We start from the raw sequence: 56,401 nt of genomic DNA, 5'->3' as shown, positions 1-56,401 counted from the left end.
CTACTGCGGTCCGGGCCAGCCCAACGACTCCGGCGCCCGCAACGCCTGGGGCGTCGACCTGAACCGCAACTTCACCGTCGGGTCGCGGCTCGACGGCTACGACGGCGCCTCGGCCTCGTGCACCAGCGACGTCTACTCGGGCCCCTCGGAGCTGTCCGAACCCGAGGCCCGCAACGAGGTGTGGCTGACCGAGAACAACCCCAACATCAAGTTCGCCATGAACATCCACTCTCACGGCGGGTACTTCATGTGGGCGCCCGGCGCCTACATCCGTGACGGCCGCCAGACCCTTCCCCGGCCGAGCCAGGCCGAGGAGGACTACTTCTGGGCCTCGTCCTCGACGATCCTGTCGCGGATCCAGGAAGAGCGCGGTACGGCCATCTGGCCGGGCCGCACCGGTCCGGTCGCCGACGTCCTGTACTCCGCGGCGGGCAACTCCGCCGACGAGCACTGGTACAACAGCGACATCTTCGCCTGGAACTTCGAGGTGGGCTCCCCGCTGTGGAACGACGAGCTACGTCGCTGGGAGGCCGTCGGCTTCCAGCCGCCGTTCGCCGAGGGCTTCGAGGAGTCGCAGGAGTTCGCGGCCGGCATCATCGGTCTGCTCGAGGTCGCCCAGGCCTACGGCACCGACCGGGTGCCCCCGCGCTCGACCCTGGTCGAGACCGAGGACGGCTGGATGTTCGAGTCCACCGAGCCGGCGACGATCCACTACACGACCGACGGCTCCCGGCCGACCTACGACTCCCCGCGCATCCAGCCGGCCGAGGTCCGTGGCGACGCCGAGGCCCTCGACCTGGGACCGGGCCGGACCACGGTCCGCTGGTTCTCGGTCGACATCGCGGGCAACGTCGAGAAGCGGTACGACCCGCTGCGCAGCACCCGCGGCTTCAACCAGAAGACGATCACCGTCCCCTGACGACCGTCTGAGGCACCACTGAGCACGGCTCCGACGAGGGGCGTCACCTGCGGGTGGCGCCCCTCGTCCGTGCCACGACCGACGGGCGGGTCCCTCGACGACACGTCGAGGACGGGGCACCCTGGACGGGTGGGGCGACGGCCGGGACGTTGGCGCGACCGGGCGCACGCGGGCGCGTTGCTGGCGGAGCGGCTCGTGCATACCGTCGGACCGGAGGACGACGTCGTGGTGGTGGGGCTGCCCCGCGGCGGTGTGGTCGTCGCCGCTCCCGTGGCCCGGGCCCTGCGGGCTCCCCTGGACGTGGTGGTCGTCCGCAAGCTCGGCGTGCCGTGGCAGCCCGAGGTCGCGTTCGGCGCCGTCGGGGAGGGCGGTGTGGAGGTGCTCAACCCGGACGTGGTCGCCGCGGTGCCCGCCGATCAGGTCGACGCCGTCAGGGCGCGGGAGCAGGCCGAGGTCGACCGGCGGGCCCGTGCGTGGCGGGGGGCGGGGACCGGCCCCGACCTCGGGGGTCGCACCGTCGTCGTGGTCGACGACGGGGTCGCGACCGGCGCCACGGCCCGGGCGGCGGTCCAGGTGCTCCGGGCCCGGGGCGTCGCTCGGCTCGTCCTCGCGACGCCCGTCGTGGCCCGTGGCACGGCCGCGTGGCTGCGTCGGGAGCTGGACGACCTGGTCGCGCTGCGGGAGCCCGGCGACCTCGGCTCCGTCGGTGCCTGGTTCGACGACTTCACGCAGGTGCCCGAGGCCGAGGTCCGTTCCCTGCTGGAGCGGGACCGGGGGGAAGCACCCGGGACCTAGGACCCTGGTGCCGGGACGGTTCCGACGGTTGGGTCGAGGCAGACCACGGGTCGAGGTGGACCCGGCACCCGGGACGGAGAGCCGCGATGACCACGAGGACCCACCAGGTGGACCGCCACTGCTGGAGCATCGACGCCCGGACGGGGCTGCCCGACGGCCTGCAGCTGTGGGGTCCCGACGGCTCGCAGCGGCTGCGGGTCCACGTCGTGCCCGACGACGTCGAACCACCGGCACCGCTGGTCGGCCCCGACCTGGGCTGGGCGGTCACCCACGTGAGGGCCCGCGGCCTGGCCGCCCTGCTCGACATGCTCCGCCACGACCACACGATCCGCGTCACCATGGCCGACGACCCGCCGGGGGCGGTGTTCGTGCACACCGGCGACGAGCCGATGGGCCTGCTCCACCCCAACCCGCTGCCTCCGGCCCCCGTGCTGGTCTCCGCGGGAACGGCGACGCTGCGCGGCACGGCGACGTTCGACCTGGAGACCGGGACGGCGGGCACGGAGGCGGGCCGGGACCTGTGGTGGGAGGTGGTGGACACGACCACACGACGGCTGCGGCCCCAGAACGGTGCCCTGCTGTGCCCGCTCGGGGTGAGGCCCTTCGAGGCGGTGACGACGACCACGCTGGCCGCGGCGGACTACTCCCCCGCCCCGGTCGACGGCAACCGGACCGGGACCAACCGGCTGCGACCCGGCAGCGTCGTGGCGGTCCGCACCGCCGCCGGCAACCTGGCCAAGCTGGAGGTGCTGTCCTACGGGTACGACCTGCAGGTCAGGTGGGCGACCTACCGACCTGTCCCCGGCCGCGTCGGGCGCCAGGTCCCCTCGATGGTCTGACCTGCGAGGGGACGCGCGAGCCGGGCGCGACACGCCCGGCGGCTCAGGTCCGGCGGGCGGTCGGCCGATGGGTACGCATGTCTTCTCCGGGGTGTACCCCTGAACGCAACCACCGCCTGCCCGCCGCCACCGCGGTCGTGCTGGCCGCGCTGATGGTCACCTCGCTGGCCGGGCCGGCCCACGCCGCGCCCACCACCGTCGAGCTCGGGACGGCCGAGCCCTTCGCCGTCCTGTCCGCCTCCGGCATCAGTGACGTCCCCACGTCCGTCATCGCCGGTGACGTCGGGACGTCGCCGATCGAGGGCTCGGCCATCACGGGTCTCACCTGCGACGGGGTGGACGGCGACATCTACACCGTCGACGACACCGGCCCCGAGTGCCGGGTCGTGGACCCCGGGCTGCTGACCACCGCCCGCAACGCCCAGACCGCCGCCTACGTGGACGCCGCCGGCCGGACACCTGACACCACGTACCCCGACGTCGACAACCAGCTCGGCGGCAAGACCCTGGTCGCCGGCGTCTACCGCTTCGGCCACGCCGAGACGGCCAACCTGACCGGCACCCTCACGCTCGACGGCGACGAGAGCTCCGTCTGGATCTTCCAGGCCACGTCCGACCTGGTGTTCGCCAGCACCGCCACCGTCGCCCTCACCGGCGGCGCGCAGGCCTGCAACGTCTTCTGGCAGGTGGGCAGCGACGCCCAGCTCGGCACCGACTCCGACCTGGTCGGCACCTTCCTGGTGGAGGCCGAGATCGCGGCCCAGACCGGGGCCACGATCGAGGGCCGTCTGATGTCGTCGAGCGCCGTCACCCTCGACCAGAACGTCATCACCCGGCCCGGGTGCGACGCGCTGCCCGACACCCCGACCGGTGAGCCCAGCGACACCCCCGCTCCCGAGGACACCACCACCCCCGACGACACCGAGGACGAGGGCGACACCGACGTGCCGTCCAGTTCGAGCACGACCACGGCCTCCGGCCCCTCGGCATCCGGCGGGTCCGGGTCCGGGTCCGGCTCGGGTGACGCTCCCCAGGTGCGTCTCGTCCCGGTCGGCGCCGTCGCCGCCGGCGACGGCAGCGCCGCGGCCGGGGGCACGTCACCGACCGCGCAGGTCCTCACCCTCACGGGTCTGCTCGCGTTGCTGGTGGCGGGCGCCGTCGGCACGGTCCGCGCGCAGCGACGGGCCTGACCGTGGCTGGGCGTCGTGCGGTCCGCCACCGCGCGGCGCCCCGCCGGCCCGGGCGACGACGCCTGGCGCTCCTCGGCGGGGGGACCGCCCTGCTGCTCGGTGGGCTGGCCGTCCTCGCCCCCTCGTGGCTGCCGCCCGACCGCACCCAGGGGCCCGCGGCCGCCGCGGTCCCGGTCGTGGTGGCGCCCCCCGCCCCGCCGGCGCCGGTTCCGACCCCGGCCCCCACGGCCACCGCGGACACCGGGCTGGTGCGCTCGGCCCCGGTCCGGCTCCAGGTGGACTCGATCGGGGTGGACTCCGAGCTGGTCGACCTCGGCCTGGCCGCCGACGGCACCGTCGAGGTGCCCGAGGAGGGCTTCCCCGCCGGCTGGTTCACCGGCGCCCCGACGCCGGGCCAGACGGGGCCCGCCGTGCTGGTCGGCCACGTGGACTGGGACGGCGCCCCCGGGGTGTTCTACCGGCTGCGGGACCTGGAGCCGGGCGCCGAGGTCGCGGTCACCCGGGCCGACGGCGACGTCGCGGTGTTCGCCGTGACCCAGGTCGACCAGTTCGCCAAGGACGACTTCCCCACCGAGGACGTGTACGGCGACCTCGACCACGCCGGGCTCAGGCTCATCACCTGCGGCGGCTCCTTCGACGACGACTCCGGGCACTACGTCGACAACCTCGTCGCCTACGCCGAGCTGGTCCGGGTCGTCAGCCCCTGATCAGGGTCCTGTGAGCGACGTGCTGGGCGGTGCGGTGTCCGCCGTCTCACCGGCGCCGCCGGGACGGCGTGCTCGTGCCGCACCAGCCGCAGGTAGGTCGTGACCTCGTCCTGCCACCGCTGCTCGTCCCAGCCGAGCTCGTCGCGGCACACCTCGCCGAGAAGGTCGAGCAGCTCGCAGCCGCCGTCGGGCAGCAGCAGCCCGAGCCTGGTGCGGCGCAGCAGCAGGTCGTCGAGGTGGACCACAGCCTCGGCGCGGGCCGCCCACCGCAGGTCACCGACGCAGAACGGCGTGCCCAGCAGCGGCTCGAGCTCGCCGGGGCGGGCGACGTCCGCGACCTCGACCACCCTCCGACCGAGGTCCAGGGGCGGCGGCTCGGCGTGCGAGCGCAGCGGCACCCGGCGGGCGACGGCCCGGACCGCGTCGCGGGCCATGGCCTGGAACGTCGTGAGCTTGCCGCCGGCGACCGAGAGGAGCCCGGACTCCTCCCACACCACGTGCGAGCGCAGCTCCCTCGTCGTGTCGACCGCCGTCGTCCGCACCGTCGGTCGGACCCCGCTCCAGGTCGACACGACGTCCTCGCGTCCCAGCCCGAGCGACCGGTAGGGCTGCGCCAGGGCCTGCAGCAGGTAGTCGACCTCCGCCTCGGTGACGCCGACGCCGTCCAGGGCTCCCGGGTGCTCCAGGTCGGTGGTCCCGACGACCGTGGCCCCGTGCCAGGGCATCACGCTGACCGGGCGGCCGTCGTCGGGGTGCGACAGGACGACACCGGTGGGGCTCGGCAACCGGTGACCGGGCACGACGAGGTGGCTGCCGCGCAGGGGGCGCATCCGGGGGGCGCCACCCACCTCGGCGCGCAGCACGTCCGTCCACGGGCCGGTGGCGTTCACGACCACGGCCGCCTCGACCTCCACCTGCCGACCGGTCGGGCCGTCCTGGGCCCGGACGCCCACCACCTGCCCCCCGGACCTCAGGAGACCGGTGACACCGACGTGGTTGAGCACGGTCGCCCCGGCACGGGCACCGGCCCGCAGGACCTCCAGGACGAGCCGGGCGTCGTCCGTCCACGCCTCGGAGTAGCGGAGACCGCCGATCGACCCCTCCCGCTCCAGGTCCGGGACGAGGTAGGCCAGCTGCCGGGCGTCGACCCGGTGCCGCCGGGCCCGCCCGGCCAGCGCGTCGTAGGCGGTGAGCGCCGCCTCGTACCGCAGCCGCCTCACGCGGTCGCCGGTGCGCAGCGGGAACACGACGTCCACCGGCTTCACCAGCCCCGGCGCGGCGCGCAGCAGCTGCTCCCGCTCGTGCACCGCCGACCGGGCCAGCCCCACCTCGCCCTGGGCCAGGTAGCGCAGGCCGCCGTGGACCTGCTGCGACGACCGGCTCGACGTGCCCGAGGCGAAGTCGTGCCGCTCCAGCAGGAGCACCCGCGCCCCGCCGGACGCGGCCAGCCCCGCGGTCCCCGCGCCGACGACGCCCCCGCCGACCACCACGACGTCCCACGGACCCGGGAGCGACGCCCAGGCCCGGCCGCGCCGCTCGGCGTCCCAGCAGGACGCGCCGGCGGAGGTCACAGCAACGCGCCGGGGTTGAGCAGGCCGTCGGGGTCGGCCGTGGCCACCGCGGCGCGCAGCAGGTCCATCCCCAGCCGACCCTTCTCCGCCGGCAGGTGCTCCCGGTGGTCGACCCCGACGCCGTGCTGGTGGCTGATGGTCCCGCCCGCGGCCATCACGGCCCCGCTCGCGGCGTCCTTGCACAGCCGCCAGCGGTGCAGCGTCTGCTCGGCGTCGTCCCCGAGGCGGAACACGAACGTCGTGTAGATGCTGGAGCCCGTGGGGTAGACGTGGGACAGGTGCGTGACCGCCTGCACCTGCTCGCCGACGGCGCCGAGGGCTCCCCGCAGGGCCGACTCCACCGCGTCCACCAGCGCGGGCACCCTCGCCCAGCCGGTGGCGGACTCCACGGTGTCCACGCCGTACCCCTGCGCCCAGAGCCCGTCCCGCAGGTACGGCTGCCGGAACCGCCCGCGCTGCCACCGGGTGCCGAGCCCGCGACCGACGTGCACCCCGCCGTGGTGGCGGACCGTCCGGTGCGCGGTGCGCCAGCGCTGCCGCACCTGACGCGTCGAGCCCGTCACGCCCACGAGCAGCAGGCAGCCGTCCCCACCGACCCCGCGGGCGCTCAGCAGCGCCTGCAGCAGGCCGACCGTGGGCCCGTGCGCCATGGCCAGGTTGGTCGCGGTCTCGGCCGCGGTGCTGAGCCTCAGCATCGACAGCGGTGTCCCGCTCTGGGCCAGGGCACGGGTCGCCGTCAGGGCCGCGTCCCAGCCCGGCAGGAACACCGCGTGCACCTCGTCGACCTCGGGGAGGGGCCGGACGCGGAGGGTGGCGTCGGTGATGACGCCGAGGCGTCCCTCGGAGCCCAGCACCAGCTGGCGCAGGTCCGGTCCCGCGGCCGACCGCGGCACGGCGGGCACCGTCAGCGGCCCCACCGGGGACTCCAGGTGGACGCCCACCAGCAGCTCGTCCATCGCGCCGAACCCGACGGACTGCTGCCCGACGGAACGGGTCGCCACCCAGCCGCCGACCGTCGACAGCTCGAACGACTGGGGGAAGTGCCCGAGCGTGCCCCCGCAGGCCCGCAGGGACGCCTCGACCCGCGGTCCCCGGGTCCCGGCACCCAGCGTCGCCAGCTGGGCGCGGCGGTCGAGGGCGACCAGCGCCCCGAGCCGGGAGGTGTCGACGGTGAGGACCGGTCGCTCGCCCCGGGGGGCCGTCACCCCGCCGACGACGCTGGTGCCCCCGCCGTAGGGGACGACGACGGCGTCGAGCGTCCCGGCCCGGTGCAGCAGCTCGCGCACCTCGGCCGGGGAACGGGGGCGGGCCACCGCGTCCGGGGCGGCACCCAGGCGGCCCGACCGCAGGGCCACCAGGTCGGGGAAGCTCTGCCCCCGGGCGTGCCGGACCCGGTCCTCGGGGTCCACCGCCCCGCACCCGGCCCCGGCCAGACGTGACGGCGGGACGTGCGCCACGACGTCGGCGAGCGAGACGTCGGCGGGGGCGCGGCCCGCTCCCAGCGTCGAGGCGAGCAGGTTCGACAGCGGCCGGGGCACCGGCTCGCCCCGGGTGTCGTCTCCCCAGCCGTTCCACCGACGCATCCGCCACCACCCCTGTGCTGCCGTGTCGATGGTGACACCGCCCGGGGGTCCTGCACAGGGGTGGGGGGCCCCGGGTCCGGGTACGACGGCGCCCCGGCCCCGCCGGAGGATCGGCGGGACCGGGGCGAGGCGTACCGGTGGGGTCCGGGACTACTTGACGTCGAAGCGGTCGAGCATCATCACCTTGTCCCAGGCGGCGGCGAAGTCGCGGACGAAGGTCTCCTTGGCGTCGTCAGCGGAGTACACCTCGACGATGCCGCGCAGGATCGCGTTGGAGTTGAACACCAGGTCGGCCGCGGTGGCGGTGCGCACGACGTTGCCGTCGGCGTCCAGCCCCTCGTAGACGCCCTCGGTGTCGACCGAGGTGCGCCAGCTGACGCCCAGGTCGAGGAGGTTGCGGAAGAAGTCCTGCGAGAGGACGCCGACGGAGTCGGTGAAGACGCCGTGCGTGCCGCCGCCGGTGTTGGCGCCGAGCACACGCAGCCCGCCGACCAGCACCGTCATCTCCTTGGCGGTCAGCTCGAGCATGTAGGCGCGGTCGACCAGGAGCGTCTCCGGCTCCAGCTTGAGACCGGGTGCGATCCAGTTGCGGAACCCGTCGGCCCGCGGCTTGAGCCACTTCATGCCGTCGGTGTCGGTCTGCTCCTGCGAGGCGTCGGTGCGGCCCGGGGTGAAGGGCACCGTGACCTGCACACCGGCGTCCGCGGCCGCCTTCTCGACCGCGGCGCACCCGGCCAGCACGATGGTGTCGGCCAGCGAGACGGGTGTGCCGAACGCCTGCCGGACCTCGTCGAGCCTCGCGATGACCTCCTGGGTGCCGGCGTTGACCTCCCAGGACCGCTGCGGCTCCAGGCGCAGACGTGCCCCGTTGGCCCCGCCGCGCTTGTCGGTGCCGCGGTAGGACGCCGCCGCCGACCAGGCGGTGTGGACCAGCTGGGGGACGGTGAGACCGGACGCGAGGACCTGCCGCTTGAGCTCCGCGGCGTCGGTCTCGCTGATGAGCGCGTGGTCGACCGCGGGGACCGGGTCCTGCCAGAGCAGCTCCTCGGCGGGGACGTCCGGGCCGACGTAGCGGCTGCGGGGGCCCATGTCGCGGTGCAGCAGCTTGAACCAGGCGCGCGCGTAGGCGTCGGCGAAGTACTCCGGGTCGTTGTAGAAGCGCTCGGAGATCTCGCGCATCTCCGGGTCGGCCATGAGCGCGATGTCGGTCGTGGCCATCATCGGCGCGTTCATCTTGCCCTCGATGTGGGCGTCGGGGACCAGCGCCTGCGCCTCGGGGTTGACGGGCTTCCACTGCTTGGCGCCGGCGGGGCTCTCGGTCAACTCCCACTCGTAGGAGAAGAGCATCTCGAAGTAGGTGTTGTCCCACTGCGTCGGCGTCGGCGTCCAGGCCCCCTCGAGGCCGCTGGTGATGGTGTCGGCGCCCTTGCCGGTGCCGTGCTGACTGACCCAGCCGATGCCGTTGCCGTGCACGGGGCAGCCCTCGGGCTCCGGGCCGACCAGCTCGGGGTTCCCGGCGCCGTGGGTCTTGCCGAAGGTGTGCCCACCGGCGACGAGCGCGACGGTCTCCTCGACGTTCATGCCCATCCGGGCGAACGTCACCTTGATGTCGTGGGCGGACGCGAGCGGGTCGGGCTTGCCCTGCGGGCCCTCGGGGTTGACGTAGATCAGGCCCATCGTCACCGCGGCCAGGTCCCCGTCCTCCAGGTCCAGGGGCGTGTCGGCGGCGTAGCGCTCGTCACCGAGCCAGGTGTCCTCGGAGCCCCAGAAGATCTCCTGCGGCTGCCAGGTGTCCTCGCGGCCGAAGCCGAAGCCGAACGTCTTCAGGCCCATGTCGTCGTGCGCGACGTTGCCGGCGAGCACGAGCAGGTCCGCCCACGAGATCTGTCGGCCGTACTTCTGCTTGACCGGCAGCAGCAGGCGGCGGGCCTTGTCGAGGTTGGCGTTGTCGGGCCAGCTGTTGAGCGGGGCGAAGCGCTGCGCGCCCTCGCCGCCGCCGCCGCGACCGTCGGCGCTGCGGTAGGTGCCGGCCGCGTGCCAGCTCATCCGGATGAACAGCGGGCCGTAGTGGCCCCAGTCGGCCGGCCACCACTCCTGGGAGGTGCGCATGACCTCACGCAGGTCGGCCTTGAGGGCGTCGACGTCGAGCGTGGCCAGGGCGGCCTTGTAGTCGAGGTCACCGAGCGGGTCGGAGTCGCGCGACGGCTTGTTGAGGACCGACAGGTCGACCTGGTTGGGCCACCAGTCCTGGTTGGAGCGCGGCCGGTTGGTGACCTGGACCGTCGGCGACTTGATCGCCGGGTTCTCGCTCTCGGTCGTGCTGTCGGTGGTCGGCGCGGCCTGCGCGTCGGTCGAGGTGTCGTACGGCTTCGGGCTGTCGACAGGGCTTTCGGAAGGAGGCGTGGTCACGTCGATCCTCTCTGAGGGGGTGGGACGGGTCACTGGTGCGATGGCTGGTTCGCAGCGGCGGTGCAGGCGGGGCAGCGGCCCCAGTAGACGACCTCGGCCTCGTCGATGACGAAGCCGCTGCCGTCCGAGGCGGTCAGGCACGGCGACGCACCGACCGCGCAGTCGACGTCCACGATCACGCCGCAGTCACGGCAGACCGCGTGGTGGTGGTTGTCACCGGTACGGGCCTCGTACCGGGCGACCGAACCGGCCGGCTCGATCCGCCGGACCAGACCCGCGTCGGTCAGGGCGCGCAGGACGTCGTAGACCGCCTGGTGCGACACCGCTCCCAGGGCGGTACGAGCCGCGCGCAGGACGGTGTCGGTGTCCGCGTGCGGGTGGTCGTGCACCGCCCCGAGGACGGCCAGCCGCGGTCCGGTCACGCGCAACGCCGAACCACGCAGGGCGCGGGTCAGGTCGTCGGCGGTGGGCACGTCCCCACTGTCGCGGAAAGACTTGAACGAGTCAAGACCAGGTCGGTCGTCGCCCTGCCCGCCCGTGACCGATGAGTCCTGGCCGCCGCCCCGGTCTGTCGGACGTGAGGGCGATGTCCGCCCGGCCGGAGGAGGCACCATGTTGTGGCAGTCGAACCTGGACGGGAGCGTGCCCGCATGACCCGCTCGCTGGTGTGGACGGGCTTCGTGTCGCTCGACGGCGTGGCCGACTCACCGGGGGGCACGGTCGAAGGGCACCGCAGCGGCGGCTGGGTCTTCGCCACCGAGCTCGTCCCGGAGGCGTTCTCGCTGAAGGGCGAGGAGCTCGAGGACACCACCGCCCTGATGTTAGGTCGGCGCAGCTACGAGGCCTTCGCGCCGGTCTGGTCCGGCTCGGAGGACCACGCGGGCTACCAGGACCTGCCCAAGTACGTGGTGTCGTCCACCCTCGACGAGCGTGCCCTCGTCGAGGGCTGGGGACCGACGCACGTGCTGCGTTCGACCGACGACGTCGCGGCGCTGAAGCAGGAGGACGGCGGCAGCATCTACGTCCACGGCAGCGTCGAGCTGGCCCGCAGCCTGTCCGAGGCGGGGCTCCTCGACCGCTACCACCTGCTGGTGTTCCCCGTGCTCCTGGGCGCGGGCAAGCACGTCTTCAGCCGCGCCGACGTCGAGGCGCAGCGGCTGTCGTTGGTGGACTCCGACGCCTACGGCAACGGGGTCGTCAAGCTCGTCTACGACGTCCTGCGCTGAGGGGGCGGGGCGGACGACGAAGGCCCAGCCCGGCGCATCCGCCGACCTGGGCCTTCTTTGTCTCAACCGTACGTGCGCCCGGAGGGACTCGAACCCCCAACCTTCTGATCCGTAGTCAGATGCTCTATCCGTTGAGCTACGGGCGCCCGTGCGTCACCGAGGCGACGTGCGGACCGGATGAGGATACCGGACCGTCGGAGGTGCCACGAACGAGCAGGCCGGACGGCGCCCGGGCGACGTCGGCGAATTGCCCAGGTTCGCCCGCCCGTGCTCAGGTGTGCGGGCCCGCCGAGCAGCGCGGGCGTGACCGGGGGACCTGTCGACACCCTGCCCGTCCCCGGCTCGGACCCGATCCCGGGGGCAGCACCGTCCGCGGTGGGCAGCATGTGAGGTAAACGCATGTCCGCACGTACCGCCCGTCACCGGGCCGAACCGCAGCGTCGTCGCACCTCGTCCGCCGGGCACGGCCCGCGGGCCGCCCGCCGGGTCGCCCCCGCCCTGCTCATGGGCGCCGTGCTGGGCACCTCGCTCGGCCTCGCCTCCCCCGCCTCCGCCGCGCCCGGTGAGACCTGGGACCGGCTCGCCCAGTGCGAGTCCAGCGGCAACTGGTCCATCAACACCGGCAACGGCTACTACGGCGGGCTGCAGTTCTACCAGCCCACCTGGGAGGGTTTCGGCGGCCTGCAGTACGCCCCCCGCGCCGACCTCGCCTCCCGCGCGGAGCAGATCGCCGTGGCCGAGAAGGTCCTCGACGGGCAGGGCTGGGGCGCCTGGCCCGCGTGCTCGGCCCGGCTCGGCCTGACCGAGGCGGACGAGGACGGCGGCTCGGCGGCACCCGCGCCGGCCCCGGCTCCCGCCCCCGAGCCCGCACCCGCGGCGCCGTCCGGCAGCGGCAGCCACACCGTGGTCTCCGGCGACACCCTGTCCTCGATCGCCCGCGCCAACGGGACGACGTGGCAGACGGTCTACGCCGCCAACCGCGACGTGGTGGGCGCCGACCCGGACGTGATCCGGATCGGTCAGGTCCTGACCGTCGGCTGAGTACGCGCGCACGTCGAGGGCGGCACCGGTCACGGTGCCGCCCTCGGTCGTCCGGCGGGGGGCATGATCAGCCGGTGACCGTGGCCATCGAGGTCCACCGGGCGCCCGTGCCCGTCGACCTCCGCACGTCCGTCGCCGCTGTGCTCGCCGACGCGTTCGCCGAGGACGACTGGGGCGGGCACCGTGACGGACCGCGCCGCCCGGGCGGTGTGCCCCTGCTGATGCAGGTGGCCGCCGACGTGGGCGCCCGGCGGGGCGGGCTGGTCGTGGCGCACCAGGTTGCGGGGCGGCGCGGGCCGCACACGCCGCGCGGGGGGCGGGACCGCGCGCTCCCGCCCCTCGTGCACGGGGCCGCGGTGTGGGTGCCCGCCGACCGACGCGGGGGTGGGCCGGTGGACGCCGTCCGCGCCCGGGCCGTGGGGCTGCCCCTGGTGCTGGGGCCTCGTGGGCTGGGCCGGGTGCTGCGCGACGAGGCGGACACCGACCGCGCGGTCGACCCGCACGTCGGCCCCGGCGACGCCTACCTGTGGGTGCTCGGCGTCCGGCGCGACCGCCACGGTCACGGGCTCGGCCGGGCGCTCGTCGAGGCGACGGCGACCGACGCGACCGAGCGCGGGCACGGGCGGCTCGTCCTGGTCACCCACGACCCCCGCAACGTCGCCGTCTACCGGGCGCTGGGCTTCATCCTGCTGCAGAGCAGCCGGCGGGCCTCGGGCATCACGCTGCACGTCCTGGCGCGCGAGCTGCGGACCGACGGTCGACCCGGGCCGGAGACGGGCTGACCGGCCGCGTCAGGGGCGTCACGTCGCGGGCCGGTCGCGTCAGGTCGCGAGCAGGTCCGCCTCCAGGGCGGTCGCGGCCTCGAGCAGCGGCGGGAGCAGCTCGGCAGTGATCTCGCCCACCGACCCGCGCTCCAGCGGCGCGGAGATGTTCATGGCCGCCACCACCTCGCCGCCACGCCCGTGCAGCGGCACGGCCATCGAGCGCAGCCCCAGCTCCAGCTCCTGGTCCACCAGCGCGAACCCGGCGTCCCGGACCTCCTCCAGCACGACGCGGAGCCGGTCGGGGTCGGTGACCGTCAAGGGGGTGAGGGGCTGCGGCCGCACCCGGCGCAGGTAGTCCTCCCGCCAGGCCGTGGGCGCCCCCGCCAGCAGGACGCGACCCATCGAGGTGGGGTAGGCCGGGTACCGGGTGCCGACGTTGATCGCCGCCTTCATGATCTTGCGGGCGTGGACCCGGCCCACGTAGACCAGGTCGTCGCCGTCCAGCACCGACACCGAGCACGACTCGTGCAGCGCGTTCGACAACCGCTCCATGTGCGGCTGGGCCACCTCGAGCAGGGTCAGGCCCGACAGGTAGGCGAACCCCAGCTCGAGCACCCGGGGGCGCAGCGCGAAGGACGACTCGTGCTGGTGGACGTAGCCCAGCTCGACCAGCGTCAGCAGGAACCGTCGCGCCGCGGCCCGGGTCAGCCCGGTTCGCCGGGCCACGTCGGACAGGCTCAGCTGCTGGTGCTGGGAGTCGAACGCCTTGATCACGGCCAGGCCGCGCTCGAGGGAGCGGACGAAGGTGTCGCTGCTGGCGGTCCGCCCGGACGTCGTCACGTCGTCACCCGCTGCGCTCCCCTGCTCGGCCACGCCCTGCTCGTCCACCGCACGATCCTCCCTCGGATCGGCACGGCCGAGGTGCCATCAGCCGACCGCGGCCGTCGCCTCGATGGCCCGCAGCACCTCGAGCTCCCGTGACGTCGGCTCCTCGGTCACCACGAGGTCGTCGGCGACCCGGAGGTCCCAGCCGGTGGCCTCGCGCGCCTGCTCGACGCCGACGCCGGGGTGGACGGCCACCAGGACGAGCTCGCAGGTGCCCGGGTCCGGGCGCAGCACCCCCAGGTCGGTGATGACCTGCGTCGGTCCGCGTCCGCGCAGCCCGTGGCGCTCCCGGTCCCCCGGTCCCCGACCGAACCCGACCGAGGTGACGAAGTCCACCGTGTCCACGAAGGTGCGTCGTGACTGGCTGACGACCACGACGACCTCGCCGCAGGACGCGGCGATCTCCGGGGCCCCGCCGGCCCCGGGCAGGCGCACCCGGGGTTCGTCGTAGGGGCCGATGACGGTGGTGTTGATGTTCGCGAACCGGTCCAGCTGGGCGGCGCCCAGGAACCCCACGTCGATGCGGCCGGGCTGCAGCCAGTAGTTGAAGATCTCGGGCACGCTCACCACCGACACGGCGGTGTCGGCCAGCACGCCGTCGCCGATCGACAGCGGCAGCCGGTCCGGGGCCGCGCCGATGGTGCCGGACTCGTAGACCAGGACCAGGTCCGGGGCGTGGGTGGCACGAGCCAGGTTGGCCGCGGTGGACGGCCTGCCGATCCCCACGAAGCACGTCGCCCGGTCCGCGAGCGCCCGCGACGCCGCGACCGTCATCATCTCCGACGTCGTCCAGCCGGTCACGGCGCGACCCCCGCCGCGCCGAGGACCTCACGGTCCAGCCAGGCCGTGAAGGTGTCCCGGTCGCGGCTGATGGCGTCCCAGGACCGGTAGTAGTCGTTGTCGCGGTCGGAGTAGCCGTGGGCGTAGGACGGGTGGGCCCCGCCCGGCACCTCGGCGACGGCGTCGACCACCCACGACGGCAGGACGACGGCACCGGGGCGCGGCTCGAGCGCGTCGACCACCTCCTCGACGGTGAACAGCACCCGCTCCGAGGCGAGCGCGACCTCCTTCTGCACGCCGGTGATGCCCCACAGCTGCACGTTGCCGGCCCGGTCGGCCTGCTGGGCGTGCAGCACGGCGACGTCGGGCGTGAGGGCGGGGACCGCGGTCAGCTCCTCGCCGGTGAACGGGCAGACGACGGAACGGATGGTGTCGGTGTGCCGGGGCAGGTCGGTCCCCCGGTAGCCGCGCATCACCGCGAAGGGCAGGCCCGAGGCCCCCGCGACGTACCGGTTGGCCAGCCCGGCGTGGGAGTGCTCCTCGATGGCCAGCGGCCGCGGCCAGGCGTTCTGCACCGCGTCGCGGAAGCGGTGCAGCGAGCCGACGCCCGGGTTGCCCCCCCAGCTGAACACCAGCTTCGACGCGCAGCCGGCGCCGATCATCTGGTCGTAGACGATGTCCGGCGTCATCCGCACCAGGGTGAGGTCGCGTCGACCCTGCCGGATCACCTCCTGCCCGGCGACGACCGGGATCAGGTGCGTGAACCCCTCGACCGCGACGGTGTCACCGTCGTGCACCAGGGCCGCGACGGCGTCGGGCAGGCTCATCAGCTCGGCCACGTCAGCGCTCCGGGAGGCTGCGGTCGAGCACCTGGCACAGCACGTCGCGCAGGGCCGGGTACGGGTCCTCGACGACCTGCAGCGACCGCCACGCCACGTGGTTGTCCGGGCGGACGAGGACGCAGCCGTCCTCGTCGACCTCGCGCAGCCTCGCCCAGTCGTCGTACAGGTCGGTGTAGGCCCGGGCGGGACCGACGACGGCTGCGTGGACCTCGACGCCCAGCTCGGCCGACAGCCGCTGGGCCGCCATGGCCCAGCCGTCCCCGCCGATGCCGGTGAACAGGGTGAACCGGCCGTGCCCGGCCACGTCGAGCGTGCTGACCTTGCGGTGCCCCTCGCCCCCGCGGTGCCCGAGCCAGGCGTGGGGCAGCCGCGCCCCGGGCCACGTCGTGGGGTGGAAGTACAGCTCGGGGTCGCGGTCGTAGGCCGGTTCCGGGGTGCCGTCGGGCACCACGGCGCCGCTGGCGTACCGCTGCCCGAGCTCGACGCCGTGGGCGTTGAACTCGTAGTCCTTGAGCTCCAGCGCCTTCTTCAGCGCCTCGCGCTTGGTGCGGGCCTGCGGGGTGTCGTCGGCGCGGTCGTCGATCCGGGCGCGCATCACCTCGGGGTCGTTCGTGCCGGTCAGGCCGAGCGCGGCGAAGATGGGCCCGAACTCCTCGATGGACTTGTTGGCCCGCAGCACGATCTGCTCCGCGACGGGCGCCCGCTCCGGCTGGTAGGAGTCGAGCAGCCCGGGCCCGGCCTTGCCCTGCAGCACGTGGGCCAGCTTCCAGGCCAGGTTGTAGGCGTCCTGGATGCTGGTGTTGGACCCGAGCCCGTTGCTCGGCGGGTGCCGGTGCGTGGCGTCGCCCATGGCGAACACCCGGCCACGACGGTTCTCGGTGGCGTACCACTTGTTGTTGCCCCACAGCGAGGTCGACACCAGCTCGACGTCGATGCTGTCGTCGCCCACCAGGTCGTGGACGACCGTGGTCGCGAACGCCTCGTCGACCACGGGCGGGGTGGAGGCGATGTCGTAGCCCCACACGATCAACCACTCGTCCCAGGGCCGGACGCAGCGGACCAGACCCAGGCCGATGCCCCCGACGTCGCTGCCGGGCTGCAGCACCCAGTAGAGGATCGACGGGCGCTGCTCGACGAACCTCGACAGGTCGGCCTTGAACACGATGTTCATGGACCCCGCGACGTCCATCTGCCCCTCGAACGGCAGGTCGAGGTCCGTGACGACCTGCGAGCGCCCGCCGTCGGCGCCGATGACGTACCTCGCGCGGATCGGGTACTGGGTCCCGGTCAGCCGGTCCCGGACGGTCACGGTGACGCCGTCGTCGTCCTGCACCATCGACACGTACTCGGTGTCGAAGCGGACGTGGGCGCCGCGCTCGGCGGCGTTGCGGACCAGGATCGGCTCCATGAGGTTCTGCGGGATGTCGCAGATGCTCGACGGGCTGGCCAACGTGTAGTCGGCCTGCCGCCGCGGGTGGGTACCCCAGGTGCGGACCCGGCCCAGCTCGTCACCGGCCAGGCTGGTGCAGAACACCGTGTCGCCCATCAGGTGCTGAGGCACGGCGAGCGGGGTGACCTGGTCCTCGACGCCCAGGTCGCGCAGCACCTCCATGGTCCGCTGGTTGGTGATGTGGGCGCGCGGGGTGTTGGCGGTCCACCGGTACTTGGTGATGACGACGTGCTCGACGCCGTAGGTGGCCAGGGCGAGCGAGCTCGCCGCGCCGGCGGGGCCGGTGCCGATGACCAGGACGTCGGTCTCGAGGGCGCTCATGCGGTGGGTCCTCCCGTGCTGGTGGTGGGTGCCTCGGGTGCGAGGACGACGTCGAAGCGGGTGCGGTACCAGGGCCCGTCGACCGTGCGGCCCTCCGGCGCCTCGCCCGGCGGCTGCTCGGCGAAGTCCAGGACGAGGGAGTCCTTGACGCCGAACACCGCGTCGGAGCCCAGGTAGGGGTCACCGGCCACGAACACGTGGGTCACCAGGGTCCGCATGCCGTCGGCGGTGACCATGAAGTGGATGTGGGCGGGGCGGTAGCTGCTGCGGCCGGCCGCGGCGAGCAGGTCACCGACGGGGCCGTCGTCGGGGATCGGGTAGCTGGCGGGCAGCACCGACCAGAACCGGTAGGACCCGTCGGCGTCGCTGAACAGGTGACCGCGGCCCGTCATCGTGCCCTCGGTGCCGCCGCCGTCGAGCTGGACGTCGTAGAAGCCGTCCTCGTCGGCCTCCCACACCTCGATCCGGGCCCCGGCGACGGGTCGACCGGCCGTGTCGGTGACGCTGCCCTCGACCCAGCAGGGCGCACCCTTGGCGCCCTGGCTGACGTCACCGCCCAGCGGGGTCTCGGGGCTCCCCTCGACGAAGAACGGCCCGAACACCGTGGCCTCGGTCGCGGCTCCGGGCCCGGAGCCGGTGGCGGGGTTGTTGACGCCGATGGTCAGCATCGACAGGCCCAGGACGTCGGACAGCAGGATGAACTCCTGCCGGGTGTCGGTCGTGATGTCGCCGCAGCCGCGCAGGAACGCGATGGCCTGGGCCCACTCCGCCTCGCTCAGGCGGACGTCGCGGACGAAGCCGTGCAGGTGCTCGACCAGGCTGGTCATCACCTCGCGGTAGCGGGCGTCGGTCGAGGTGGCGAAGCCGGCGAGGACTGCGTCGGTGACGGCGCGCTCGCGGGCGGCCTGCTCGTCGGTGGGTCCGGTCGGGGCGGTCGGTCCGGTCGGGGCGTGGCTGGTCCGGTTCATGCGTGGGCTCCTGAGGGGTCGGGGCGCCCGGCCCACGCGGCACGCACCAGGGCGTCCACGTCGGCGCGGCTGATGGGTCGGGGGTTGGGTATCGCGCCGTCGGCGACCGTGTCGGCGACCAGGCGTACCGCCTCGTCCAGGTCGCCCTCGGCCAGGCCGACGTCGCGCAGCCCGGCGGGGATGCCGATCGCGTCGTCCAGGCGGGCCAGCGCACCGACCGGGTCGGTCTCCTCGCCCAGCGCCCGGCCCAGCCGGGTGGCCCGCTCCCCCAGCGCCGGGACCTGGAAGGCGAGGACGTGGGGCAGGACGACGGCGTGCATCGCGGCGTGCGGCAGGTCGAACGCGCCGCCGAGGACGTGGCAGGTCTTGTGGTGCAACCCGGACCCGGCGGCGGCGAACGCCGTCCCGGACAGCCAGGCGCCGTAGAGCACGTCGGATCGGGCGTCGACGTCGCGGCCGTCGGCCAGCACGGCGGGCAGACCTCGGCGCAGCGCCGTGACCCCCTCGAGCGCCATCAGGTCGGTGACGGGGTTGGCCCCCGGCCCCCAGACGGCCTCGACGCAGTGCGCCATGGCGTTCATGCCGCTGGCGGCGCTGAGGTCCGCGGGCAGACCGACGGTCAGCTCGGGGTCGTAGACGACGGTGCGCGGCGCGACCACGTCGGCCACGCCCGTCCTCTTGCGGCCGTCCTGGGTCAGGCCCCAGACGTTCGTCATCTCCGACCCGGCGTAGGTGGTCGGCACGGCCAGCACGGGCAGGGAGTCGGTGAGGGCGACGGCCTTGGCCGTACCGGTGGTCGACCCGCCGCCGACCGACAGGACGAGGTCTGCCTGGGTCTCGCGGGCCATGGCCCGGGCGGCCTCGGCGCAGGCGAGCGGCACGTGCTGGCGGACGTCGTCGAACCAGCCCACCACCCGCTCGCCCAGCGGGGCGGCGAGCTCGCGTGCCAGCGGCACCTCCGCCTCGCCCGCGACGACGAGGACGCGGACGGCCCCGAGCCGGTCGACCTCCTCCAGCAGCCGGGTGCGGGCGACGCCGGGGCCGAACACGACCCGGGTCCGGAGCGAGGAGTACGTGAAGGTCATGCGCGTGCCTTCCGTGTGCTGACGGCGGTGGCGAGCCGGTGACCGACGGGGAACAGCCCGTGCCGGCGGTGCGGGTCGAGCAGGCCCCAGACGCCGCGGGGGGCGAGCAGGACGACGAGGATCGCGATCACCCCGAGGATCACCAGGTACACCGACCCGAGGTCGGACAGGGTCTCCTGCAGGGCGAAGAACACCAGGGCCCCCACCAGCGGGCCCTCCAGGGTGCCGACCCCGCCGATGACGACCATGAACACCATGAACGCCGTCCACTGCACGCTGAACACGCTGTCGGGCTGGACCCGCAGGCTGGACAGCGCCAGCAGCGCGCCCGCCGCCCCGGCCCCGGCGGCGGAGGCCACGAAGACGACCCGCTTGACCCGGGTGACGTCGATGCCGTTGCTGGCCGCGGCGGTGGCGTCGTCACGGACGGCGGTGAGCGCGATGCCGAGGCGCGAGGAGATGAGCCAGACCGTGCCCGCGACGACCGCGACCACGACGATCAGGGCGCACCAGTAGGTGAACGCGATCCGGAGCCCGGCGTCGGTGCCGGCCAGCGAGCGCAGCGACGTGCCCGACCCGGCGCCGACCTCGCGGAACTGGACGACGACCAGCCGGAACACCTCGGCGATCACCCAGGTGCCGATGGCGAAGTAGCCCCCGACGAGGCGGAAGGCCAGGAACGAGACGGGGATCGAGACCAGCCCGGCGACGACGGCGGCGAGCGGGACGGCCAGGAACGGGTCGATGCCGACGATGTCGGAGGCCACGACCAGGCCGTAGGCGCCGAGCCCGATGTAGGCCTGCTGGCCGACGGACACCATGCCGCCGTACCCGGCGAGCAGGTTCCAGGTGACGGCGATGACCACGTACACGAACAGGGTCACCAGCGACGTGAGGGTCGCGGAGGTCACCAGGTAGGGCAGCACCGCCAGGGCGACGACGACGGCGACCAGCGAACCCGTGCCGATGGTCGAGGTCCGGCCGCCGCGCACCACCCGCGGCGTCGGCGTCGCTGCGGCCGGGGCGTCGGGCGCGGTGGGGGCGCTCATGTCGCGGCCACCTTCGGCAGCAGGCCCTGCGGTCGTAGCGCCAGGACGAGCAGGAACACCAGGTGCCCGGCGAGGATCTGCTGCGCCGGGTCGATCCAGGCCCCGACGGTCTGCGCGACCCCCAGCACGACGCCGCCGAGCAGGGTGCCCCAGACGTTGCCGAGCCCGCCGATGATGACGGCCTCGAACGCGATGATGAGCAGCAGCGGCCCGCTCAGCGGGGTGAAGGTGGTCTGGATGCCGTTGACCACCCCCGCGAGCGCCACCGTGGCGAACGCGATGGCGGCGGCCACGCCGTAGACGTGCTTGGCGTCGACGCCCATGAGCCGCACGGCCTGCGGGTCGTCGCTGGTGGCGCGGATGATGCGGCCCAGGCTGGTGCGCGCCAGGAACAGCGACAGCCCGGCCAGCAGGGCCACGGCGAGGGTGAACACGGCCAGCGGCAGGTACCCGACGGACAGGCCCCCGGCCCGGAAGCTGGCCGTGGTCAGCGCGCCGACGTCGAGGCGGCGCTGGTCGGCGGTGAAGGTGGCCAGCAGCAGGTTCTGCACCACGATCGACAGCCCGAAGGTCACCAGCAGCGACGGCAGCGGGCTCGGCCCGACCGTCCGGTCCAGCACCACCCGCTGGGTGAGGTACCCCAGGGCCGCGGAGGCCGGGACGACGACCAGCAGCGACAGCAGCGGGTGGACCCCCAGGGCGGTGCCGAGCACGAGCGACCCGAACGCACCGAGCACGGCGACCTCGCCGTGGGCCAGGTTGACCAGGCGCATCACCCCGAACATCAGCGACAGCCCGGTCGCGAACAGCGCGTACAGCCCGCCGAGCAGCAGCCCCTGCACGACCGCGTTGAGCAGCGTCATGCCCTCACCCCGAAGTAGGCGGCGGAGACCTGCTCCATCGAGACCCCGCTGCTGGTGCCCTCGAGCGACGTGCGCCCCTCGAGCATGCAGTGCACGTGGTCGGCGACGGCGAAGGCCTGCCGGACGTCCTGCTCGACGAGCAGCACGGTGGTGCCCTTGCCGGTGATCGCGGGCAGCGCGGCGTACAGCTGCTTGACCACGACCGGGGCCAGGCCGAGCGACACCTCGTCCAGCAGCAGCAGGCGCGGGTTGCTCATCAGGGCCCGGCCGATGGCGGTGGCCTGCTGCTCCCCGCCGGACATCGCCCCGGCCCGACGGGCACGGCGCTCGGCCACCAGCGGGAACAGCTCGTAGACCGACCGGAGGTCCCACGGCCCGGGGCGCTTGGCGCTGGCCCCCACCTGCAGGTTCTCCTCCACCGTCAGGCTGCCGAACAGCCGACGCCCCTCCGGCACCATCGAGATGCCCATCCGGACCCGCTTGTGCGGGCGGACCCGCGTGACGTCGTCACCGGCGAGGCGGACGTGCCCGGCGCTGGGCCGCAGCAGCCCGGTGATGGCGCTGAGCAGGGTGGACTTGCCGGCCCCGTTGGCGCCGATGACCGCGAGGACGTCACCCTCGGCCACGCGCAGCGAGACACCCTGGACCGCGCGCAGGTCACCGTGGCGGACCTCGAGGTCGGTGACCTCCAGCAGGGCGGTCATCCGTCGGTCCCCGTCGCTGCCTCGATCGTCACGGGGTCGTCCGGGGCGGTGCCCAGGTACGTGCGCCGGACCTCGGGCGAGGCCATCACCTCGCGCGGGTCGCCCTCGGCCAGGACGTGGCCGTAGGTCAGGCACATCAGCCGGTCGGCGACGGCCAGCAGGGCGTGGACGACGTGCTCGATCCAGACGATGGCCACGCCGGTGCGCTTGAGGCCGTCGACGGTGGCCACCAGCTCGGGCACCTCCTGCTCGGTCAGGCCACCCGCGATCTCGTCCAGCAGCACCAGCCGCGGTCGGCTCGCCATCGCCCGCGCCAGCTCCAGCCGCTTGCGGTCCAGCAACGGCAGCGCGCCGGCGGGGGTGTCGGCGCAGTGCAGCAGGTCCAGCTGCTCCAGCACCTCCACGGCCGCCCCGCGAGCGGCCCGACGACGCAGCCCCGCCCCGAACGTGGCCGACACCAGGACGTTCTCCAGCACGGTCATCTGCCCGAACGGCCGTGGCACCTGGTAGCTGCGGCCGATGCCGTCCCGGCAGCGCACGTGCGCCGGGTCCCGGGTCACGTCACGCCCGTCGAGCCGGACCGTGCCGGCGTCGGGGCGCAGCACGCCGGTAACGACGTTGAGCAGGGTGGACTTGCCGGCCCCGTTGGGACCGACGATGCCCAGGGTCTCCCCGGCGGCGACGTGCAGGTCGACGCCGTCGAGCACCTGCAGGCGACCGAAGCTGACGCTCAGCCCGGTCGCCTGCAGCAGCGGTCCGCTCACGCCAGCTCCTCGACCTCTCCGGCGGTCGGGATGTCGGTGGCCTGGGCGTTGGACACGATGACCAGGTCCGGGTCGCTGCCACCGGTGCGCCACTGCCCGCCGACCAGCTGCGTCTTCGCGACGTTGGGCACCGGGCCGGACGTCCAGTCCACGGTGCCGACGACGGTGTCCACGTTCAGCGCGGCGAGCGCGTCGACCAGGCCCTGCTTGTCGTCGGGGCCGGACGTCTGGGCGAACGCGGCCACGGCGACCTCGAACAGCGCGTGCACGAAGCCGATGGGCTGGGTCCAGGGCGCGCCGGTGGCCTCGGTCCAGGCCTCGGCCAGCTCGGCCGACGTCTGACCGGTCAGGCTGGACGTGAACGGGTGCGACGGGCTCCACCAGACCTCGCTGGACAGGTTGTCGCCCCGGTCGCCGACCGCGGTGATGCTGCTGGGGAACAGCAGCGCCTTGCCGACCGTGGCCATGGTCGGGGTGAAGTCCTGCTGGCCGGCCTGGTTCCAGAACGTCGTGAAGTCGGGCGGGATCGGGACGCCGACGAGGATCTCGACGCCGGCCTCCTTGAACTGCGAGATCTGCGCCGTGAAGTCCTGCGTGCCGTTGGCGTAGAAGCCGGGGTCGACCAGCGTGTAGCCGCGCTCGGTGATCGGCGGGAGGAACCCGAGCTCGGGGTCGCCCCAGGCGTTGCCGTCGGGGTCGTTGGGCCACAGCGCGCCGACGACCTTGTTGGTCTCGACCGAGTCCCACATGTCGAGGAACACGGCGATGACGTCCTCGAGCCCCCAGAAGAAGTGGTAGGTCCAGGCGAACGGCGCCTCGGGGTCGCCGCCGCGACCGAAGAAGAACGGCTGCCACGGGGCCAGGCTGCTCAGGCAGGGCACGCCGTTGGCCTCGCACTGGTCGGCGACGGGGTTGACGGTGTCGGGCGTGGAGCCGGCCAGGACGAGGTCGACCTGGTCGGTGAGGATCAGGTCGGCCGCGGCGTCGCCGGCGACGGTGGAGTCGGACTGGGTGTCCTTGACGATGATCTCGACCTGGCTGACGCCGGCGCCGGTGGTGATGCCGTTCTCGGCGAAGTACGCCGTCAGGGCCTCGATGACGAAGCTGTCGGCCTCGCCGAACGGGGCCAGCGGCCCCGTCTGCGGCGTGACGTAGCCGATCTTGATGGTGCGGGCCTCGGCGGTGGCGTCACCGGAGGCGGCCGGGGCGGCGGAGGCCCCCGCGTCGGAGCCGGTGTCGCTGCGCAGCTGGTCGGCGCAGCCGGCCAGGCCCAGGGCGCCGACGGCCGCCACGGCCGTGGTCCCGTGCAGGACGGCGCGCCGCGGCGGGCCGGAGGGGGAGGACGGGGATGCAGGGATGGTCGAGCGCATGGGTTGCCTCCATTGGCAACGGTTCGCAGAGCGAACGTGTGTGCGGCTGCAGAACAGCACACACCCCGCCTGCTTCACCTGTCAACCAGTTCCTCCCAACCCGTCGCCCCGATCCCCCCGGCGCGGGCGGTGACGCGGCTCTCACCTGGCAATTCGTCGGGACGGGTGGGTGATCTCACTCACCGTGACCGGCGTCTCATCGGCCCGCTGCGCGCCCGTGGCGGGCCTAGCGTCGCCATCTCGGCCACCACCCCTCGGCCATGGACCACCAACAGGAGGACGAGAGCGATGACCGTCGATGCCCCCAGGACGCACGCCACCACCACGACGACCGGGGACGCGCCCGCCGCACGTCAGGGCCGCGCCTCGGCCGCCCCGCGCTGGAGCACCCATGACCGGCTGCAGGCCTGGATCGAGGAGGTCGTCGCGCTGACCACCCCCGACCGCGTCCGGGTCTGCGACGGGAGCGACGCGGAGTGGACCGAGCTCACCGACGCGATGGTCGAGGCCGGCACGCTCACCCGCCTGGCGGCCAAGCCCAACAGCTTCCTGGCCACCTCCGACCCGACCGACGTCGCCCGCGTCGAGGACCGGACCTTCATCTGCTCCGTGGACCCCGCGGACGCCGGCCCCACCAACAACTGGATGGACCCGGCCGAGATGAAGGGCGTCCTCACCGAGCTGTACGACGGCTCGATGCGGGGCCGGACGATGTACGTCGTCCCGTTCGTCATGGGCCGCCTCGACATGACGCCCACCATGTTCGGCGTCGAGATCACCGACTCGCCGTACGTCGTGGCGTCCATGCGCATCATGACCCGGATGGGCGCGGAGGTGCTGGCCGCCCTCGAGGAGCGTGAGGCCGACTTCGTGCCGTGCCTGCACTCCGTCGGCATGCCGCTGGGCGACGGCGAGACCGACGTCGCCTGGCCCAGCAACGAGACCAAGTACATCGTCCAGTTCCCCGAGGAGCGGATGATCTGGTCCTACGGCTCCGGCTACGGCGGCAACGCCCTGCTGGGCAAGAAGTGCTACTCGCTGCGGATCGCGTCGGTGATGGCCCGCGACGAGGGCTGGCTCGCCGAGCACATGCTCATCCTCAAGCTGACCAGCCCGCAGCAGGAGACCCACTACGTCGCGGCGGCGTTCCCGAGCGCCTGCGGCAAGACCAACCTGGCCATGCTGGAGCCCACGATCCCGGGCTGGGAGGTCGAGACCCTCGGCGACGACATCGCCTGGATGCGCTTCGGCGACGACGGACGGCTGTGGGCGTCCAACCCCGAGTTCGGCCTGTTCGGGGTCGCCCCGGGCACCGGCTGGACCACCAACCCCAACGCGATGCGGACGATCGCGAAGGGCAACTCGCTGTTCACCAACGTCGCCCTGACCGACGACGGCGACGTCTGGTGGGAGGGGATGACCGAGGACGCCCCGGCGCACCTCACCGACTGGCACGGTGAGGACTGGACGCCGGACTCCGACCAGCCGTCGTCGCACCCCAACAGCCGTTTCTGCACCCCGATCAACCAGTGCCCGGTGCTCGCGAAGGAGTACGAGGACCCGCGCGGGGTGCCCATCTCGGCGATCCTGTTCGGCGGCCGGCGCCGCACCACCATCCCGCTCGTCACCGAGGCCCGGGACTGGGCGCACGGGGTGTTCATGGGTGCGACGCTGTCCAGCGAGACGACGGCCGCGGCCACCGGAAAGGTCGGCGTGGTCCGTCGCGACCCGATGGCCATGCTCCCGTTCATCGGCTACGACGCGGGCGACTACTTCGGCCACTGGCTCGACATGGCCAAGAACGCCGACGCCGACAAGATGCCGCGGATCTTCTACGTCAACTGGTTCCGCCGCGGCGAGGACGGTTCGTTCCTGTGGCCGGGGTTCGGGGAGAACGGGCGCGTCCTCAAGTGGGTCGTGGACCGCCTCGAGGGCCGCGCCGCCGCGAAGGACACCGCGATCGGCCGCGTCCCCACCTACGGCGCCATCGACACCGACGGGCTGGACCTCGACGACGAGACCCTGGCCGCGGCGCTGCGGGTCGACGTCGACGAGTGGTCCCGGGAGCTGCCGGAGATCCAGCGCTGGTTCGACACCTTCGGCGACACCCTGCCGTCCACCCTGCGCACCGAGCTCGACACCCTGCGCCAGCGCCTCACCGGCTGACGCCCTCCCGGCCCCGTGGCAGCATCGCCCGCGTGATGGGGTCTCGGGGCTGGGTGTGGTGGGTCGTCGGCGTGGTCGTGATCCTGGCGGGAGGGGCGGTGGCGGCCTACGCGGTCGCCGTCGTCCCGGGGCAGCGGGAGGACAACCGCGACGCCGCCGCCGAGCAGGCGGTGCAGGACCTGGCGGACGCCTGGCAGGGGCAGGACCTGGTCGGTCTGGGCGACCAGGTCGACTACACGGCGCTGACCACCGGGCTGACCGACGTCGTCGGGGCGCAGAGCCCCGACGACGCCGCTACGGGCGAGGCGTCGGTCGCGGCCTCTCCCGGGGCCTCCCCGGCGCCCTCCGAGCCGGTCGACGACGCCACCACCGACGAAGGCGCCGCCACCGACGAGGGTGCGGCCCCGACCGAGGAGTCCGACGTGCCCCGCCCCGTCTGGCCGGAGTCCGTGGCGGTGGGCGACGTCACCCGCAGCGGTGGTACCGCCAGCGCCACCCTCACCGTGACCTGGCCGTTCGGCTGGACCTACGACACCACCGTCGAGGCGCGGCAGACCTCGACCGAGGACGTCGACAGCATCCGGGGCGCCTTCGACACCTCGGGCGGGGAGTGGGGCACCACCTTCACCGCGATGACGGTCGCCCCGGGCCTGACGGAGGACGCCGTGCTGGCCGCCGAGCGCGAGCCCGCGACCCGCGGCACCGTCCTGGGTCGCGACGGCGAGCCGCTGGTCGCGGAGCGTGCCGTGGTCGACATCGGCATCCAGCCCTCACGCGTGGGCGACCTGGGCACCGTCACCGCCGCCCTCTCGGACGTCCTGGGCGTCGACGGCGCCGCCCTCTCGGACGTCCTGGGCACCGTCACCGCCGCCCTCTCGGACGTTCTGGGCGTCGACGGCGCCGCCCTCTCGGACGTCCCGGGCGTCGACGGCGCCGGGCTCGCCGAGCGGGTGCAGGCCGCGGGCCCGGACGACTTCGTCCCCGTGATCACGCTGCGCCGGGAGGACTACGACCCCGTCCGCGACGAGGTCCGCGCGCAGGAGGGCGTCGTGTTCCGCGAGGGCACCCTCCCCCTGGCCCCGACCACCGAGTTCGCCCGCCCCACCCTGGGCCGAAGCGGTCAGGCCACGGCCGAGATCGTCGAGGCCTCGGACGGGCGGGTCCTGGCCGGCGACGTCGTCGGTCTGTCCGGGCTGCAGCGCCGGTACGACGAGCACCTGTCTGGGCAGGCAGGGTTCAGCGTGGTCTCCGTCGTCGGCGAGCAGACGACCGGGCTGTTCACGGCCGAGCCCACGCCCGGGGCCGACCTGGCGCTGTCCCTGGACGAGACCGTGCAGACCGCTGCGGACCAGGCCCTCGCCTCGGCCGCGGAGGGCAACGGCAACGCCGCGCTCGTCGCGATCGACGTCCCGACCGGCGACGTCCTCGCGGTCGCCAACACCCCGGCCACCGGGACCGACCGGGCCCTGACCGGCACCTACCCGCCCGGGTCGACCTTCAAGACGGTCAGCACGCTGGCCCTGCTGGGGACCGGGCTCACGCCCGACGAGGTGGTGCCGTGCCCGCAGACCGCGACGGTGGAGGGGCGCGCGTTCAGCAACGTCGAGGACAGCCAGCTCGGCGACGTGCCGTTCGCCACCGACTTCGCCCGGTCCTGCAACACGGCCTTCGTCGGCCTGTCCGACCGGCTCGAGCCCGGTGTCCTGGGGGCGGCCGCCGCGACCGTGGGCCTGGGCGGCGAGTGGTCGCCCGGGACGACCGTGGCCACCGGGGACGTCCCCGACGAGGAGTCCGCCGTCGAGCTGGCCGCCGCCAGCATCGGCCAGGGCCGCGTGCTCGCCAGCCCGATGGCGATGGCCCAGGTCGCGGCCACCTTCGCCGGCGGCACCTGGACCGCCCCGCGGTTGGTGCTCGACCCGGCGCCCGAGGCGTCGCCCCCGCCGCCGGCGCTCGACCCCGCGCAGGCCGCGACCGTGCGCGAGCTGATGCGAGGGGCGGTCACCGACGGCTCGGCCTCGGCCCTGGAGGACGTCCCGGGCGAGCCGGTGCACGCCAAGACCGGCACGGCCGAGTACGGGACCGAGGTCCCGCCCGGGACCCACGCCTGGGTCATCGGCTTCCAGGGCGACGTCGCGTTCGCCGTCCTGGTGGAGGACGGCGGGTCGGGCAGCCGGGTGGCGGTCCCGGTCGCGGAGACGTTCCTGCGGCTGCTGCAGTGACGACCGGCCCGGACGAGGTCCGGCCCGGCACCCCGTGGTGGGGGACCGGGCCGGACCTTCCGTGCGGAGGCGGCGGGATTTGAACCCGCGAGAGGGCTTATACCCTCAACCCGCTTAGCAGGCGGGCGCCATAGGCCACTAGGCGACGCCTCCTCGTGGAGCAGCGTAACGGGTGGAGAGCCATGACCCCCACCGGCGCGGCGCCACCAGCGTCAGCCGCAGATGTCCTGGTCGGCCGCGCGGACCTCGATGCTGGGGGTGGGCGCCTCGGGCAGCGTGCGCCCGGGGAGGGGGACGGTGCCCAGCCGGTTGGGCACCTCCTGCACGAACCCGGCCCCGTCACCCAGCTGGACGGTGATGGCGGGCACGTCGCTGTCGCGCACCAGCTCGCTGCCCTCGAACGCCGCCGCCACGGTCAGCGCCGCCTCGTCCTGACCGGTGGGCACCAGCACCTTGACCCCGGTTACCTCCTCGTCGGAGTTGACGATCGACCCCACCTGGAAGCCCAGCGTGCGCAGGTCCGTGGCGGTGTCGGTGGCCCAGCCGCCGGGGGCACCCGCGTTGGCCACGTCCACGACGATCTCGTCGGGGGCCACCGTCAACGGCACCGGCGGCGGCGCGCTGGTCGCGGGCGCGCTGGGCTCGACCTCGGACTGCTCGCCCGGCAGCGGTTCGTCGTTGCGCAGCGCCTCCCAGATCAGCTCGGCGTCCGGGGTCCACACCACGCGGTTCTCGTCCTGCGGCCACGGCTCGTTGGGGACCGTCACAAAGGACACGTCCTCCGGCGGCAGCGCCTGCACCGAGCGGGCGATGCGGGCCAGCTCGGTGATGCTGGCCAGCTCCGGGTCGGTGGTCAACGACTTGGTCCCGGCGTCCAGGACCCCGATCAGCCGGTCCGGTCGGGTCAGCAGACCGGTGCTGGTGGCCTGCTGGATCATGGACGACAGGAACGCCTGCTGCCGCTCGATGCGCCCCAGGTCGGACCCGTCGCCGATCTTGCGCACCCGGACGTAGGCCAGCGCCTGCTCACCCTCGACGACCTGCTCACCAGCGGGCAGGTCCAGACCGGACAACCGGTCGTCGATCGGCTCCGGGAGACACACGCTGACCCCGCCGAGGGCGTCCACGATGGCCGTGAACCCCTCGAAGTCGACGACGACGTAGTGGTTGATGGGCACACCCGTGAGCGCCTCGACGGTCTCGATGGTGCAGGCCGCACCGCCCACCGCGAAGGCGGAGTTGATCTGGATCAGGCCCCCCGGGGACGTGGTGCCGTCCGACAGCTGGCACTCGGGGCCCTGGACCATGGAGTCCCGGGGGATGCTCACCAGGTTGGCGCGGCTGCGGTCGGCGGCCAGGTGCAGCAGGATCGTGGTGTCGGCCCGCCGGTCCTGCTCGCCGGCGCCCAGGTCGTCGCTCTCACTGCCGGCCTTGTCGGCGCCGAGGACCAGGATGTTGAGCGCGTCCTCGGCCTCGGGGACCGGCGTCGGGCGGTCCTCCCCGATGAGCTCCTCGACGTCGGCGGCCTGGATGTTGCCCTCGAGCTGGCGGTAGAGGACGGCCGCGGCCGTGCCGCCCACCACCAGGACGGCGGCCAGCACCGTGGCCACGCCGCGCAGCAGCACCCGGAGCAGCGGGTGCCGCGGGTCACGGACGTGGCGGCCGCGCGCGATCGTGCTCATCTCACCGCCGTATCCTGCTCCGCCGGGCGCTCCGGACGGGCTCGTGGTTCGCTCGCGGCCGGGTCATCCCTGCCCCGGCCGGTGATCACGGTAACAACCCCTGACGTCGCCCTCAGGTACGACGAGCGGGAGGACCTGCTGGTTCCCGACCGGCCGGGCCCTGCGGGTCCACGCCTACGGTGGGGCGTCCTTCGCGCACGACCACCGTCAGGAGCCGCCATGCCCGACCGCCCCGACGTCCGCCACGACCCGAGGGGCCGACCATGAGCGCGCGCGAGCCCGACCTGCTCGTCATCGGCGCCGGGGCGACCGGCCTGGCCGCCGCCCGCGCGGCCCGCGCCGCCGGGCGAGACGTCGCGCTGGTGGAGGCCGCCCGGCCCGGCGGGGACTGCACCCACCACGGCTGCGTGCCCAGCAAGACGCTGCTCGACGTCGCCCACCGGGTGTCGGCCGCCCGCGACGGTCGTCGGTTCGGGGTCGGCGAGCTGGGTCCGGTGGACTTCGCCGCCGTGATGAGGCACGTGCAGGACGTCGTCGCCGAGGTCGAGCAGGACGAGTCCCCTGAGCTGCTGCGCCGGGAGGGCATCGAGCTGCTGAGCGGGTGGGCCCGGTTCGTCGACACCTCGGAGGACGGTTGCACCGTCGACGTCGACGGCACCCGGGTGCGGGCCCGACGCGTCGTCGTCGCCTCGGGCGCCCACGCCGCCGTGCCCCCGGTCGACGGCCTCGCCGACGTCCCGTACCTGACCAACGCGACCGTGTTCGACCTGGCGCAGCAGCCGGAGCACCTGCTCGTCATGGGGGGCGGCGCCATCGGGGTCGAGCTGGCGCAGGGGTTCGCCGGCCTGGGCACGCGGGTGAGCCTGGTCGAGGGGGCGCCCCGCATCCTGGGCAAGGAGGAGCCCGAGGTGTCCGAGGTGATGACGAGGGTGCTGGGCGGTCAGGGGGTCGACGTCCGGACCGGGTCGCAGGTCTCCTCGGCCCGCAGCCGTCCGGACGGCGGGGTCGGGCTGACGCTGGAGGACGGGACGGTGCTGCACGGCTCGCACCTGCTGGTGGCGGTCGGTCGACGCCCGGCCACGTCGGGGATGGAGCTGGACCGGGTGGGCCTGGAGACCGGCCCTGGCGGTGCCGTCGTCACCGACGACCAGCTGCGCACCACCGCCCCCGGGGTGTGGGCGGCCGGTGACTGCACGACGCCGCTGCAGTTCACCCACGTCGGCGACGTGCAGGGGCGGCTCGCCGCCGGCAACGCGTTCGCCCGTGCCCGCCTGCCCGGTCTGCTCGGAGGTCCCGGCCGTTTCGACCCTCGGGTCACGCCCTGGGTGACGTTCACCGACCCCGAGGTCGGCCGGGTGGGGCTCACCGAGCACGAGGCGTACGCCCGCTACGGCGCCCGGGCGCGTGTGGCCGTCGTGACCATGGCCGAGACGGACCGGTCGCGGACCGCCGCCAGCACCGATGGCTACGTCAAGCTCGTCGTGGGCCCACGCCGCGGGGCGCCCCACCGCCTGCTGGACGAGGTCGTCGGCCTCACCGCCGTCACCCCCCACGGCGGTGAGCTGGCGCACACGGCCGCCCTGGCTATGCGCACCCGCATGCTCGCCGCGCGGCTGGCTCAGACGGTCGCGCCCTACCCGAGCTACTCCCTGGCGCTCCGCGTCGCGGCGGCCCGGCTCTTCGGGACGTTCGCCGGGCAGACGTGGCGCCCCGCCCGGCCGGCGGGGGACGGCGGCTGAACCCTGGCACCGGAGCGGCCCGCTCGATACGTTGCGAGGGCAGTGTCGATGTGGCCGGACCTCAGGTGTCGGACAGGTGGAGGGCCCGACGACCGGTCCCCGAGCCGTGAGGAGCGACATGTCCAGGTACCTGATCCTGATCTACGAGGCCGAGGCCGCGTACGACCCGGCCCCCCAGGGGCTGCTCGAGGAGATCATGCGGGAGCACGACGCCTTCACCGAGGGCGTCCCGAGGCTGGGCGCCAGCATCGTCGGCGGGGAGGCCCTGCACCCGACGACGACGGCCACCAGCATCCGCGGCGGGTCGGAGGTCACCGACGGCCCGTTCGTGGAGACCAAGGAGGCGCTCGGCGGCTACTACGTCGTCGAGGCCCCCGACCTCGACACGGCGCTGGCCGTGGCGCGGACCGTTCCGGCCCGCTTCGGCGGGGTCGAGGTCCGCCCCGTCATGACGTTCGACGGCTGACCCGACGGCTGGACGGGCGGCACGGCGTGGGCGTGCCCGAGGCCTCCGCGGTCGCGGCCGCCGTGGCCGAGGCGCACCGTCGCGAGTGGGCCTTCGTGCTCGCGGCGACGGTGCGCGTGACCCGCGACCTCGACGTCGCCGAGGAGTGCGCGCAGGAGGCGTTCGCGAGCGCGCTCACCGGCTGCGTCTGGTGGTGACCTGCTGCCACCCCGCGCTGGACCGTCCTGCGCAGGTCGCGCTGACGCTGCGGCTGGTGTGCGGGCTGTCGACCGCCGAGGTGGCTCGCGCGTTCCTGGTCCCGGGACCGACGATGGCCGCGCGGCTCACCCGCGCCAAGAAGAAGATCGCCGTCGCCCGCATCCCGTACCGCGTGCCCTCGGCCGCCGAGCTGCCCGGGCGGGTCGACGCGGTCCTGCTGGTGGTCCACTCCCTGTTCACCACCGGGCACACCGCGCCCGCCGGGGACGAGCTGGTCCGTCGTGAGCTGGTGCAGCGGTCGTTCGAGCTCTGCCGTCTGCTGCGGCGGCTGCTGCCGGGCGACGCCGCGGTGGCCGGCCTGCTGGCGCTGCTGCTGCTGGCGGAGCAGGACCGGTCGCGGTGTCGCTGAACCGGGCCGTGGCGGTCGGGTTCGCCGTCGGACCCGCCGCCGGGCTGGCCGCCCTCGACGTGCTGGCGGGCGAGCCCCGGCTGGCGGGGTACGGCTACCTCCCGGCGGCGCGGGCCGACCTGCTCCGCCGGCTGGGACGGGTGCAGGAGGCGCGGGAGGCGTACGCCGAGGCGCTGATGCTCACCGAGAACACCGTCGAGCGGGGGTTCCTCGAGGGGCGGCTACGTGCCCTGCAGGGCACCGGGGGGTGACCCGTGGGGCACCTGAAGGTCGGCGCCAGGTCCGCGCAGCAGCAGGCCAGGAGGGCGGCGCGGATCAGCGCCCGGGACGACGCCGCGGTCCGGTCGCCCCGCGTCGCCGCGGCGCCCGGTCCGCAGCGCGCCCCAGGCGCCGCAGCACGTCGGGCACCTCGACCGCCGGGACGGCCGGGCTGTAGAGCCAGCCCTGCGCCAGGTCGCAGCCGGCGGCCGCCAGGTGGTCGCGGACCTCGACGCTCTCGACCCCCTCCGCGGTCACGGCGAGCCCGAGGGAGCGGGCCATCCCCGTCGTGGCGGCGACGACGACCGCGGCGCGCGGGTCGAGGAGGACCTGCGCGGCGATGCCCCGGTCGATCTTGAGCCCGTCCACCGGCAGGTCGAGGACGCGCGACAGGTTGCTCCAGCCCACGCCGAAGTCGTCGACGACGACGTGGACGCCGAGGGCCGACACCATGGCGAGCTCGCGGCGGGCGAGGTCGTGGTCCGACAGGTCGGTGGTCTCGGTGAGCTCGAGCGTGAGCTGCGGCCCGGAGACGCCGTGCCGTTCCAGCGCGGTCAGGACGTCCCGCGCCAGCCCCGGACGTCCCAGCTGACCGCCGGCGACGTTGACGGCGACACCGCCGGGGAGCCGGAACCCCTGCCCCCGGAGCTCGGCGAGCCGGCCGCACGCCGCGTCCAGGACCGAGCGGCCGACCGGGACCACGAGAGCCGTCGCCTCCAGGGCCGGCAGGAACGACAGCGGCGGCAGGGTCCCCAGCTCGGGGTGCTGCCAGCGCAGGAGCGCCTCCAGCCGGTGCGGCCGACCGGTCCGGATGTCGACGATCGGCTGGTAGAACGGCACCAGCTCGCCGTCCTCCAGCGCGCGCCGGAGTCGACCCGGGTCGCGGGCGTCCGGCAGGACGTGCTCCTCCATGAGCCCTTCCAACCGGTCGCGCCGGTCCTGCTCCAGGAGGGTCACCACCTGCTGCCCCAGGGCGCCCATCGCGTCGACCTGGGTGGCGCTGAAGGCCCGCTCCCTCCGGTCCAGGACGCAGAGGGTGCCCAGCGGCAGCCCGTCGCGGCCCACCAGCGGCACGCCCAGGTACCCGCGGATCCTCGGGGCACCGGTCACGAACGGGTTGCCGCTGAACCGGGGGTCGCTGCGGGCGTCCGGCACGACGAGCACCTGGTTGTCGGCGACCGCCTCGGAGCAGAACGAGACGTCCCTGGGTGTCTCGGCGAGCCCTATGCCGACACCGGACTTGAACCACTGCCGGTCGGCGTCGACCAACGTCACCGCGGCCATCGGGGTCTCGCACAGCTGGGCGGCCAGGGCGGTGACGGCGTCGTAGGACGAGTGGGCGGGGGTGTCGAGGACGCCGTAGGAGTGCAGCGAGTCCAGGCGGTCCCGCTCCATGGGGTGGCCACGGACACCCGCGGGCGCCCCGCCCCACGTGCCCCCGCTGGTGCCGGTCGACACGAGGTCGTCGTTCGTGCTGCTGGCCCGGGCCACGTCTGCTCCACCGCCACCGGGGCCTGCCACCCTGGTTCGTCAAGGTCGGCACCGGCGCTGGCCCCAGGCTACCGGGACTAAGGTGCCGGGGCGGGGGCGTCGTGAGGCCGCACCCGAGTGGCTCACCGGTGACGGAGGGGACGGGACACCCTTGTGACAGCAGCAGACGGTCGCGGACAGCCCTCGTCGGCGGACACCGGTACCTCGGACGGCCTCGACGAGCTGGCGGCCCAGTTCAGCCGGTTCGCACGGACGGCCGAGCAGCAGGACGACCCCCACGAGACCCTGGTCGAGATCGTCCGCGCCGCGGTCGAGGTGGTCCCCGGTTGCGACGAGGGCTCCATCAGCATCGTGCTCGGACGACGACGGGTGACCTCGGAGGCGGCCTCCGGCGAGCTGCCCAGCGTGGTCGACGCGATCCAGGAGCGGCTCGGCGAGGGCCCCTGCCTGGACTCGGCGTACCAGCACGTGACGGTCCGGGTGCCCGACATGGCCGCGGAGGAGCGCTGGCCCCGCTTCACGGCCGAGGCGGTCGCCGCCGGCGCGCTCGGCATGATGTCGTTCCAGCTGTACGTCGCCGGTGACGACCTGGGGGCGCTCAACCTGTTCTCCCGCAGGGCGGGCGCGTTCGACGACGAGTCGGAGCACGTCGGCCTGCTGTTCGCCGCCCACGCCGGCGTCGCCTACGCCACGGCGCGGGAGCGGGAGTCGCTGACCCGCACGGTCGAGACGCGGCACGTCATCGGCCAGGCCCAGGGCATCCTGATGGAGCGGCACAAGGTGACGTCCGAGCAGGCGTTCGCCATGCTGGTGCGGGTCAGCCAGCACCGCAACGAGAAGCTCCGCCGGGTCGCGCAACGTCTGGTCGACAGCGGCCAGATCGACGAGGGCGTCTGAGGGGGTCCGGTCGTGGTTCGTGTGGGCTCGCACTCCTACCAGGTGGCCGCGGTCTGGACGGGCAACCGGGGGTCCGGCACGTCCGGCTACCGGGACTACGCCCGCTCGGTGGAGGTCACCAGCGACGGGGTCCCGCCGCTGGCGCTGTCGGCGGACCGGGCGTTCCGCGGTGACCGCACCCGGTGGAACCCGGAGCTGCTGCTGCTCGCCGCGCTGAGCGAGTGCCACCTGCTGTCGTACCTGCACGTCTGCGTGCAGGCGGGGGTCGTCGTGACCGGCTACCGCGACCTCGCCGACGGCACCATGGTCGAGGACGGCGTCGGCGGCGGCCGGTTCACCGAGGTCGTGCTGCGACCGCAGGTCGTCGTCGCGGAGCAGTCGATGGTGGACGCCGCGACCGGCGCGCACGCCGAGGCCTCGCAGCGCTGCTTCATCGCGGCGTCGGTGGCCTTCCCGGTACGCCACGAGCCGCGGGTGACGGCGGGATGACCGCCTGCTGCTGGACCGCCGCGCGCGCCCGCTCGTGCACCTGGTCCTCCAGCGCGGACGGACGGCACGCGACGAAGCCGCTGACCAGCAGCACGGCCAGGCTCAGGTAGAGCAGGACGAACGAGCTCGTCCACGACCCGGATGCCGCGTAGGCCACCCCGATGCCGAACGGCCCGATGCACGCGATGCCGTAGCCGATCCCCTGCATCGCGCCCGAGAGCACGGTGGAGCCCGCGGTCGTCCGCGTGCGCGCGTTGACCAGCGTCAGGCACAGGGGGAACGTGCTCACGCCGATCCCGAGCATCACCACCCAGGCGACGGCGCCCACGCCGGGCGACAGCAGGAGCCCCGTGTAGCCCGCGGCCATGAGCGTCGTGCACACGGCCACGACGACGAACGGGTTCCGCAGCCGGATCGCGAGAGGTGGCACCACGAACGCTGCCGGGAGGCCGAACACCGAGAACAGCGCCAGGAGAGCACCGCCCGACGCGGGGTCGGCGCCGGCGTCGACGAGGATGGCGGGCAGCCACGTGATCACGGCGTAGACGTTGAGCCCCGTCATCCCCATCATCAGCACCAGCGACCAGAGCAAGGGCGTGCGCCACGCCCCGGCGAGCCGCTCGGGCGGGGCACCCGTCGTCGCGCCGGCACCCGCTCGGGCGGCGAGCACGAGCCACAGCACGACGGCGGCGGCGGTCATGACCGCCCACATCCCGATCGCCCACCGCCAGCCGACCGCGAGGGCGACGGGCAGCGCGACGAGCGGTGCGACGAACTGACCGACCTGCAGGAGGGCGATGTAGAGCGAGCTCACCGCCTTGAGGTGGCCCGAGAAGTACTTCTTCACCAGCGGGATGACGAGCACGTTGGACGCACCGACGCCGATGAACGCGATGACGGTGGAGGCCACCAGAGCGGTCGTCGTGGGCGACAGCGCACGCAGCAGGATGCCGATGGTGGTGAACGCGGCCGCGATCGCGATCGCCCGCTCCAGACCCAGCCTGCGCGCGACCGAGGCCGCCAGCAGGCCGAACACGGCGAAGCTCGCGGTGACGATCGTGCCGAGCACGCCGTACAGCGACGGCCCGAAACCGAGGTCGGCGCCGACGACGTCCAGGAGGGGCGTGAAGCCCGTGACCGCGGTGCGTAGGTTGAGGGCGGTCAGGACGACGGCCAGCAGGGGCAGCGCGCTCGCGCGGACGTTCTCGGTCACGTCTGCTCCGACCAGATGGGATGATGGGATGAATCTGCTGGATGCTAGCCCGTCGACCACGACGGTGCGCAAGGGACCCAACCTCACCGACGCCGTGACGGCGCGCTTCCACGACGCGATCGCGTCGGGCTCATGGCCCGTCGGCGAGCGGATCCCCGTCGAGGCCGACCTGATGGCCTGGGTCGGCGCGGGGCGCAACACCGTCCGGGAGGCCATCCAGTCGCTCGTGCAGGCCGGGCTGGTGCGCCGCGAGCAGGGACGTGGGACCTTCGTGATCGCGCGCTCGGCGCTCGTGAGCTCCCTCGCCCGCCGCGCCACGCGCGCCGACCGTCGCGACGGCCTCGAGCTGCGCGCCGCCATCGACGGCGCCGCGTCCGCGATCGCCGCGCGCCGCCGCGACGACGCCGACGTCCTCGCCCTGCACGCCGCGCTCGCCGCCCGCACCCGCGCCTGGGAGACGGCGGACCGGAGCGCGCGGATCGCCGCCGACCTCGCCCTGCACCGTGCGGTCGTCGCCGCCACGCACAACGAGCTCTTCGTCGAGCTGTACGAGGGCCTCGTGCCCCTCTACGAGGAGGTCCTCGCGGACGACGTCGACGCCGAGCACGACCCCCACGCGGTGGAGCACGAGCAGCTGGTCCGCTCGATCGTCGACCGGGAGCCGTCGGCGGCCGCGGACGCCATCTCCGCCATCCTCGAGCCGCTCATCGCCGACATCCCCGGCCCCGCGCCGGAGTCACCGGCCCCGTGACGGAGGTCTGCCGATGAGCACGGAGGTCTGCCGATGAGCACCGCCGGAGCGCCGCGCCACGGGCGGCAGGTGGGCCTGGGCCTCCGGGTCAACGCGGCCCAGTTCGCCCTGCTGGTCGCGGTCAACGCACTGGTCGGCGGCATGGTCGGGCAGCAGCAGACCGTGCTGCCGCTGCTGGCCGAGGACGAGTTCGGGCTGACCGGGTACTCGTTCATCTTCACCTACGTGGCTGCGTTCGGGATCACCAAGGCCGCGGCCAACTACGTCGCCGGGACCTGGTCGGACCGGTACGGACGCAAGCCTGTGCTGGTCGCCGGGTGGTTGTTCGCCATCCCGGTCCCGCTGCTGCTGATCTGGGCGCCCAGCTGGGGGTGGGTCGTCGCGGCCAACGTGCTGCTGGGCGTCAACCAGGGCCTGACCTGGTCCACCACCGTCATCATGAAGATCGACCTGGTCGGCCCCCGCCAGCGGGGCCTGGCCATGGGACTGAACGAGGCCGCCGGCTACGGCGCGGTCGCGGTCACGTCCATGGCCGCCGGCTTCCTGGCCGCCGAGTACGGGCTGCGCCCCGCCCCGTTCCTGCTCGGTCTGACCTACACCGCCCTGGCCCTGGGTCTGTCCACCCTGGCGGTGAAGGAGACCCGCACCCACGCCGACCTCGAGGCGGCGACCCACACCCCGCGCGCCGACGGTCGGCACGACCACCTGCACGGCGGCCTCAGCCGCCGGCAGGTGTTCGCGCAGACCACCTACCGAGAACCCGCCCTCTCCTCAGCCAGCCAGGCCGGCCTGGTGAACAACCTCAACTTCGGCCTGTCGTGGGGGCTCTTCCCGCTGCTGTTCGCCGGCTCCGGCCTACGCGTGGACCAGGTCGGCGTCCTGTTCGCGCTCTACCCGGCCGTGTGGGGCGTGGGACAGCTGTTCACCGGCGCGCTGTCCGACCGCTGGGGCCGCAAGCGCCTCATCACCAGCGGCATGCTCACCCAGGCCGGCGCGCTGGTCGTCATCGCGCTCAGCGGCTCGTTCCCCGCCTGGGCCGCCGGGACGATGCTGCTGGGCGCCGGTACGGCCATGGTCTACCCCACGTTGCTCGCCGCGATCGGCGACGTGGCCCACCCCGCCTGGCGGGGCCAGGCCGTCGGCGTCTACCGGGTCTGGCGCGACCTGGGGTACGCGGTCGGCGCGATCATGGGCGGGGTCGTCGCCGACCTGTGGAGCCTGAGGGCCGCGGTCTGGGTGGCCGCCGGCGTCACCCTGGCCTCCGCCCTGGTGGTGGCGGTCCGCATGTACGAGACCCACCGCCGCCCCGACCCCGGCCAGCCGTGACGAGGCTCTCGCCCCCGGACCTAGCGGACGCTGACGTGGACGTGGTCGTAGTGGTTGGCGGTCGCGCTGCCGCGGTCCTCCATGTACTCCCACGCACCGGCTGAGCTGCCCGCCGGCCAGTACTGCTGCTCGTAGATCAGGTAGCTGATGCCGAGCTCGCCCGCCCGCGCCTGCAGGAACCGGGAGATCTCCCAGCCCGCTTCCCCGGACACCATGATGTCGACCGCCCGACCGCTGCCGTGGTCGCCGCCGTCACCGGGGCGGTAGCCGCCGAAGCCGGACACCGAGCCGCCGTACTCGGCGCACACCGCGCGGTACACGGCCCGCGCGTTGCCGGACAGGTTCGGCTCGATCCCGGGGTTGATGGAGCAGGAGGCGTCGGACGAGGCGGCCTCGGGGGCGGGCTCGGCGTCGGGCTCGGGCTCGGGCTCGGGCGTGGGCTCCGTCTGCGACAGGTACGAGCTGTTGACCCAGCCGCCGCGACCGTCGATGACGACCTGGGTCCAGTCGTCCTCCGTCACGCCGGAGACGTCGACCTGGTCGAGGGCCGCGAGGTACCCGATCCGTTCGGTGTCGGCCGCCGGCCCCGACCTGACGTTGACCTCGCTGGTCGCCCACAGCGTGCCGGTCACGGCGGGAGGCTCGGCGGGCTGCGTCGGCTCAGCCGGGACGGACGGCTCCGGGGCGGGCGCGGGGGGCTCCACCGGGGCCTCCGCGACCACGGAGGGGCTCGCCGTCGCGCGCTCCCGGCTGCGGCTGGCCTGCGCCTGCTCACGCGCCTCGAGGGCGTACAGCTGGAAGGCGTCCGCCTCGGCCTGGGCGGGTTCGCTGGGCATCGTCACCAGGTCCGGAGCCGCCGGACCGGCCGGGACCGCGGCGAGGAGCAGGGGGCCCGCCAGCATCGTCGCGGCGACGGCGACACCCACCACCGGCAGGGCGAGGGGTCGCCGGACGAGCTCGACGCGGTGACGACCTCGGCTCACGGGCACTCCGGGGATGGACGGCGGGACCAAGGGATGGTAGCCGGAGTCCCCGCTCTCACCTATCCCACCGTCCTGGCCAGGCCGTTCGACGAACGCGCCGTCGTCGAGTCATGGCTGGTCAGCTCCCCGCGGGCCGGCTCGACCGGGCCGGCCTGCCTGGCAGGTGCTGACGGTTCAGCCTGCGACGTCATCGATCCGTCATCTCGGAGTCTGCTCACCGGGCACGGCGCGCGGGGCCGACAGACCTACTCTGAGGCATGCCGCGGGTGCTGGTCGTGGACGACGACCGGACGGTCGCGGAGGTGGTGTCGGGCTACCTGCGGCGTGCCGGGCACGAGGTCGTGCTCGCCCACGACGGCCCGACCGCCCTGCGAGCAGCCGCGGAGACCTCACCCGCAGGGCGCACCGACCTGGTGGTGCTCGACGTGATGCTGCCCGGCCTCGACGGGATCGAGGTCTGCCGCCGGTTGCGGCAGGTGTCGGACGTCCCGGTGATCATGCTCACCGCGCTCGGCGCCGAGGTCGACCGGGTGCTGGGCCTGGAGGTCGGCGCGGACGACTACGTGACCAAGCCGTTCAGCAACCGCGAGCTCGTGCTGCGGGTCGCGTCGGTCCTGCGTCGGCGGGCGGCGTCGCCCGTGCACCCGCGGCCCGACGACCCGACCCCGGCGGTGGACCAGCGCCTGGTCAGCGGGCCCGTGGTCGTCGACCCGGCCGCACGCACCGCCACCCGGGACGGGACGCCGGTCCACCTGACGCTTCGCGAGCTGGACCTGCTGCTGCACCTGCTGCGCCACCCCGGGCACGCGTTCAGCCGGGAGGACCTGCTGGCGCAGGTGTGGGGCTGGGACTTCGGTGACCACTCCACGGTGACCGTGCACGTCCGCAGGCTGCGTCACAAGCTCGAGGCCGAACCAGCACGACCGCAGCTGCTGGCCACCGTCTGGGGGATCGGTTACCGCTGGGACGCGCCGGTGTCCGTGGGCCCGGGCGGCGCAGCATGAGCCCGGGGGCCGCTCTCCTGCTGGCCTTCGTCGCCGCCGCCGCCGGTGGGGCCGTGGTGGGGGCAGGCGGCTGGGTGCTGGCCCGCCGAGCACGCTCGTTGCGCATGGCCGTCCTGGTGCCCCCGGCCGCGGCGCTGGCCTCCGTCCTGGCCTCCGTCCTGGCCTCCACCCAGGCCATGACGTTGACCGCGGACCAGACCTGGCTCGTGGTGGCCGCGTGCGGCGGAGGTGCTGTCGTCGGTCTCGTCGTGGCGGTCCTGCTGGCGCGTCGGGTCCGTGGCCTGGAGGACGACGTCGCCCGGCAGCGGACCGCCCGCGCGACCGAGGAGCGTGCCGAGCAGGTGCGCCGGCAGCTGGTGGCCGCGCTCAGCCACGACCTGCGCACACCGCTCGCGGGGATCCGGGCCATGACCGAGGCGCTGCAGGACGGGGTCGCCGAGGACCCCGACGACTACCTGCGCCGCATCACCGATGACGTCGACCGCACCTCGGCCATGGTCGAGGACCTGTTCGAGCTCGCCTGGCTGCAGGCGGGGTCGGCCCCGCAGCAACCGCGCGACGTACCGCTGCTCGCCGCCGTCGAGCAGGTCGTCGGGACGCTGTCCGCCGTGGCCGCCGCCCGGGGCGCCGTGGTCCGGGTCGAGGACGGGACCGCCGGCACGGGCACCGCCCACGTCGACCCCGAGGTGCTGTACCGCGTGCTGTCGAACCTGCTGCACAACGCCGTGCGCGCCAGCCGTGCCGTCGTCGTCCGGCTCCCGGCGCAGGGCGCGGTGGACCACGTCCGGTTCCAGGTGGACGACGCGTGCGGCGGCATCCCCGAGGAGGACCTGGTCCACGTGTTCGAGGCGGGCTGGCGCGGGCAGCGGGCGAGGACGCCCGGGGCGTCGGGCGCCGGTCTGGGGCTGGCGATCGTGCGCGAGCTGCTCCACACGGCCGGCGGTGCGGTCACGGTGAGCAACACCACCGACGGCTGCCGCTTCGAGGTGCGCCTGCCTTCTCGGTGACGACCCGCGGGTCAGGTCCTCCCGGGCGGCTCAGCTCGGCCCACGAACCACCGCGACCGGACCGTGCGCGTGCTGCAGGACCGCCTGGCTCACCGACCCCAGCAGCATGCCGGCGAGACCGCCTCGCCCGCGGGAGCCCACCACGACCACCTCGGCTTCGTCGGAGGCGGCGACGAGCGCCTGAGCGGGGTGACCGTTCACCAGCTCGACGCGGACGTCCACGTCGGGGAATCGACGCCGCTCACCGGCCAGCGAGGCGACGAGCTCCCGCATCTCCTCCTCCTCCACCTTGGGCAGGAAGGACAGCAGCGCCGGGTCCATGGGCGCCGGCGCCTCCCAGGCACGCACCGCGGTCAGGGCCAGACCGCGTCGCGCGGCGGTCTCGAACGCGAAGCCGACCGCGAGCGCCGACACGTCCGAGCCGTCCACCCCGACGACCACCCGCGCGGGTCCACCTGCGGGTCGGTCGTCGTCGTCGCGGGAGCGCACGACCACGACCGGGCAGGGCGCGTGGCTGGCGACCTTCACGCTCACCGACCCCAGGAGCAGCCCGAGGAACCCGCCGAGCCCACGACTGCCGACGACGACCAGATCGGCCTGCTCGCGCCGGGCGACGTCGAGGATCGCGGTGGCGGCGTCGGCGGCGACGACGTGCGCGGCGTAGCCCACCCCCCGCTCGCGCAACCGCGCCAGCGCAGCGTGCTGGCGCTCCTTCTCGGCCGTGTGCGGGTCCCAGACGTACCGGTACTCCTCCGGCAGCTCCTTCAGCCGACGCATGACGTCAGCTGTCGACTCCGGGTGGAACGCCGTGACGACGTGCACCGTCCCGTCGGCTCCGACCTGATCCGCCGCGGCCTCCACCGCACCATCGGCATGGGGGGAGCCGTCGTAACCGACCACGACCGTCTGGTAGCCCATCGCGCTCTTCTCCTCGGGTCGCTCCGTCGGGGTGGGGCACGAACAGGGTCCCGTGCCCCACCCACGGCGCGCCGGGACGAAGGTCCCCGCCGACGCGGTGCCGTGCCGCTGCGCGAGGTCGCACGGCGGGCTCCACCGGCCTACCGAACACCGCCCGAGGCAGGGTCGGTGGCGCAGCAGCTGTCGCCCCGCCACGCCTCGAGGCCCTCCTTGACCGCGACCGCGGCGATGACGAGGCCGGCGACGGGGTCGGCCCAGGACCAGCCGAGGGTGGCGTTGAGGACCAGGCCGAGCAGCAGGACCGCCGACAGGTAGGTGCAGAGCAGGGTCTGCGTGCCGTCCGCCACGACCGCGCCGGAGCCGAGCTGACGTCCGGTGCGTCGTTGCGCCCAGGACAGGAACGGCATCACCACCAGCGACGCGACGGCCAGGGCGATGCCGACCCGGGAGGTGTCGGCCTCGGCCTGCACGAGCAGCGCGCGCACCGACTCCACCGTGACGTACGCGGCGAGCGCGAAGAACGACAGCGCGATGAGGCGCAGCGCCCGCCGCTCCCGGGCCCGGGGCACCGCGTGACGGAACTGCCAGAGGATGACCAGACCCGAGAACACCTCCACGACGGAGTCCAACCCGAACCCGATCAGCGCGATCGAGCCCGCGGCCGCACCGGCGGTGATCGCGATGACCGCCTCGACCACGTTGTAGGCCACGGACGTCCCGGCGATCAGCTGCGCACGACGACCCAGCACCGACCGTCGAGCCGACGTCAGGCTGGGGGCCGTCACCTCTCGGCGACTCATGCGCCGGCCGGGCGGGCCGGGTCCCCCAGCCCCCGGAACAGGCTCGCGGCGGTCCCGAGGGCGGCGGTCTCGACGCACCCTGTCGCGGCAGTCCCCGTCACCCGGCCGGGTGGCGGGAGCCCTCGAGCGTGGACAGGGCCGCGAGCAGACGTCGTTCGGCGTCGTCGGCGACCTGCCGCACCTGAGGGCTGTCGCTGAGCTGGACCATGGTCTGCGGGTCGATGGCCTCGACCGTGGTGCACCCGTCGTGGGGGCCGCGGCGGACCACGACGTTGCACGGCAGCAGCGCGCCGAGCTGCGGTTCCGCCGCCAGGGCCTTGCTCGCCAGGACGGGGTTGCAGGCACCCAGGATCACGTAGTCGCCGACCGCCTGGGCGGCCTCCTCCCCCAGCTTGGCGGCGAAGGTCGACGAGACGTCGATCTCGGTGAGGATGCCGAAGCCCTGATCCGCCAGGGCGGAACGGGTGCGTTCCGCAGCCTGCTCGAACGGCAGGTCGACGGTGATGGTGTGGGTGTAGGTCATGCTCGACTCCTCCGGCGGGTCTTCTGGTCTCGTCGCCGCTCAGGGTCCCGAGGTTCAGGCGAGGGACAGGAACAGCTTCTCGAGGTCCTTCTGGTCCAGCGTCTCGTCCGGGTTGGCCAGGCACTGCTGCAGGCCGGTGGCGATGATCGCGAAACCGGCCCGGTCGAGGGCCTTGGACACCGCCGACAGCTGGGTGACGACGTCACGGCAGTCGCGGCCCTCCTCGATCATCCGAACCACCGCACCCAGCTGCCCCTGGGCGCGCTTGAGCCGGTTGATGGTGGGACCGAGCTCGTCGGTGTCCAGCTGCACGGGATCTCCTCGGGGTGCGGGTTCGACTCCGAATGATACCCCGGGGGGTGTAGTCGATACCGGGGGGGGTACTGCGACACTGGAGGGAGATCCACCTCACGCGCACGGGCCGGCTTTCGGGAACGACGAGGGACGAGGAGCAGATCGTGATGTGGGACGGCGGAACGGGATGGGTCATGGGCTGGGTCTGGGTCTTCTGGCTGCTGCTGGTCGCGGGCACCCTGCTGCTCGTGTTCGTGCTGGTCAAGACCCTCTCGAGGAGCTCGGCCGGCCGCGAGCAGGGCGGCTCCGCGCCGCCACCGACCGGTGCGGGCCCGCAGCGGGCGCGGGAGGTCCTGGACGAGCGCTACGCCCGCGGGGAGATCGACACCCAGGAGTACCAGGAGCGGCGCCGCGCCCTGGAGGGCGGCGACCCGTGAGTCCGCTGACCCGCCGCCGTCTGCTGGTGCTGGGCGCGTCGGGAGCCGGGGCCGTCGTCATCGGCGGGACCGGGCTGTGGTGGACCACCACGGACCGCCGTCGCCACGACGACGGAGCGACCTTGGCCGAACCGCAGGTGCTGACCAGCGGCGACCGCCTGCTGGAGCTGCAGCTGACCGCCGCTCCGGCACGTCTGCAGGTGGGTGGTCGCGAGGCATCCGTCCTCGCCTTCAACGGCACCCTCCCGGGACCGACCCTGCGCGTGGCACCTGGGGACACCATCCGGGTGGCCTTCACCAACGACCTGAGGGCCCCGACCAACCTGCATGTGCACGGGCTGCACGTCTCCCCGGAGGGCAACGGCGACAACCCGTTCCTGAGCATCGCGCCGGGCGCGTCCTTCGACTACGAGTTCACCCTGCCCGAGGACCACCCGCCGGGCACCTACTGGTACCACCCGCACCATCACGGCCACGTCGCCGACCAGGTCGCCGGCGGCCTGTACGGGGCCATCGTCGTGGCGGACCCGGACCCCCTGCCGGTCACCCGGGAGCGGGTCCTGGTGGTGTCGGACCTGGGCCTCGACGCGTCGGGCAACCTCGCTGAGGTCGACCGGATGCAGCGGATGCTCGGCCGGGAGGGCGAGATCGTGCTGGTCAACGGACAGATCCGGCCACGGCTCGACGCCGCCCCCGGGGAGCGGGAACGGTGGCGCGTCGTCAACGCCTGCACCTCCCGGTACCTCCGGTTGCAGCTGGACGGCCAGCAGGTCCACCTGCTCAGCCGCGACCTGGGCCGCCTTCCGGTGCCGGAGGTGGCCCGCGAGGTCGTCATGGCCCCCGGCAACCGCGTCGAGCTCCTCGTCGAGACCACCGAGGGGTCATCCACCCTGGTCGCCGCCCCCGTGGACCGCGGCGACATGGGCGCGATGACGGGTGGGGGCAGGCCGGGCGACCCGGTCGAGCTGCTCACCCTCACCGTGTCCGGGGAGCGCGTCGAGGCCCTGGAGCCGATGCCCGAGGGACCCGCCCTGCGGGACCTGCGCGCGGAACCGGACATCGCCGCCCGCACCCTGACGTTCGCCATGGGCATGGCCGGGGCCATGGGCGGCGGGGCGATGATGGGCGGGGATCGCCCGCAGGACCGGTCGATGACGGCCTTCACCATCGACGGACGGGCGTTCGACCCCGACCGGGTCGACACCTCGGTGCCGGTCGGCACCGTGGAGGAGTGGACCCTGGTCAACACCAGCCCCATGGACCACCCCGTCCACCTCCACGTCTGGCCGATGCAGGTCGTCCACGACGGCACCCGTGTCGTGCCCGAACCGCGGTGGCAGGACGTGGTGAACGTCCCGGCGCGCACAGAGGTCACGGTTCTCGTCGCCTTCGACGACATCCCCGGCAGGACGGTCTACCACTGCCACGTCCTCGACCACGAGGACCAAGGGATGATGGGCACCGTCGAGGCCCACCGGCCGTGACCAGGCCGCGCGGGCGGGTCTCGGGGACGGGTTCAGCAGGCCACGACGTGCGCGCGCGCCCTGGTGATCCGGTCGAGCACGTCCGTCAGCTGGGCCGCGGTCCACGGCTTGGGAAGCACGCCGTCCATGCCGGCCCGTAGGCAGGCTTCCCGATCCGTCGCCAGCACGCTGGCGGTCATCGCGAACACGGGCAGCCGCGTCCGTCCGTCCTGCGCCTCGCCGGCCCGGATCGCCAGCGTGGTCTGCAACCCGTCGAGCACCGGCATCTGCAGATCCAGCAGCAGACCGTCGTAACCGCCACCGTGCAGGGCGTCCAGCGCCTGCGCGCCGTCGCCCACCACGTCGACGTCGACCCCCACGCGTTGCAGGGCCAGCCGGGCGACGAGCTGGTTGACCTCGTTGTCCTCGGCCACCAGCAGCCGCAACGTCGACGGAGGCGGGTCCTCGCCGGAGGGGACGGTCGCCGTCACCGTCCCGCTAGCCGACGGGGCCGGGCGGGGGCCTCGCAGGGCGACCGTGGCCGCCCGGGCCGGACGGCCGTCGTCGTGGCGTGCGGGCAGCGGCACGTCCAACCGGAACGACGAACCACGCCCGGGGGCGCTGGAGACCGTGATCGTGCCCGCCATCCGCTCGACGAGCCCACCGGCGATGGCCAGTCCCAGGCCCGTGCCACCGAACCGTCGGGTGACCGACGCGTCGGCTTGGGCGAACGGGGTGAACAACCGGTCCTGCTGCTCCTGCGTCATGCCGATACCGGTGTCGGTCACCTGCACCCACAGCTGCTCGAGGTCTCCCCCGACGGTGACCGTGACGGACCCCTGCTCGGTGAACTTGACCGCGTTCGAGGCCAGGTTGGTGATGACCTGCCGAAGCCTCGAAGGGTCGCCCGTGCGGTCCTCCCGCAGTGCGGGGGAGACGGCCACGACGAGCGCGAGGCCAGCCTCCTCCGCCGCCAGCCGCACCGGCAGCACCGCCTCGTGCACCACGTCGCTCACCCGGAACGGCACGGCTTCGAGCTCGATGGCGCCGGCCTCCACCTTCGATAGGTCCAGGACGTCGTTGACGATGGTCAGCAGAGCCCGTCCCGACCGGCTGGCCTGGCGCGCCCATCCCGCCTCCTCCTCCGGCAGGTCTGCTTGCGTCAGCAGGTCGGTCAGGCCGAGGACGCCGTTGAGCGGGGTGCGGATCTCGTGGCTCATCGTGGCCAGGAACGCCGACTTGGCCCGGGACGCCTCGTCGCGCTCACGCGCGAACCGGTGGGCGGACTCGGTCGCCAGCTGCAGGCTGTCGACCAGGCGCCGGCGGTCGTCCCGTTGCAGGGCGAGGACGAGGGTCACCAGCCCGGCCACCGACACGAACGCCTGCGCCAGCAGCACCCGGGTCGCCGGTGCGGTACCACCGAAGGGGCCGAGACCCTGCAAGGTCATGACCACGATGAAGACCCCGGCCAGCAGCACGTGCGCAGCCGCGAACGTGGTGTGGAAACGCAACGCGACCCACATGCTCAACGGCAGCAGCAGGAAGCCCAACGGCAGGTTGGACTCCAGCCCGAACACCGCCGCGTAGGCCGTCACGATGACGGCGCTGGCAACGCCCAGCTCGGTCCAGCCCTTCCAGGACTGCGGGTCGTCCCGAGCCTCGGGGTCGGCCACCCGCAGGGCCAACGCCGCGAAGATGAACACGCTCGCCGCGTTGCGCAGGATCCACGCCCCTGCCGTCGGCAGCAGCGGGGTGCCCTCCACCAGCCACAACCCGACCGGACCGAGCAGCGCCGCCGCGACCGACCCCAGCAGCGAGGCCAGGACCAGGGCGGTGAGGTCCCCCGTGCTGCGGAGCCGGAAACGGTGCAGGGTCCAGCGGTCCTGCAACCTCACCAGGACGAGGCAGACGAGCAGCGACTGGACCACGTTGGCGGCGGCGAAGACGACGGCCATCTCCCACCGCACACCCGTGAGGAGGTTGATCCCGCCCGCCACGACAGCCAGCAGGAGGCCGTCGCGCAGCAGGGCCCGGCGGTCGCCCCAGGACGCGGCCAGCCAGAGGAACCCCACCGCTGCGGCGGGCCAGACGAGGGCCAGCTGCGTGTCCTCGATCCGGGTCGCGCGCCCCAGGGCCACCGCCGCGGCGTACAGCACGAGGAAGCCCACCAGCACCAGGACCGGGTGCCGGCGACGGCACCGGCCCAGGCACCGCGCGAACCCGCCGCCGGCCTCTGCTGCTGTCGACGGCTGCATCCCCAACACCTCGACCGATCAGACGTGCACCCTGAGCCGCCGAGCGGGTGATGCTCGGCGCAGTCACCCCTGGGCCGGCCCGGCATCGTCCGCACGAGCGCGGAGGTCGGCGTGTCGACGACGGTCGGACGTGGACCCCTTCGCCGGGCCTGGGCTCAGGTGCACTCGCGTTCGTACCGATGCGACCAGCGTGGAGATGGATGCTCAGGCTGACGCGGCTCGCCGGAGCGGCCGATGGTGGCGTACGGCATGGACCCGACCGGCGATGACCGTCGGTTTCGTGCTGCTGATGGCAGCGGCGATGTACCTGGGCCGGACCGCCCGCCTGCCCGACACGGCGCTCTCGCTCGTCTGGCCGGCCTCCGGCGTGGCCGTGTGGTGGATGCTCGCCCTGCGCACCCGCCGGCTCCGGCTGCTCGACTGCACGGCCCTGGCCCTGGTGGTGGCCGGCGTCAACATCGCTACCGGAGCCCCACTGCTCGTGGCGACGGTCTTCGGTCCGATCAACCTGGCCAACGGCCTCGTCGGGGCCCTGATCCTGTCAGCCGGGGGCTTCCGCCTCCACGGCCGGGCCGAGGCCCACCATCCCTTCCTGCTGCTGGGAGCCGCCGCCGCGGCCGGGCTCAGCAGCGGGCTGCTGTCGGCCGCCGCGTCCGCGTGGCTGACCGACGCCGCCTTCTGGTCCACCTTCCAGCTCGTCGCGGTCCGCAACGGTGTCAGCACCTTTCTCATCGTCAGCCTCGTCTGGGCCATGGCGCGCCCCGGCGCCCTCCGGCGTCTGGGCGGGTTCGCCGACCTCGAGTGGGCGGCCGCGATCGTCGTCGGCACGGCGACCTACCTGCTGGTGTTCGGGTGGGTCGACGACTCACCGCTGGCCTTCCTGGCCCTGCCGATCGCCGTCTGGTTCGGCGCCCGTCTCGGCCTGGCCCGGGCGACCGTGCTGAGCTTCTGCCTCGGGGCACTGGCGGTGGCGCTGTCCGTGACCGGCAGCGGCGCCTTCGGCGGGGTCGTGAGCACCACGTCCCGCGCGCTGCTGATCCAGTCCTTCGTCGCGACGACGGTGTTCGCGGTCACGGCGCTGGCCGCCCTCAACGAGCAGCGCGAACGTGAGGCCGCCAGCCTGGCGGCGACCAAGGAGCTCCTCGCGGAGGCCATCAGCTCGGCCCTGATCGGCAACGCCATCGTCGACATCCGGCCCGACGAGCCCTGCGGACGCCTCATCAGGCCCAACCCGGCCCTGGCCCGGCTGTTCCACCTGTTCGGCGCCGACGGGGACGGGCCGTACTGCTGGGCGTCGCTGCTGGCCGCGGACCAGCGGTCAGTGGTCAGCGGCGTGCTGCACGGGTTCAGCACGGGGTCCCTGGACCGCTGGACGGGTGAGCTACGGCACGTGCTGCGCGACGGGACGGAGGTCTGGGCCCAGGTCCACCTCTCCCTGCTGGCCCTGCCGACGATCCTGGGACAGGACGGCGGGGCCGGCCGACGGCCGGACGGGGCACCGTCCGTGCCCCTGGTGGCCCAGTTCCTGGACATCACGGCGAGGAGGGACGCCGAGACCCAGCTGTCCCACATGGCCTTGCACGACGACCTCACGGGTCTGCCGAACCGGGTGCTGCTGCGCGACCGGGTCGAGCACGCCCTGGCCGCCTGCCCACGCAGCGGGCAGCGCGTCGCACTGCTCTTCCTGGACCTCGACCACTTCAAGGACGTGAACGACAGCCTGGGCCACGAGGCCGGCGACGCGGTGCTCCGGGCCGTCGCGGACCGTCTGCGGGGCGCCGTGCGCCCCGCTGACACCGTCGCGCGGATCGGCGGCGACGAGTTCGTGGTCTGCCTGGCCGGGGTCGCGGACGCGCAGAGTGCCGAGCAGCTGACCCAGCGGGTCGCAGCCGCGGTCTCCCAGGTCGTCGTGGTGCAGGATCGGCGGGTGCCCGTGGGGGTCAGCGTCGGTCTGGCCGTCTCCGTCGCGGGGGACGACGCGTCGAGCCTGCTGCGGCAGAGCGACTCCGCGATGTACCAGGCCAAGCGCTCCGGCCGGGGACGAGTCTCCGGCTTCGTCCCCGACCTGGTCGCCCAGGCGGATCGTCACCTCCGGGTGCGCGACGAGCTGGAGCAGGCACTGACCGGCGACCAGCTCGTCCTGCACTACCAACCGGTCGTCGACCTGGCCACGGGACGCATGACCGCGTGCGAGGCCCTGGTGCGCTGGCAGCACCCCGTCCGGGGGCTGCTGTACCCGAGGGAGTGGCTCGACGTCGCGGAGGAGGGAGGGCTCATGCCCCGACTCGGTGGGTGGGTGCTCGACCGAGCCTGCCACGACATGGCGGAGTACACGGCTGAGAACGGTCCGCTGCGGGTGCACGTGAACGTCAGCGGCAAGCAGCTCAACCAGGCTGGGTTCGTCGAGCAGCTCGAGTGCGCCGTGGCGGCCAGCACCCTCCGGCCCGAGTCGCTCGTGCTGGAGCTCACCGAGACCCACCTCCTCGACGTCCAGCACAGCCTGCTGAAGGACCTCGCCCGGTTGGAGGCGCTGGGCGTGAGCATCGCGGTGGACGACTTCGGCACCGGTTACAGCACGCTCACCCAGCTCGTCCAGCTGCCCGTCGGCGCACTCAAGATCGACCGCAGCTTCGTCTCCGCCCTGACGACGGATGCACGCTCGGCGGCCGTCGTGCGCGGCGTGCTCGCCATGGGCGAGGCCCTCGACCTCGAGGTCGTCGCGGAAGGGGTCGAGACGCCCGAGCAGGCCACTGCGCTCCGGGCCCTCGGCTGTCGGTCCGCCCAGGGGTACCTCTGGTCACCAGGCGTCCCGGTGGACGGGCTCCACCAGGCGGCCAGCACCGGGCCGACCTCGGAGTCGGGGTTCGTACCGGGCGGCCGTCTGCCCCGGCAGGACAGGTCGACCCCGGCCGAGCCGGCCTCCGATCAGGTGACCCGGGTCTGGACGCCCATCAGCGCCGGATGAAGGGTGTCGCCAGGCACTCGCCCGGGACTACCGTCGAGGTCCGGGACCAGCGTCGGCGGACCGGCCGTCGGGGTCTGGGGTGCCGGGCGAGGTGGGGCCATGAAGATCTCCGACATCCTGCGACGCAAGGGTCGCGAGGTCGCGACCGTCCGCCCGGACGACACCGTGAGCAGCTTCGTCGACCGACTGGTCGAGCTGCGGATCGGTGCCCTCGTCGTGAGCCCGGACGGGCAGCGGGTCGAGGGGATCGTCAGCGAGCGTGATGTCGTGCGGGGGCTGCACGCCTCAGGGGCGGCTCTGCTGGACCGGCCCGTCTCCTCGATCATGACGGTGGAGGTCCACACCTGTGAACCGTCGACGTCGGTGGACGACCTGATGCGGCTGATGACCGACCAGCGGATCCGCCACGTCCCCGTCGTCGAGGACGGCCTGCTCGCTGGGATCGTCAGCATCGGTGACGTCGTCAAGCGCCGGATGGACGAGCTGCAGGACGAGCGCGACCAGCTGGAGGGCTACATCCGGGGCTGACGGCGCGCCCCCACGCACCTGCACAGCCCGTCGCCGACGAACCGGCGGTCATTCGTCCTGAGCGGGCACGACACCCGCGGCGCGGGAGCGTCGCGCGGCCAGGAACAGGAGGACTGCTACCGCGCAGAGCGCCAGGAACACGGTGAGCAGGAGTCCGAAGCCCAGCGAACCGAGGGCTTCTGACAGGCGGCGTTGCACCTGGAGCGCCGTCGTGACGACCGGGTCCGCCAGGGGTGCTCCCGCCAGGACCCGGGTCTCCCACCAGCCGTAGTAGGCGACGTAGGAGCCCGCGACCACCAGCAGCACACCACCGACGCGGGAGACGACCGGCGCAGCGCGTCGCAGCCGGTTGACCAGCGCCCCTTGCGCGAGCGCGACGGCGATGGCCGCGACGCCCACGGTGACGCCCATGCCCACCGCGTAGGCCGCGAACAGCCCGACCCCCGAGACGACCGACCCGGCGCGGAAGGACGTCACGACGATCGCCAGGAAGGGTCCGATGGTGCAGCTGAGCGAGGCGATCGCGTACGCGGACCCGAAGACCACCATCGACCAGGGGTTCCTGGTGACCGCCCGGCTACCGGGTCGCGGCAGTCGCAGGCCGGGCAGTTCACGACCGGCCGCCAGCCACAGCCCCAGCAGCACCAGGACAGCGCCGATGGCGATGGTCACCCACGGGAGACGACCCTGGATCTCGCCGGCGACCGGGGCCACGGCCAGTCCGAAGACCAGGAAGACGGCGGCGAAACCGGCCGTCATGGAGGCCGTGGCCACGAGTGCCCGTCCGACCGCCGCGGCCCGCCCGGGCGTCTCGCCCAGGACGAGCAGGGAGAGGTACGCGGGCAGCAGCGCGAAGCCGCAGGGGTTGACGGCTGCGACCATCCCGGCCGCGAGGGCCAGTCCGAACGGGGCATCGAGCATCGCCGGCCCGATCAGGAGAGGGCGTCCGACACGGCCTGGTCCAGGTCGCCCTCGCTGAGGACCCCCTGCGCCACGACCGTGCCGTCGGCGTCGAGGACGACGTAGGTGCTCTGGGACGTGATGCCGAACCGCTGCCACACGACGCCGGTCTCGTCGGAGAGGTGGACGAAGTTGTCGACCCCACGGTCGTCGACGAAGGTCCGCATGGCCTCGGCCTGGTCCAGTCCCCCGACCCCGACCACGTTCACCCGGCCCGCGTAGGTGTCGGCGACGCCGCTTATGTGGTCCGCCTGACCCGCGCAGGTGGGGCACCACGGTGCCCAGAACCACAGCAGAGCGGGCTCCCCGGCCAGGGTGGCGCCCTCGAACGTGGCGCCGTCGAGGGTGGTCGCGGTGAAGTCGAGGTCGACGGCGGCCGCGTCCACCGGCTCGTCGGTCATCGGCTCCTCGCTCATCGGCTCCTCGGTCATCGCCTCCTCGGTCATCGCCTCCTCGGTCATCGCCTCCTCGGTCATCGGCTCGTCGGTCGATCCCGACGTGACCGCTGTCGGGGACGACGCCGGGCCGGACGTCCCCCCGCACGCGGTGGCAGTCAGGAGCGTGGCGATGGTGACGGCGGACGCGATCGCGGTGCGGGTCCGGTTCATCGGTGGATCCCCTCTCGGTGGGTGGTTCCTGCTGGATTCCTCGCGGCGACGTCGTGCAGCGGTGGTGACCCTCGGAGCGGCCCGCTCGTCGTCCGGCGTGCCGCGGGCACCAGGCGGAGGTCTGCGTCGGTCCTCCGCTGCTCCGCCGTCGCCACGGCCAGGTGCACGGTGAAACGGCACCCGCCCGGCACGTTCTCGACGTCGATCCGCCCGCCGCGGGCCTCCACGAGCCCGCGGGCGATGGCGAGGCCGAGGCCTCCTCCGGCCGAGTCGCGCGTCCGGGCGACGTCGCCCCGGAAGGCGACCTCGAACAGGTGCGGCAGGTCAGGTTCGGGGATGCCGCCGCAGGCATCGGTCACGCTGATCGTGACCACCTCCGCCGCGGCTCGGACAGCGACGACGACCTGTTCCCCTCCGGAGGTGTGCCGGATCGCGTTGTCCATCAGGTTGTCGAGCACGCGGCGCAGCTCGGACGCCGGCACCAGGTGCTGCGGCGCGGCGCCCGGCGCCGTCACCAGCGCTATGCCGCGCGCGGCACCGCGGGACGCCGCGCCCTCCACCGACTCGGCCACCACCTCGCTCACCGGCACCAGGTCCTCCTCCGGGTCGAGCGTCCCGCTGGAGATCCGGGCCAGCTCGAACAGGTCGTCGACGAGGCACCCCAGCCGGTGGCTCTGCAGACGCAGCGCGCGGTGGTAGGACGCGGTGGTCGTCCGGTCCGAGACGACCCCGTCCTCCAACGCCTCCGACATGGCTCGGATGGACGCGATCGGGCTGCGCAGGTCGTGGCTGATCCATGCCACCAGCTCCTGGCGGGACTCCTCCAGCTGCTTCGCCCGTTGCTGGGCGTCGGCCAGCCGCACACCCACGTGGGAGATCTCCTGGGCCAGCATCCGCAGCTCGCTCGTGGCGATGCCGCCAGGGATGGCGAGGCGGCCCGGTGTCGCTGCCAGCTGCCGGGTCATCTCGGCGACAGCCTCGACGGACCGCTCGAACGGCGTTCCCAGGAGGAACGCCGCGTACGTGGCGACGACGCTGCTGAGCAGCAGGACCGGACCGATGACGGCCACGTCGTGCTCGCTGATGAACATCGCCTGCGCACTCACGAACACGCCCGCGGCGACCGCCGACACGGTGGTGAGGCCGGTCACGACGATCTGCAGCACCAGCGAGCGCCGGCGCAGGAGCAGAGACACCAGACCACCGGCAGCGGCCGTGGCGAACGCAGCGCCGACCGACAGCACGACGGCCTCGGTCGGCACACCCGCCGCCATCAGCAGCGCCGTCAGGGCGACCACCGCCAGCGCGGCGGCGACGAGTGCGGTGGAGCGCACGGCCCGGCGGGCCCTCATCGGTCGAACCTGTACCCGACACCCCGCACGGTGCTCAGATGCCGAGGATGCGCGGGACTGGCCTCGACCTTCTCGCGGATCCGACGGACGTGGACCGTGACCGTCGTGGTGTCGCCGAAGGAGTAGCCCCAGACCGCTTCCAGGAGGTCCTCCCGGCGGAACGCCTGCCCCGGACGCGCCATGACGAACGCCAGCAGGTCGAACTCCTTGCGCGTCAGGTCGACCAGCCGGCCCCGACGGCGGAGCTGTCGAGACGACGGGTCGAGCTCCAGCTCGCCGGCCCGCAGGCGGGTACCTCCGACCCTGCCGACCTCGCCACGCGCCCGACGCAGCACCGCCCCGACCCGCGCGGTCAGCTCCCGCGGCGAGAACGGCTTGCCCACGTAGTCGTCGGCGCCGAGCTCGAGGCCGGCGATCCGCTCCTCCTCCCGGCCTCGGGCCGTCAGCATGACGACCGGCACCGGCGCGACCTCGCGCAGCCGCCGGAACACCTCTAGCCCGCTCAGACCCGGCAGCATGAGGTCCAGCACGACCACGTCGGGCAGTGTGGCCAGTGCCCTGTCCAGGCCCGTCGCCCCGTCGCCGACCGTCTCGACGCCGTAGCCCTCCCGGAGCAGGTAGCGCGAGACCACGTCGGCCAGGTGCACGTCGTCGTCCACCACGAGGACCCGCCCCGCGGCGCCGGCCCTGGCCTGCAGGTCAGGCTGCCGAGTCGTCTCCATCACGTCCTCGACGGTAGGTGCGGCACCCGCAGGCGCGGCCGTGCAGCCCTCCGCGTTCACCGTTTCGTAAGGGGTCACGTCTCGGGCACGAGAGTTAAGGGCGCCGTAATGGTGTCGGCCGACGGCTGGGGCGACAGTCGAGGAGCACGTCCA

General features: G+C 73.8%; 53 protein-coding genes and 2 tRNA genes (1 of these 55 only partly in view). 25 read left to right on the top strand and 30 right to left on the bottom strand.

The window, feature by feature from the left end:
• From ACR80Q_RS01660 to ACR80Q_RS01640, 5 genes are all read left to right on the top strand, one after another.
• Positions 1-919: the 3' portion of a M14 family metallopeptidase gene (locus ACR80Q_RS01660; RefSeq protein ID WP_435375800.1), read on the top strand. 1,511 nt of this gene lie to the left of the window's left edge; only the last 919 of its 2,430 coding nucleotides appear in the window; its start codon lies off the left edge, out of view; the stop codon is at positions 917-919.
• A 129-nt stretch (positions 920-1,048) separates the two neighbouring features.
• Positions 1,049-1,714: a phosphoribosyltransferase gene (locus ACR80Q_RS01655; RefSeq protein WP_435375799.1), complete on the top strand. Its 666-nt coding sequence runs from the start codon at positions 1,049-1,051 to the stop codon at positions 1,712-1,714.
• Between the two features lie 86 nt (positions 1,715-1,800).
• Positions 1,801-2,553 (top strand): hypothetical protein, encoded by a 753-nt coding sequence (locus tag ACR80Q_RS01650; RefSeq protein ID WP_435375798.1) that lies wholly within the window; start codon positions 1,801-1,803, stop codon positions 2,551-2,553.
• Positions 2,554-2,630: 77 nt separating this feature from the next.
• The gene (locus ACR80Q_RS01645) at positions 2,631-3,743 is read left to right on the top strand and encodes an ice-binding family protein (protein ID WP_435375797.1); all 1,113 of its coding nucleotides are present in this window, start codon (positions 2,631-2,633) and stop codon (positions 3,741-3,743) included.
• A gap of 2 nt (positions 3,744-3,745) precedes the next feature.
• The gene (locus ACR80Q_RS01640; RefSeq protein ID WP_435375796.1) at positions 3,746-4,450 is read left to right on the top strand and encodes a class F sortase; all 705 of its coding nucleotides are present in this window, start codon (positions 3,746-3,748) and stop codon (positions 4,448-4,450) included.
• Here ACR80Q_RS01640 and ACR80Q_RS01635 read toward each other — a convergent pair.
• From ACR80Q_RS01635 to ACR80Q_RS01620, 4 genes are all read right to left on the bottom strand, one after another.
• Positions 4,417-6,021, bottom strand: a complete 1,605-nt coding sequence (locus ACR80Q_RS01635) for a glycerol-3-phosphate dehydrogenase/oxidase (RefSeq protein WP_435375795.1) — start codon at positions 6,019-6,021, stop codon at positions 4,417-4,419. The genes ACR80Q_RS01640 and ACR80Q_RS01635 overlap by 34 nt on opposite strands.
• Complete coding sequence (locus ACR80Q_RS01630; protein ID WP_435375794.1) at positions 6,018-7,604, bottom strand: FAD-binding oxidoreductase; 1,587 nt, start codon at positions 7,602-7,604, stop codon at positions 6,018-6,020. Before ACR80Q_RS01630 ends, ACR80Q_RS01635 begins: the two co-directional genes overlap by 4 nt.
• Before the next feature lie 150 nt (positions 7,605-7,754).
• On the bottom strand, positions 7,755-10,013 hold the full coding sequence (gene katG, locus ACR80Q_RS01625) for a catalase/peroxidase HPI (protein WP_435375793.1): 2,259 nt from the start codon (positions 10,011-10,013) through the stop codon (positions 7,755-7,757).
• A 29-nt stretch (positions 10,014-10,042) separates the two neighbouring features.
• On the bottom strand, positions 10,043-10,486 hold the full coding sequence (locus ACR80Q_RS01620) for a Fur family transcriptional regulator (protein ID WP_435375792.1): 444 nt from the start codon (positions 10,484-10,486) through the stop codon (positions 10,043-10,045).
• A gap of 177 nt (positions 10,487-10,663) precedes the next feature.
• Between ACR80Q_RS01620 and ACR80Q_RS01615 the strand changes: the two genes are divergently transcribed.
• Entirely contained in the window at positions 10,664-11,239 is a 576-nt protein-coding gene (locus tag ACR80Q_RS01615) for a dihydrofolate reductase family protein (RefSeq protein WP_435375791.1), read from the top strand.
• A gap of 73 nt (positions 11,240-11,312) precedes the next feature.
• On the opposite strand, the gene ACR80Q_RS01610 is transcribed toward ACR80Q_RS01615, so the two are convergent.
• Positions 11,313-11,385: transfer RNA gene (locus tag ACR80Q_RS01610), tRNA-Arg, on the bottom strand.
• Between the two features lie 253 nt (positions 11,386-11,638).
• On the opposite strand from ACR80Q_RS01610, the gene ACR80Q_RS01605 reads away from it, so the two are divergent.
• Both ACR80Q_RS01605 and ACR80Q_RS01600 read left to right on the top strand, forming a co-directional pair.
• Positions 11,639-12,280 carry a LysM peptidoglycan-binding domain-containing protein gene (locus ACR80Q_RS01605; RefSeq protein WP_435375790.1) on the top strand — a complete coding sequence of 214 codons (642 nt, stop codon included), beginning with the start codon at positions 11,639-11,641 and terminating at the stop codon, positions 12,278-12,280.
• Positions 12,281-12,354: 74 nt separating this feature from the next.
• Positions 12,355-13,062, top strand: a complete 708-nt coding sequence (locus ACR80Q_RS01600; RefSeq protein WP_435375789.1) for a GNAT family N-acetyltransferase — start codon at positions 12,355-12,357, stop codon at positions 13,060-13,062.
• Positions 13,063-13,101: 39 nt separating this feature from the next.
• On the opposite strand, the gene ACR80Q_RS01595 is transcribed toward ACR80Q_RS01600, so the two are convergent.
• The 11 genes from ACR80Q_RS01595 to ACR80Q_RS01545 are packed head-to-tail and all read right to left on the bottom strand — an operon-like array spanning position 13,102 to position 24,125.
• A complete protein-coding gene (locus ACR80Q_RS01595; RefSeq protein WP_435375788.1) occupies positions 13,102-13,932 on the bottom strand; it encodes an IclR family transcriptional regulator domain-containing protein in 831 nt (276 codons plus the stop codon).
• Positions 13,933-13,971: 39 nt separating this feature from the next.
• Positions 13,972-14,730, bottom strand: coding sequence for a CoA-transferase subunit beta (locus tag ACR80Q_RS01590; RefSeq protein WP_435375787.1), 759 nt, complete (start codon positions 14,728-14,730; stop codon positions 13,972-13,974).
• Positions 14,727-15,548: a CoA transferase subunit A gene (locus ACR80Q_RS01585; protein ID WP_435375786.1), complete on the bottom strand. Its 822-nt coding sequence runs from the start codon at positions 15,546-15,548 to the stop codon at positions 14,727-14,729. The genes ACR80Q_RS01590 and ACR80Q_RS01585 overlap by 4 nt, the downstream gene beginning before the upstream one ends.
• 1 nt (position 15,549) lies before the next feature.
• Positions 15,550-17,322: an FAD-dependent oxidoreductase gene (locus ACR80Q_RS01580; RefSeq protein WP_435375785.1), complete on the bottom strand. Its 1,773-nt coding sequence runs from the start codon at positions 17,320-17,322 to the stop codon at positions 15,550-15,552.
• Positions 17,319-18,290, bottom strand: coding sequence for a dioxygenase family protein (locus ACR80Q_RS01575; protein ID WP_435375784.1), 972 nt, complete (start codon positions 18,288-18,290; stop codon positions 17,319-17,321). Before ACR80Q_RS01575 ends, ACR80Q_RS01580 begins: the two co-directional genes overlap by 4 nt.
• Positions 18,287-19,375: a maleylacetate reductase gene (locus ACR80Q_RS01570; RefSeq protein WP_435375783.1), complete on the bottom strand. Its 1,089-nt coding sequence runs from the start codon at positions 19,373-19,375 to the stop codon at positions 18,287-18,289. Before ACR80Q_RS01570 ends, ACR80Q_RS01575 begins: the two co-directional genes overlap by 4 nt.
• Entirely contained in the window at positions 19,372-20,424 is a 1,053-nt protein-coding gene (locus tag ACR80Q_RS01565) for a branched-chain amino acid ABC transporter permease (RefSeq protein ID WP_435375782.1), read from the bottom strand. Before ACR80Q_RS01565 ends, ACR80Q_RS01570 begins: the two co-directional genes overlap by 4 nt.
• Complete coding sequence (locus ACR80Q_RS01560) at positions 20,421-21,287, bottom strand: branched-chain amino acid ABC transporter permease (protein WP_435375781.1); 867 nt, start codon at positions 21,285-21,287, stop codon at positions 20,421-20,423. The genes ACR80Q_RS01565 and ACR80Q_RS01560 overlap by 4 nt, the downstream gene beginning before the upstream one ends.
• Positions 21,284-21,991, bottom strand: a complete 708-nt coding sequence (locus tag ACR80Q_RS01555; protein WP_435375780.1) for an ABC transporter ATP-binding protein — start codon at positions 21,989-21,991, stop codon at positions 21,284-21,286. Before ACR80Q_RS01555 ends, ACR80Q_RS01560 begins: the two co-directional genes overlap by 4 nt.
• Positions 21,988-22,755, bottom strand: a complete 768-nt coding sequence (locus ACR80Q_RS01550) for an ABC transporter ATP-binding protein (protein WP_435375779.1) — start codon at positions 22,753-22,755, stop codon at positions 21,988-21,990. Before ACR80Q_RS01550 ends, ACR80Q_RS01555 begins: the two co-directional genes overlap by 4 nt.
• Positions 22,752-24,125 (bottom strand): ABC transporter substrate-binding protein, encoded by a 1,374-nt coding sequence (locus tag ACR80Q_RS01545; RefSeq protein WP_435375778.1) that lies wholly within the window; start codon positions 24,123-24,125, stop codon positions 22,752-22,754. Before ACR80Q_RS01545 ends, ACR80Q_RS01550 begins: the two co-directional genes overlap by 4 nt.
• A gap of 288 nt (positions 24,126-24,413) precedes the next feature.
• On the opposite strand from ACR80Q_RS01545, the gene ACR80Q_RS01540 reads away from it, so the two are divergent.
• Together ACR80Q_RS01540 and ACR80Q_RS01535 are read left to right on the top strand one after the other, a co-directional pair.
• The gene (locus ACR80Q_RS01540; RefSeq protein WP_435375777.1) at positions 24,414-26,291 is read left to right on the top strand and encodes a phosphoenolpyruvate carboxykinase (GTP); all 1,878 of its coding nucleotides are present in this window, start codon (positions 24,414-24,416) and stop codon (positions 26,289-26,291) included.
• 35 nt (positions 26,292-26,326) lie between these two features.
• Entirely contained in the window at positions 26,327-28,510 is a 2,184-nt protein-coding gene (locus ACR80Q_RS01535) for a penicillin-binding transpeptidase domain-containing protein (protein WP_435376038.1), read from the top strand.
• Positions 28,511-28,574: 64 nt separating this feature from the next.
• Here the strand turns inward: ACR80Q_RS01535 and ACR80Q_RS01530 are convergent.
• Positions 28,575-28,663, bottom strand: a tRNA-Ser gene (locus tag ACR80Q_RS01530).
• A 59-nt stretch (positions 28,664-28,722) separates the two neighbouring features.
• Complete coding sequence (locus ACR80Q_RS01525) at positions 28,723-30,192, bottom strand: LCP family protein (protein ID WP_435375776.1); 1,470 nt, start codon at positions 30,190-30,192, stop codon at positions 28,723-28,725.
• 263 nt (positions 30,193-30,455) lie between these two features.
• On the opposite strand from ACR80Q_RS01525, the gene ACR80Q_RS01520 reads away from it, so the two are divergent.
• From ACR80Q_RS01520 to ACR80Q_RS01500, 5 genes are all read left to right on the top strand, one after another.
• Entirely contained in the window at positions 30,456-31,931 is a 1,476-nt protein-coding gene (locus ACR80Q_RS01520) for a dihydrolipoyl dehydrogenase family protein (protein WP_435375774.1), read from the top strand.
• Between the two features lie 118 nt (positions 31,932-32,049).
• Positions 32,050-32,397, top strand: coding sequence for a YciI family protein (locus ACR80Q_RS01515; protein WP_435375773.1), 348 nt, complete (start codon positions 32,050-32,052; stop codon positions 32,395-32,397).
• Positions 32,398-32,429: 32 nt separating this feature from the next.
• Positions 32,430-32,594 carry a hypothetical protein gene (locus ACR80Q_RS01510; RefSeq protein ID WP_435375771.1) on the top strand — a complete coding sequence of 55 codons (165 nt, stop codon included), beginning with the start codon at positions 32,430-32,432 and terminating at the stop codon, positions 32,592-32,594.
• A complete protein-coding gene (locus tag ACR80Q_RS01505; protein WP_435375770.1) occupies positions 32,591-33,004 on the top strand; it encodes a DUF6596 domain-containing protein in 414 nt (137 codons plus the stop codon). The genes ACR80Q_RS01510 and ACR80Q_RS01505 overlap by 4 nt, the downstream gene beginning before the upstream one ends.
• Positions 32,995-33,255 carry a hypothetical protein gene (locus tag ACR80Q_RS01500; protein WP_435375769.1) on the top strand — a complete coding sequence of 87 codons (261 nt, stop codon included), beginning with the start codon at positions 32,995-32,997 and terminating at the stop codon, positions 33,253-33,255. The genes ACR80Q_RS01505 and ACR80Q_RS01500 overlap by 10 nt, the downstream gene beginning before the upstream one ends.
• 64 nt (positions 33,256-33,319) lie before the next feature.
• Here ACR80Q_RS01500 and ACR80Q_RS01495 read toward each other — a convergent pair whose 3' ends face one another.
• Complete coding sequence (locus ACR80Q_RS01495; RefSeq protein ID WP_435375767.1) at positions 33,320-34,753, bottom strand: EAL domain-containing protein; 1,434 nt, start codon at positions 34,751-34,753, stop codon at positions 33,320-33,322.
• A gap of 153 nt (positions 34,754-34,906) precedes the next feature.
• Between ACR80Q_RS01495 and ACR80Q_RS01490 the strand changes: the two genes are divergently transcribed.
• Entirely contained in the window at positions 34,907-35,650 is a 744-nt protein-coding gene (locus ACR80Q_RS01490; RefSeq protein ID WP_435375766.1) for a GAF and ANTAR domain-containing protein, read from the top strand.
• Positions 35,651-35,671: 21 nt separating this feature from the next.
• Positions 35,672-36,139, top strand: a complete 468-nt coding sequence (locus tag ACR80Q_RS01485) for an OsmC family protein (protein ID WP_435376037.1) — start codon at positions 35,672-35,674, stop codon at positions 36,137-36,139.
• Here the strand turns inward: ACR80Q_RS01485 and ACR80Q_RS01480 are convergent.
• Positions 36,081-37,352 (bottom strand): MFS transporter, encoded by a 1,272-nt coding sequence (locus tag ACR80Q_RS01480; protein WP_435375765.1) that lies wholly within the window; start codon positions 37,350-37,352, stop codon positions 36,081-36,083. The two genes, ACR80Q_RS01485 and ACR80Q_RS01480, sit on opposite strands and share 59 nt — an antisense overlap.
• Positions 37,353-37,380: 28 nt before the next feature.
• Here ACR80Q_RS01480 and ACR80Q_RS01475 point away from each other — a divergent pair, with 28 nt between their 5' ends.
• Together ACR80Q_RS01475 and ACR80Q_RS01470 are read left to right on the top strand one after the other, a co-directional pair.
• Complete coding sequence (locus ACR80Q_RS01475; protein ID WP_435375764.1) at positions 37,381-38,103, top strand: FadR/GntR family transcriptional regulator; 723 nt, start codon at positions 37,381-37,383, stop codon at positions 38,101-38,103.
• Positions 38,104-38,136: 33 nt separating this feature from the next.
• Positions 38,137-39,429: an MFS transporter gene (locus ACR80Q_RS01470; protein WP_435375763.1), complete on the top strand. Its 1,293-nt coding sequence runs from the start codon at positions 38,137-38,139 to the stop codon at positions 39,427-39,429.
• A 20-nt stretch (positions 39,430-39,449) separates the two neighbouring features.
• Here the strand turns inward: ACR80Q_RS01470 and ACR80Q_RS01465 are convergent, their stop codons facing one another.
• Entirely contained in the window at positions 39,450-40,412 is a 963-nt protein-coding gene (locus ACR80Q_RS01465; protein WP_435375762.1) for an SH3 domain-containing protein, read from the bottom strand.
• Positions 40,413-40,669: 257 nt separating this feature from the next.
• On the opposite strand from ACR80Q_RS01465, the gene ACR80Q_RS01460 reads away from it, so the two are divergent.
• Entirely contained in the window at positions 40,670-41,416 is a 747-nt protein-coding gene (locus tag ACR80Q_RS01460) for a response regulator transcription factor (protein WP_435375761.1), read from the top strand.
• Positions 41,413-42,423 (top strand): sensor histidine kinase, encoded by a 1,011-nt coding sequence (locus ACR80Q_RS01455; protein ID WP_435375760.1) that lies wholly within the window; start codon positions 41,413-41,415, stop codon positions 42,421-42,423. Before ACR80Q_RS01460 ends, ACR80Q_RS01455 begins: the two co-directional genes overlap by 4 nt.
• A 30-nt stretch (positions 42,424-42,453) precedes the next feature.
• Here ACR80Q_RS01455 and ACR80Q_RS01450 read toward each other — a convergent pair whose 3' ends face one another.
• The 4 genes from ACR80Q_RS01450 to ACR80Q_RS01435 form a co-directional block, all read right to left on the bottom strand.
• Positions 42,454-43,341 carry a universal stress protein gene (locus ACR80Q_RS01450; protein WP_435375759.1) on the bottom strand — a complete coding sequence of 296 codons (888 nt, stop codon included), beginning with the start codon at positions 43,339-43,341 and terminating at the stop codon, positions 42,454-42,456.
• 140 nt (positions 43,342-43,481) lie between these two features.
• Complete coding sequence (locus ACR80Q_RS01445) at positions 43,482-44,141, bottom strand: cation efflux transmembrane domain-containing protein (protein ID WP_435375758.1); 660 nt, start codon at positions 44,139-44,141, stop codon at positions 43,482-43,484.
• Between the two features lie 97 nt (positions 44,142-44,238).
• Positions 44,239-44,664 carry a DUF302 domain-containing protein gene (locus tag ACR80Q_RS01440; RefSeq protein ID WP_435375757.1) on the bottom strand — a complete coding sequence of 142 codons (426 nt, stop codon included), beginning with the start codon at positions 44,662-44,664 and terminating at the stop codon, positions 44,239-44,241.
• A 54-nt stretch (positions 44,665-44,718) separates the two neighbouring features.
• Entirely contained in the window at positions 44,719-44,976 is a 258-nt protein-coding gene (locus tag ACR80Q_RS01435) for a metal-sensitive transcriptional regulator (RefSeq protein WP_435375756.1), read from the bottom strand.
• Between the two features lie 176 nt (positions 44,977-45,152).
• Between ACR80Q_RS01435 and ACR80Q_RS01430 the strand changes: the two genes are divergently transcribed.
• Together ACR80Q_RS01430 and ACR80Q_RS01425 are read left to right on the top strand one after the other, a co-directional pair.
• Positions 45,153-45,395 (top strand): SHOCT domain-containing protein, encoded by a 243-nt coding sequence (locus tag ACR80Q_RS01430; RefSeq protein WP_435375755.1) that lies wholly within the window; start codon positions 45,153-45,155, stop codon positions 45,393-45,395.
• The gene (locus ACR80Q_RS01425; protein ID WP_435375754.1) at positions 45,392-46,879 is read left to right on the top strand and encodes a multicopper oxidase family protein; all 1,488 of its coding nucleotides are present in this window, start codon (positions 45,392-45,394) and stop codon (positions 46,877-46,879) included. The genes ACR80Q_RS01430 and ACR80Q_RS01425 overlap by 4 nt, the downstream gene beginning before the upstream one ends.
• 32 nt (positions 46,880-46,911) lie before the next feature.
• Here ACR80Q_RS01425 and ACR80Q_RS01420 read toward each other — a convergent pair whose 3' ends face one another.
• Entirely contained in the window at positions 46,912-49,113 is a 2,202-nt protein-coding gene (locus ACR80Q_RS01420; RefSeq protein WP_435375753.1) for a hybrid sensor histidine kinase/response regulator, read from the bottom strand.
• Positions 49,114-49,378: 265 nt separating this feature from the next.
• Between ACR80Q_RS01420 and ACR80Q_RS01415 the strand changes: the two genes are divergently transcribed.
• Both ACR80Q_RS01415 and ACR80Q_RS01410 read left to right on the top strand, forming a co-directional pair.
• Positions 49,379-52,078 (top strand): bifunctional diguanylate cyclase/phosphodiesterase, encoded by a 2,700-nt coding sequence (locus ACR80Q_RS01415; protein ID WP_435375752.1) that lies wholly within the window; start codon positions 49,379-49,381, stop codon positions 52,076-52,078.
• Between the two features lie 99 nt (positions 52,079-52,177).
• Positions 52,178-52,606 (top strand): CBS domain-containing protein, encoded by a 429-nt coding sequence (locus ACR80Q_RS01410; protein WP_435375751.1) that lies wholly within the window; start codon positions 52,178-52,180, stop codon positions 52,604-52,606.
• A 48-nt stretch (positions 52,607-52,654) separates the two neighbouring features.
• On the opposite strand, the gene ACR80Q_RS01405 is transcribed toward ACR80Q_RS01410, so the two are convergent.
• The 4 genes from ACR80Q_RS01405 to ACR80Q_RS01390 form a co-directional block, all read right to left on the bottom strand.
• On the bottom strand, positions 52,655-53,527 hold the full coding sequence (locus ACR80Q_RS01405; protein WP_435375750.1) for a cytochrome c biogenesis CcdA family protein: 873 nt from the start codon (positions 53,525-53,527) through the stop codon (positions 52,655-52,657).
• A gap of 11 nt (positions 53,528-53,538) precedes the next feature.
• Positions 53,539-54,042 (bottom strand): redoxin domain-containing protein, encoded by a 504-nt coding sequence (locus ACR80Q_RS01400; protein WP_435375749.1) that lies wholly within the window; start codon positions 54,040-54,042, stop codon positions 53,539-53,541.
• A gap of 128 nt (positions 54,043-54,170) precedes the next feature.
• Complete coding sequence (locus tag ACR80Q_RS01395) at positions 54,171-55,526, bottom strand: sensor histidine kinase (protein WP_435375748.1); 1,356 nt, start codon at positions 55,524-55,526, stop codon at positions 54,171-54,173.
• Positions 55,523-56,248 carry a response regulator transcription factor gene (locus ACR80Q_RS01390; protein WP_435376036.1) on the bottom strand — a complete coding sequence of 242 codons (726 nt, stop codon included), beginning with the start codon at positions 56,246-56,248 and terminating at the stop codon, positions 55,523-55,525. The genes ACR80Q_RS01395 and ACR80Q_RS01390 overlap by 4 nt, the downstream gene beginning before the upstream one ends.
• Positions 56,249-56,401 lie beyond the last annotated feature (153 nt).

It is taken from the genome of Aquipuribacter aurantiacus (assembly GCF_051216895.1).
Classification (GTDB): domain Bacteria; phylum Actinomycetota; class Actinomycetes; order Actinomycetales; family JBBAYJ01; genus Aquipuribacter.
Note: the sequence above shows the minus strand (reverse complement) of the source record. Positions and strands in the feature narration are given on the sequence as shown.

Coding starts and splice junctions, on each gene's coding strand:
- ACR80Q_RS01535 (WP_435376038.1), top strand. CDS start 26,327: ATGGGGTCTCGGGGCTGGGTGTGGTGGGTCGTCGGCGTGGTCGTGATC.
- ACR80Q_RS01615 (WP_435375791.1), top strand. CDS start 10,664: ATGACCCGCTCGCTGGTGTGGACGGGCTTCGTGTCGCTCGACGGCGTG.
- ACR80Q_RS01565 (WP_435375782.1), bottom strand. CDS start 20,424: ATGAGCGCCCCCACCGCGCCCGACGCCCCGGCCGCAGCGACGCCGACG.
- ACR80Q_RS01580 (WP_435375785.1), bottom strand. CDS start 17,322: ATGAGCGCCCTCGAGACCGACGTCCTGGTCATCGGCACCGGCCCCGCC.
- ACR80Q_RS01460 (WP_435375761.1), top strand. CDS start 40,670: ATGCCGCGGGTGCTGGTCGTGGACGACGACCGGACGGTCGCGGAGGTG.
- ACR80Q_RS01540 (WP_435375777.1), top strand. CDS start 24,414: ATGACCGTCGATGCCCCCAGGACGCACGCCACCACCACGACGACCGGG.
- ACR80Q_RS01440 (WP_435375757.1), bottom strand. CDS start 44,664: ATGACCTACACCCACACCATCACCGTCGACCTGCCGTTCGAGCAGGCT.
- ACR80Q_RS01400 (WP_435375749.1), bottom strand. CDS start 54,042: ATGACCGAGGAGGCGATGACCGAGGAGGCGATGACCGAGGAGGCGATG.
- ACR80Q_RS01575 (WP_435375784.1), bottom strand. CDS start 18,290: ATGAACCGGACCAGCCACGCCCCGACCGGACCGACCGCCCCGACCGGA.
- ACR80Q_RS01515 (WP_435375773.1), top strand. CDS start 32,050: ATGTCCAGGTACCTGATCCTGATCTACGAGGCCGAGGCCGCGTACGAC.
- ACR80Q_RS01450 (WP_435375759.1), bottom strand. CDS start 43,341: ATGGGCTACCAGACGGTCGTGGTCGGTTACGACGGCTCCCCCCATGCC.
- ACR80Q_RS01390 (WP_435376036.1), bottom strand. CDS start 56,248: ATGGAGACGACTCGGCAGCCTGACCTGCAGGCCAGGGCCGGCGCCGCG.
- ACR80Q_RS01455 (WP_435375760.1), top strand. CDS start 41,413: ATGAGCCCGGGGGCCGCTCTCCTGCTGGCCTTCGTCGCCGCCGCCGCC.
- ACR80Q_RS01645 (WP_435375797.1), top strand. CDS start 2,631: ATGTCTTCTCCGGGGTGTACCCCTGAACGCAACCACCGCCTGCCCGCC.
- ACR80Q_RS01430 (WP_435375755.1), top strand. CDS start 45,153: ATGGGCTGGGTCTGGGTCTTCTGGCTGCTGCTGGTCGCGGGCACCCTG.
- ACR80Q_RS01570 (WP_435375783.1), bottom strand. CDS start 19,375: ATGACCTTCACGTACTCCTCGCTCCGGACCCGGGTCGTGTTCGGCCCC.
- ACR80Q_RS01650 (WP_435375798.1), top strand. CDS start 1,801: ATGACCACGAGGACCCACCAGGTGGACCGCCACTGCTGGAGCATCGAC.
- ACR80Q_RS01555 (WP_435375780.1), bottom strand. CDS start 21,991: ATGACCGCCCTGCTGGAGGTCACCGACCTCGAGGTCCGCCACGGTGAC.
- ACR80Q_RS01420 (WP_435375753.1), bottom strand. CDS start 49,113: ATGCAGCCGTCGACAGCAGCAGAGGCCGGCGGCGGGTTCGCGCGGTGC.
- ACR80Q_RS01410 (WP_435375751.1), top strand. CDS start 52,178: ATGAAGATCTCCGACATCCTGCGACGCAAGGGTCGCGAGGTCGCGACC.
- ACR80Q_RS01605 (WP_435375790.1), top strand. CDS start 11,639: ATGTCCGCACGTACCGCCCGTCACCGGGCCGAACCGCAGCGTCGTCGC.
- ACR80Q_RS01405 (WP_435375750.1), bottom strand. CDS start 53,527: ATGCTCGATGCCCCGTTCGGACTGGCCCTCGCGGCCGGGATGGTCGCA.
- ACR80Q_RS01545 (WP_435375778.1), bottom strand. CDS start 24,125: ATGCGCTCGACCATCCCTGCATCCCCGTCCTCCCCCTCCGGCCCGCCG.
- ACR80Q_RS01415 (WP_435375752.1), top strand. CDS start 49,379: ATGACCGTCGGTTTCGTGCTGCTGATGGCAGCGGCGATGTACCTGGGC.
- ACR80Q_RS01445 (WP_435375758.1), bottom strand. CDS start 44,141: ATGAGTCGCCGAGAGGTGACGGCCCCCAGCCTGACGTCGGCTCGACGG.
- ACR80Q_RS01475 (WP_435375764.1), top strand. CDS start 37,381: ATGAATCTGCTGGATGCTAGCCCGTCGACCACGACGGTGCGCAAGGGA.
- ACR80Q_RS01560 (WP_435375781.1), bottom strand. CDS start 21,287: ATGACGCTGCTCAACGCGGTCGTGCAGGGGCTGCTGCTCGGCGGGCTG.
- ACR80Q_RS01525 (WP_435375776.1), bottom strand. CDS start 30,192: ATGAGCACGATCGCGCGCGGCCGCCACGTCCGTGACCCGCGGCACCCG.
- ACR80Q_RS01520 (WP_435375774.1), top strand. CDS start 30,456: ATGAGCGCGCGCGAGCCCGACCTGCTCGTCATCGGCGCCGGGGCGACC.
- ACR80Q_RS01395 (WP_435375748.1), bottom strand. CDS start 55,526: ATGAGGGCCCGCCGGGCCGTGCGCTCCACCGCACTCGTCGCCGCCGCG.
- ACR80Q_RS01630 (WP_435375794.1), bottom strand. CDS start 7,604: ATGCGTCGGTGGAACGGCTGGGGAGACGACACCCGGGGCGAGCCGGTG.
- ACR80Q_RS01470 (WP_435375763.1), top strand. CDS start 38,137: ATGAGCACCGCCGGAGCGCCGCGCCACGGGCGGCAGGTGGGCCTGGGC.